29 protein-coding genes, 3 tRNA genes, 3 rRNA genes and 1 pseudogene (1 of these 36 running past the window's edge) are annotated in these 57,671 nt (G+C 55.8%); 20 read left to right on the forward strand and 16 right to left on the reverse strand.

Features of this window, described 5'->3' with window-relative positions:
• Positions 1 to 398: 398 nt before the first annotated feature.
• The 3 genes from AB1644_10860 to AB1644_10870 are packed head-to-tail and all read right to left on the reverse strand — an operon-like array spanning position 399 to position 2,990.
• The gene (locus AB1644_10860) at positions 399 to 1,334 is read right to left on the reverse strand and encodes an MlaD family protein (protein MEW6051548.1); all 936 of its coding nucleotides are present in this window, start codon (positions 1,332 to 1,334) and stop codon (positions 399 to 401) included.
• A gap of 49 nt (positions 1,335 to 1,383) precedes the next feature.
• Positions 1,384 to 2,172 carry an ATP-binding cassette domain-containing protein gene (locus tag AB1644_10865; protein ID MEW6051549.1) on the reverse strand — a complete coding sequence of 263 codons (789 nt, stop codon included), beginning with the start codon at positions 2,170 to 2,172 and terminating at the stop codon, positions 1,384 to 1,386.
• A complete protein-coding gene (locus tag AB1644_10870; GenBank protein MEW6051550.1) occupies positions 2,169 to 2,990 on the reverse strand; it encodes an ABC transporter permease in 822 nt (273 codons plus the stop codon). The genes AB1644_10865 and AB1644_10870 overlap by 4 nt, the downstream gene beginning before the upstream one ends.
• Positions 2,991 to 3,133: 143 nt before the next feature.
• Here AB1644_10870 and AB1644_10875 point away from each other — a divergent pair, with 143 nt between their 5' ends.
• Complete coding sequence (locus AB1644_10875; protein MEW6051551.1) at positions 3,134 to 3,523, forward strand: hypothetical protein; 390 nt, start codon at positions 3,134 to 3,136, stop codon at positions 3,521 to 3,523.
• 59 nt (positions 3,524 to 3,582) lie between these two features.
• Here the strand turns inward: AB1644_10875 and AB1644_10880 are convergent, their stop codons facing one another.
• From AB1644_10880 to AB1644_10890, 3 genes are all read right to left on the reverse strand, one after another.
• Positions 3,583 to 4,146 carry a hypothetical protein gene (locus AB1644_10880; GenBank protein MEW6051552.1) on the reverse strand — a complete coding sequence of 188 codons (564 nt, stop codon included), beginning with the start codon at positions 4,144 to 4,146 and terminating at the stop codon, positions 3,583 to 3,585.
• 341 nt (positions 4,147 to 4,487) lie between these two features.
• Positions 4,488 to 5,438, reverse strand: a complete 951-nt coding sequence (locus AB1644_10885) for an NmrA/HSCARG family protein (GenBank protein ID MEW6051553.1) — start codon at positions 5,436 to 5,438, stop codon at positions 4,488 to 4,490.
• 137 nt (positions 5,439 to 5,575) lie between these two features.
• Positions 5,576 to 6,112, reverse strand: coding sequence for a DinB family protein (locus AB1644_10890; GenBank protein MEW6051554.1), 537 nt, complete (start codon positions 6,110 to 6,112; stop codon positions 5,576 to 5,578).
• 254 nt (positions 6,113 to 6,366) lie between these two features.
• Between AB1644_10890 and AB1644_10895 the strand changes: the two genes are divergently transcribed.
• On the forward strand, positions 6,367 to 6,840 hold the full coding sequence (locus AB1644_10895) for a DinB family protein (GenBank protein MEW6051555.1): 474 nt from the start codon (positions 6,367 to 6,369) through the stop codon (positions 6,838 to 6,840).
• A gap of 755 nt (positions 6,841 to 7,595) precedes the next feature.
• Here the strand turns inward: AB1644_10895 and AB1644_10900 are convergent.
• Positions 7,596 to 9,758, reverse strand: a complete 2,163-nt coding sequence (locus AB1644_10900; GenBank protein MEW6051556.1) for a hypothetical protein — start codon at positions 9,756 to 9,758, stop codon at positions 7,596 to 7,598.
• 566 nt (positions 9,759 to 10,324) lie between these two features.
• On the opposite strand from AB1644_10900, the gene AB1644_10905 reads away from it, so the two are divergent.
• The gene (locus AB1644_10905) at positions 10,325 to 10,789 is read left to right on the forward strand and encodes a transposase (GenBank protein MEW6051557.1); all 465 of its coding nucleotides are present in this window, start codon (positions 10,325 to 10,327) and stop codon (positions 10,787 to 10,789) included.
• A gap of 788 nt (positions 10,790 to 11,577) precedes the next feature.
• Here AB1644_10905 and AB1644_10910 read toward each other — a convergent pair.
• Positions 11,578 to 11,838, reverse strand: a complete 261-nt coding sequence (locus tag AB1644_10910) for an integrase core domain-containing protein (GenBank protein MEW6051558.1) — start codon at positions 11,836 to 11,838, stop codon at positions 11,578 to 11,580.
• A 687-nt stretch (positions 11,839 to 12,525) separates the two neighbouring features.
• Here AB1644_10910 and AB1644_10915 point away from each other — a divergent pair.
• Together AB1644_10915 and AB1644_10920 are read left to right on the forward strand one after the other, a co-directional pair.
• Positions 12,526 to 13,569: a hypothetical protein gene (locus AB1644_10915; protein ID MEW6051559.1), complete on the forward strand. Its 1,044-nt coding sequence runs from the start codon at positions 12,526 to 12,528 to the stop codon at positions 13,567 to 13,569.
• A gap of 227 nt (positions 13,570 to 13,796) precedes the next feature.
• Positions 13,797 to 15,419: pseudogene (locus AB1644_10920) on the forward strand (S8 family serine peptidase).
• Positions 15,420 to 15,541: 122 nt separating this feature from the next.
• Here the strand turns inward: AB1644_10920 and rrf are convergent.
• The 7 genes from rrf to AB1644_10955 form a co-directional block, all read right to left on the reverse strand.
• A 5S ribosomal RNA gene (gene rrf, locus AB1644_10925) occupies positions 15,542 to 15,658 on the reverse strand.
• Between the two features lie 231 nt (positions 15,659 to 15,889).
• Positions 15,890 to 18,895 (reverse strand): 23S ribosomal RNA (locus tag AB1644_10930).
• 164 nt (positions 18,896 to 19,059) lie between these two features.
• A tRNA-Ala gene (locus AB1644_10935) sits at positions 19,060 to 19,132 on the reverse strand.
• A gap of 11 nt (positions 19,133 to 19,143) precedes the next feature.
• Positions 19,144 to 19,217: transfer RNA gene (locus AB1644_10940), tRNA-Ile, on the reverse strand.
• 158 nt (positions 19,218 to 19,375) lie between these two features.
• Positions 19,376 to 20,926 (reverse strand): 16S ribosomal RNA (locus AB1644_10945).
• The 16S, 23S and 5S rRNA genes sit together here with 2 tRNA genes alongside, the layout of an rRNA operon.
• Before the next feature lie 554 nt (positions 20,927 to 21,480).
• Positions 21,481 to 22,824: a sigma-54 dependent transcriptional regulator gene (locus tag AB1644_10950; GenBank protein ID MEW6051560.1), complete on the reverse strand. Its 1,344-nt coding sequence runs from the start codon at positions 22,822 to 22,824 to the stop codon at positions 21,481 to 21,483.
• A gap of 31 nt (positions 22,825 to 22,855) precedes the next feature.
• Positions 22,856 to 28,030 carry a PAS domain S-box protein gene (locus AB1644_10955; GenBank protein ID MEW6051561.1) on the reverse strand — a complete coding sequence of 1,725 codons (5,175 nt, stop codon included), beginning with the start codon at positions 28,028 to 28,030 and terminating at the stop codon, positions 22,856 to 22,858.
• A gap of 124 nt (positions 28,031 to 28,154) precedes the next feature.
• Here AB1644_10955 and AB1644_10960 point away from each other — a divergent pair, with 124 nt between their 5' ends.
• The 13 genes from AB1644_10960 (at position 28,155) to AB1644_11020 (ending at position 52,878) form a co-directional block, all read left to right on the forward strand.
• A complete protein-coding gene (locus AB1644_10960) occupies positions 28,155 to 29,984 on the forward strand; it encodes a tetratricopeptide repeat protein (protein ID MEW6051562.1) in 1,830 nt (609 codons plus the stop codon).
• Positions 29,985 to 30,344: 360 nt separating this feature from the next.
• Positions 30,345 to 31,331: a hypothetical protein gene (locus AB1644_10965; protein MEW6051563.1), complete on the forward strand. Its 987-nt coding sequence runs from the start codon at positions 30,345 to 30,347 to the stop codon at positions 31,329 to 31,331.
• A 199-nt stretch (positions 31,332 to 31,530) separates the two neighbouring features.
• Entirely contained in the window at positions 31,531 to 33,477 is a 1,947-nt protein-coding gene (locus AB1644_10970; GenBank protein MEW6051564.1) for a sialidase family protein, read from the forward strand.
• Between the two features lie 474 nt (positions 33,478 to 33,951).
• Positions 33,952 to 37,278 (forward strand): hypothetical protein, encoded by a 3,327-nt coding sequence (locus AB1644_10975; GenBank protein MEW6051565.1) that lies wholly within the window; start codon positions 33,952 to 33,954, stop codon positions 37,276 to 37,278.
• 337 nt (positions 37,279 to 37,615) lie between these two features.
• The gene (locus AB1644_10980) at positions 37,616 to 37,807 is read left to right on the forward strand and encodes a hypothetical protein (GenBank protein ID MEW6051566.1); all 192 of its coding nucleotides are present in this window, start codon (positions 37,616 to 37,618) and stop codon (positions 37,805 to 37,807) included.
• Positions 37,808 to 38,132: 325 nt separating this feature from the next.
• Positions 38,133 to 38,206 (forward strand) — tRNA-His (locus AB1644_10985).
• Between the two features lie 304 nt (positions 38,207 to 38,510).
• A complete protein-coding gene (locus AB1644_10990; protein MEW6051567.1) occupies positions 38,511 to 39,104 on the forward strand; it encodes a PEP-CTERM sorting domain-containing protein in 594 nt (197 codons plus the stop codon).
• Positions 39,105 to 39,325: 221 nt separating this feature from the next.
• Entirely contained in the window at positions 39,326 to 41,185 is a 1,860-nt protein-coding gene (locus AB1644_10995) for a PKD domain-containing protein (GenBank protein ID MEW6051568.1), read from the forward strand.
• Positions 41,186 to 41,454: 269 nt separating this feature from the next.
• Positions 41,455 to 43,257, forward strand: a complete 1,803-nt coding sequence (locus AB1644_11000) for a C1 family peptidase (GenBank protein ID MEW6051569.1) — start codon at positions 41,455 to 41,457, stop codon at positions 43,255 to 43,257.
• A gap of 97 nt (positions 43,258 to 43,354) precedes the next feature.
• A complete protein-coding gene (locus AB1644_11005; GenBank protein MEW6051570.1) occupies positions 43,355 to 44,254 on the forward strand; it encodes a homocysteine S-methyltransferase family protein in 900 nt (299 codons plus the stop codon).
• Positions 44,255 to 44,460: 206 nt separating this feature from the next.
• Positions 44,461 to 48,096, forward strand: coding sequence for a S8 family serine peptidase (locus AB1644_11010; protein MEW6051571.1), 3,636 nt, complete (start codon positions 44,461 to 44,463; stop codon positions 48,094 to 48,096).
• Positions 48,093 to 50,264 carry a T9SS type A sorting domain-containing protein gene (locus AB1644_11015; GenBank protein ID MEW6051572.1) on the forward strand — a complete coding sequence of 724 codons (2,172 nt, stop codon included), beginning with the start codon at positions 48,093 to 48,095 and terminating at the stop codon, positions 50,262 to 50,264. The genes AB1644_11010 and AB1644_11015 overlap by 4 nt, the downstream gene beginning before the upstream one ends.
• Before the next feature lie 28 nt (positions 50,265 to 50,292).
• The gene (locus tag AB1644_11020; GenBank protein ID MEW6051573.1) at positions 50,293 to 52,878 is read left to right on the forward strand and encodes a T9SS type A sorting domain-containing protein; all 2,586 of its coding nucleotides are present in this window, start codon (positions 50,293 to 50,295) and stop codon (positions 52,876 to 52,878) included.
• A 14-nt stretch (positions 52,879 to 52,892) separates the two neighbouring features.
• Here the strand turns inward: AB1644_11020 and AB1644_11025 are convergent, their stop codons facing one another.
• A complete protein-coding gene (locus AB1644_11025; protein MEW6051574.1) occupies positions 52,893 to 53,369 on the reverse strand; it encodes an EVE domain-containing protein in 477 nt (158 codons plus the stop codon).
• Between the two features lie 200 nt (positions 53,370 to 53,569).
• Between AB1644_11025 and AB1644_11030 the strand changes: the two genes are divergently transcribed.
• Both AB1644_11030 and AB1644_11035 read left to right on the forward strand, forming a co-directional pair.
• Positions 53,570 to 57,295 carry a S8 family serine peptidase gene (locus tag AB1644_11030; GenBank protein MEW6051575.1) on the forward strand — a complete coding sequence of 1,242 codons (3,726 nt, stop codon included), beginning with the start codon at positions 53,570 to 53,572 and terminating at the stop codon, positions 57,293 to 57,295.
• 105 nt (positions 57,296 to 57,400) lie between these two features.
• Positions 57,401 to 57,671, forward strand: partial view of a protein-L-isoaspartate(D-aspartate) O-methyltransferase gene (locus AB1644_11035; protein MEW6051576.1) — the 5' end (the start) only. Its footprint extends 419 nt past the window's final position; 271 of the gene's 690 nt are visible here — the first part of the coding sequence; its start codon is at positions 57,401 to 57,403; its stop codon lies off the right edge, out of view.

Below are 57,671 nucleotides of genomic sequence, written 5' to 3' on the forward strand. Positions count from 1 at the left end.
GAGCTATACGTGATTACATCGACTCCCACAACCAGCACCCCAAGGCCTTCGTCTGGACCGCCTCGGTCGAGGCCATCATGAAGAAAATATCCAAATGTAAAGAAGCGTTAGATACAGGACACTAGAAGCCTCCTCTGGCACCAAGTTCCTCCCAATAGATTCTTCTGTATGCATCATCCCAGGAATTCGAATACGGAGCATCCATGATGTTGCCGTTGAGTAACCAGTTATATGTGTAGCTCCCATAGTAACTCAGTCCCATCGCTCGAGTCTGCCAAAGATGTGCCCGTTCTTCGTTAACCGTAGCTGGCGGGTGCCCCACCCGCTTGCGGGTGGGAATAGCCGTCAGCCGCCCCCCAAAACCCCACCTGCAAGCAGGTGGGCCACCCAGCTTTCCCCTAAAACACCGAAAACTTAAAATACTTTCTCGGGTTCTTTTCGATATCCGTGACCAGATTGTTAATCCGAACAATCAGGTTCGTCACTTCATTGTACAGCGCCGTGTCGTTCACCAGTAGCCCCATGTTCCCCGCCCGGCTGTTTATCTTTGCCGTGATCGAATCGAGCCGCGCGCTCGTTGAGGCCAACCTGTCATACAACGCCGGGTCATCCATCAGCTTGCCGACTGACCCTTTTCCTTCAGTGACTTGGCTGGTCAGCCGCTCGCTGAAGTTTCCGATTTTCTCAATTGATGACGTCAGCCGTTCCTGGTTCTTCTGCAAGTCACGTGTGAGAAGTGCCAGATCGGACAATAGGCGCGTCATCTGCTGATACAGTACCTTGTCCGTTGCCAACTGGCCAAGTGTTCCCTCACCTCGGTTCATGCGACCCAAAAGCGTATCCAGATTCCCGGCCAATGAGCCGGCTCTGTTCAGCGCCGTCTCCCCTGCTTTGAACATGGCGGCCGCTTCACCAACGTCGCGGGTGGCAATCACCTCGTTTTCTTTGACTAATTCAAGCCCTTTAGTCCCCGGAAAGATTTCGACATACTTGTCTCCAAGAAAACCGATAGTCCCAAGCGCGACCTCGGAGTCCTTTGTCAGCATATGCCAGACCGATTTCTTCACCCGGCAGGTCACTTTGACCTGGCGCAGAGAATCCAAATTTACAAACGTGACCGAGCGGACATTCCCCACTTCCACCCCGGACATCCAGACCGGCGAACCATTGACCAGCCCGTTCACGTTCTTGAAATAACAGATGAACATCCCCTTTGACTCGAAGATGGATGTTCCTCCGCCTGTCAGCGAGGCCCACATTGCGGTGGCAATGGCAAACATAACGAGGAGGCCGACTTTCAGCTTTCCCCAGCGAACTCCGATTGATCGTTTCATATATTTAGCCTTGTATTCTCACTCTATCGGCAGACAGATATTTTCCTATTCAGACACCCGGCGTGTGGTTGACGAACTTCCGCTCGGCCACAGCGGTAAACGAAGCCCGGAATGGTTCGAGAAAATCCTGCACGCGCCGGTCGACGGAATCTCGCAACCCGGCCAGGTCGCCATCGAACACCAACTCGCCCCCGTGAATCACGATAAATCGGTTGGCAATCGCCAGGGCATCGGCAATCTGATGGGTCACTACGATAGTCGAGATCGCCTTCTCCTTGGTCAGCTTGTTTATCAACCATAGAACATTCTCAGTTGACTGCGGGTCCAATCCGGTCGTGGGTTCATCGTACAGCATGATTTTGGGATTGGTGGAGAGCAGCGCCCGACCGATTGCCACCCGACGCTGCATGCCGCCGGATAGCTGTTCGGGCAGCTTGTCGACTATCTCATCAGCGTCCAATCCAACGAACCCCAGCATCTCCACCACTTTCTCTTCGATCTCGGCCCAGGTCATCTTGGTGTGCTCAAGCAGATAGTAACCCACGTTCTCGCCCACCGTAAGCGAATCGAACAGCGCGCCATCCTGAAACACCATGCCGATGCTCTTGCGGATCTCGCGTTTTTGTCGTTCCCGCATTACGCATATGTTCTCCCCGTCAATGATCACCTCGCCGCTCTGAGCGCAGACTAGGCCAAGGATGAGTCGGAGAATGGTCGACTTTCCCGAACCGGATGGCCCCATAATGACAGCCGATTCGGTCTGGTCGATTTTGAACGAGATATTCTTCAGCACCGACTTGTCATCATAGGAGAAGTTGACATTGCGCAGCTCGATCATAGGTACCCCTTGATGAACGAATAGATCACCTTGGTGATGAAGAAATTGACTATGAGGATCGTAATCGATGTCAGCACGACGGAATTGGTCGTCGCCTGGCCAACCCCTTTGGTGCCTCCTTCAGAAGAGAACCCCTTGTAACAGGAAATGAACGCGATGACAAACGAGAACAAAAACGGCTTGAACAGCCCCATGAACAGGTTGCCGAAAATAAGCCGTTCCCGTACCGAGGCCCAGTACATGGTGGAACTGACATGGGCGATAAACACCGCAATCACCCAGCCGCCGAGAATGGCGATAACATCGCAGACAACCGTGAGAACGGGAGTCATAATGATCAGCGATATCAGACGAGGCGTGGCAATCTTTCGAATCGGGTCTATGCCAAACGCCACCATGGCGTCGATTTGATTCGATGACTTCATAGCGCCGATCTCGGCCGTAATCCCGGCTGCAACGCGAGCCGCGATCATCAATCCGGTTAGTGTCGGTCCGAGTTCACGGACGATCGCAATGGCCATGATCCGTCCCAAATAATCCTTGGCGCCGAAATCGGCAAGCTCCTGCGAAAACGCCAGCGCGAATCCCTGCCCCGCGAAGACGCCCGTCAGAACAACCAGATACAGCGAACCGACGCCGATCAGGTACATCTGCTCGAATGTCTCGGGTATATAAAATGGACGGCCAAGCAGTGAGGCCAACATCCGCCCCGAGAAAAAAAACAACTGCTGGCTTTCGTAAGCGGTATTTTTGAGCCAGTTGTTTAGCGCCGAGAGAATGGAACAGTCCTTTCGTTTCCGGCCTATGGTAGGTCCCAAGTCGTTTGGCGTCAAGGTTTATCGGGCATCAGCCGCAGCCTGTCAATCATCCTCCTTACCTCTCGTTACAACTACTCCCTTCTAAAGCGAGTAACAATCGGTGTCGATACCTGAAAGACTGGTAATTCTACATGAGGGCGGCTATGCAAGAGAAACATATCAAACGGTGCGGCAACTGCGGTGTCTGGTTAACCGCAAGCGATTTCGTAAACAACCCGGACCTCGTGCCGATTGGCATGATGTTCATTGAAGACGATACGACGACCGCCTACTACATGTTTCAGCATGAAACACCAAACTGCCGTTCGAGTTTGGCCGTACCGGCAAATGAATTCAGGGAGTTCATTGTCGAGCCGGTTCCAGACCAGGTGCTGACACTCTCGGAGTGTTGCAAAGAACATTGTGTCAAGTTGAACGACCTCAGCAACTGCAAACAGCCCTGCTACTTTGCGCCGTTCCGTCGGTTTCTTTTTCAGATGATTGAGAAAAAGGGACGCGCGGCTGTCCCCGACATCGGCATCAAATCCTGGTAGAGGCCAAGACCCCGAACCACTTCCACAGTGGGTTGGGGTCCTGACCACAGACCCCGCGATTACGCCGAGGTTTTCTGCGGAGCCGTCTGAAACGAATACTTGTATCCCGCCCAGAGCGCAATTACCCAGAACAGAATATCCATCGGGGAAAATCCCGCTTTCAAAATCTCCCAGGCCAGACCCGGGGTCAACTGCGAGATGACATCGAAGATTCCCATTTGCTCCTGTTGCGCTATGAAGTGACAGGAGGTGAAGATATCACCGAGCGCCAGACCAAGAGCCGCGCAACCTGCCCCCACGAACCCGAACGCCTGATCCACGCCCTTACCCATTTCGCGCACGGCATAGCCGCAGAGAAACCCTATGCCGATCGCCACGATGCCGAGGTGGTAGTCGGTAACGACCGTGATGATTGCCCACGCGACCGCGCCAACTATGGCAGCGGCCAGACCGCCGAGAATCCCCTTGCCGAGACTTTGATCTCGCCGTAGGCGATCGAACTGCTGCTGCAAACGAAGTTGTTCGACCTGCCCCTGGCCAGGTGTCGGTAGATTAGGTTGTGGAAGCCCTGACGACGGCGGCAAAGTGCCTGTCTGGCCCTGATTGGGTTTGTGAAAATCCATGACTTTCTCCTCCAAGATGAGAGGTGATGAATGCCGGCCGAGCATTCCCGTGACTGTCAGCCGGTATTATCATAGTATCGGAAACTGGAGGTGGAAAGTAAACGATCATCCTAAGGGCCTGGCAGACGGGCGAGGCTGTCCCAAAAGTCGCAACCCCAGTTGCGTCAGTTCTTGCGACCTCGATGCAATCGGGGTCGTGTGAACTGACGCCCTTTGTCTCCAATGAGATACGGCGTTAGGTCACAACCCCGACTTCCTCGGCGTCAGGACCTGACACAACTGATGTGCAGCCTTAGGGACGGCCTCCGCGGTCTGTCCACAAAGCGTAATCACAATGAAGATTACTTGATCGGGATGCGGTTCCCGTTCCTGGCCAGCCAACTGTCAAACGTCTGAAGATCCGGGTTGAGAATTTTCGCCGTCTCAGGTTGGCGCACGCCGCAGAAGTATTCCTCGAAGTCACGCTTGAACTGGAACATATTCCCCAGGTCATCGGCTCCGGGAAAGCCGAAACTCCGGTATACTTCGGGTTCGACTGCGTTGTACCGGACCTCTTTGCCAACAGCTTTGCTGAAGGCGGCCGCCATCTGCGTGCCGGTGAGATGCTCGCCGGCGATGCCGACCGTCTTGCCGATATACTCCTGCCCCTTCTTGAAGATGCCATAGGCACACCTGCCGATATCTTCGGCTGCGATCCCGGGCAGTTTCTTGTCTCCCATTGGGAACGTGATGGCGAACGAGCCGCTTTGATCCTTCTGCGGACCCATGCCGAAATGAATGAAATTATCCCAGTAGAACGAGGTGAGCAGAAAGGTTGTCGGGACTCCGACCTGCGCAAATGCTTTGTCCGCCTCACCCTTGCCGTCGAAATGCGGCACTTTGTACTTTCCCTGAAGGGTAGGCATCCGGTTGTCATCGAGCGGCACCCACTTGCGGGTGTCCTCCAGAGTTGACCAGATGACATGTTTCAGACCGGCCTCTTTGGCGGCCTCAGCCATCGAACGGGCCTCCGCTACCTCTTTTTCGGCTGAAAAATGATCCCAGAAAAACGTTACGCAGAACGCTCCGTACGCGCCCTTGAAAGCGCGTTTCAAACTCCCGGGATCATCCACGTTCACGGCAACAACTTCGGCGCCGAGCTGCGCGAGTTCCTTCGCCTTGTCCGAATTTACATCGCGGGTGAGCGCTCGCGCGATGAACCCGCCGGTCCGGTCATTCAAGATAGCGCGAACCAACCCGCCCCCTTGAGCACCGGTGGCGCCGACAACAGCGATGATCTTCTTCTCACTCATAACTATCCTCCATGCGGTTTCCGGCAGGCCCGGAGAGGCCGGCCACTGTTTTCATGGATGGTTAAACACCAGTGCTCGGGCCGGCGTTCCCTGCCAGAGGCACAATAGTGGACTGTGAAGGTCCGCTCTTGGGATACTTACTGAGATTTCAGGTAGCGCGCCTGTATGATCCGACGGTGGTGGAGCTCGTGCCCGGCTATTATCCACGCCAGCGCCCGCACACTCACCGCGAACCCGCTGGCGGTTCCCTTGCGGGACCAGGCTTCATCGTCAAGGTGCGTGAACAAGTCTACTGAGGCGGCGCGAACATGCTCGAATTCGGTCAGCAAGACCGGAAGCGGCCGCTGTGAAAACTTCGCCACCTTCACATAGTCATCGTGTTCAAAACTCGCCAGTGCCGTTCTGTCAGCCCGGGCGATCCGAAGCGCCCGATAGGCAAAGACGCGCTCGGCATCGATCACATGCCCGAGAATCTCTTTGATGTTCCACTTCTCGGGAGCATAGGAGTACATCGCTTGCTCATCGGACAGGCCGGAGAACAACGCGCGGGCATCGGAAACCTGGTCTGACAATGTGGTTAGAATGTCACCATGTGATATGGCAGTGATATACTTCCCGTAGTAAGGGGCATATTCGAACTGATCAGGGGCGGTGGATCGGAATTCTGGTGTCATGCGCGGTTTTCTCCTTCAGCCCCCTTATACCGAGAAGTAACTTCAATTCTCCGCCCAACGCAAGTGGAATGCACATGTAGCCCGAGGTGTATCCCACCTGCTTCAGGTGGGTTCCTAGTTCTCACCCAAACTCAATCGACCCTATCGCCTCAGTCCCGAACACCGTTTCCCCTTTCGTGGCTGCACCTGCACGAAGTGATTGACGAATTCGCCCAAATTGCCTATGTAGCCCCAAACATAGACCAGGAGGAACCATGGCAGAGAATGTCGCCAACGAATTGATCACCAGGCAGATATTCCCGATTCTGCAAGAAACTTTCGAGAAAGTTGAGGGGATTTATCTCGACCGAGGAACATCGCTGTGCGAGACGCTGGACACTCTATCCGCGGCTGAGGCATCGCGTCCCACCACGCCGGGCGGCACGAGTATTGCGGGGCATGTGGAACATATCCGGTTTTACCTTCGCGTGATGAACGACTACATGGATGGCAAGTTCTACGAGAAGCTGGACTGGAAACAGAGCTGGCTGGTTCACACGGTGTCGGAGCAGGAATGGACGGAACTTCGGCAGCGCGTTCGGGACGATTACCGGGGACTTCTGGCGCACCTTCAGAGTTTCCCGGACTGGAACGACGAGCGTCGATTGGGTGGGGTGATAGCGGTAGTGGCGCACACCGCCTTCCACATCGGCGCAATCAGACAGATGGTGAAGGTGGTGAGGGGATGACGGCTGTCACGTCAAACCGTACAGAGTGCCCCACAGCTTGCGGCTTGTTGAAAAACTATGCTTTTCTGAAAACAAGAGCAACTGTTCGTTGTGGCGGGCCTTGCGGCCGCAAGGTATGTCATCGCCGCACTTCGACTTCGGCTCAGTGCGACGACGATAGAGCGCACTTGCACTGAAGTGCGGCCGTGTGACCCGCCACTTTTTCAACAGGCCCCTTGCTGTGGGACCGTGTGGAGCTGCGGTGTCGAGTTTTTTCAGTCGCGCTGCCGAATGCCCAGAGTAGCTCGCTTCGGAACTCAACCTGCGACACTGGCAGAACCAGAGGCGGTTCTGCCGATAGCGTCATGGTGAGGTGATTCCACCGAAGGCGGAGGCGACGTGACAATCCTTTCCGTCGCGTCGAGCGCAGTCGAGACGCGGGCTATCGGCCTATCGGTTTGCCGCCGGTTCTCGTCTTCGCTCGAACCGACGACAGGGGCGCTGACTGGATTCAGGCTCTCGGCGGCCGGAATTACAACGGTGGGTATCCGGTCACACCGTCTGCCAGTCGGCAGAAGGGAGGGCCCGATACAACGGTGGACACCCACCGCAAGCGGTGGGGTACCCCATCCCCTTGGGGTGGGTTTGGATAAACGGCAGACCTCCCGGTCTGCCGACCTTCGGCATGAAAATAGAAAGAGGCGACTTGAGGAAGTCGCCCCTTTTGCACCTCAGCGGTTAATCGAACCTGTTGGTCCTCTTTACCGTCACGTGTCTTATGGACACGACGGCAAAACGATTGCCCCTCCAAACAGGAAATCGATTAACATCTGCAGATCAGATATGTCAATAGCACCCGATGTATCGACATCGTTCTCCTCGAAGCACGGTGAGATAGCGCCACCGAAGAACAGATAATCGACCATGGCCGACAGATCCGAAATATCAACGATATCCGCCGGGTCACCATCGACATTGCCCGTTGTGCCGGTGCAGCAACAGACCTGCGACGTGCACGCAACTCCTTGTGGCTTCGGTTTGCCGCCCAGGATGCGACAGCATTCCGGATCCAACATGACACACTGACCTGTGGGCAGGCAGCATGCCTGCAACGGCGCACAGAGTCCTGTATGCGGAGTCCCGCCCTGCAGTGCGCAGCAAACCGGATCCATGTTGACACACTGGCCGTTTGGCAGACAGCATGCCTGAGGTGTGCTACAAGTAGCACCCGGTTGTGGCTGGCCCCCCTGGGCCGTGCAACAGAGCGGATCCAGCGTCACGCACCGGCCATCCGGGAGGCAACATGCGACTGGGGTAGTGCACGTAGTACCAGCCCCCTGTGGCTGGCCGCCCTGCATGAGGCAGCACACCGGGTCCATCATGGCACACTGGCCGCTTGGCAGACAGCACGCCTCAACAGCGCTACACAATGCTCCGGGCTGCGGCTGCCCACCCCGCTGCATACAGCAAACAGGGTCGATCGTGACGCACTGACCGGTGGGCAGGCAGCAAGCGACCGGGCTGGTACAAAGGGTTCCAGCCGGTTGCGGTTGACCACCCTGGAGCAAACAGCAGCGCGGATCGACATTCACGCACTGGCCATTCGGCAGACAGCAGGCCTGCGGCGGGTCGCACACAGTCCCGTCCCCCTGATAGACGCCGCCCAGAATAGTCTCGCAGGTTACCTGATCGGTAACGGTACACTGCAAGACGCCGACCGCATCCGGATAGCAGCAGGCTCCGGTCGGCGCTGTAGGAGCTCCGCCGGTGATGACGAATGAGAGATCCAGCGACTGCGGCTTCGGCCGACACTGGTGAATAATCAGTCCCTGAATTCTCACGTTCCGCCCCTGCAACAGATCTATGGAGACCCATTCCGGATTGTAGTTGGGCACAACCAGGTCGAATTCGTAGTGCCCCGGCCCAAGCGTACCTCTTATGTCACGTGCGATCATAATCGACTCGTCCGTTCCCGGAAGCGGCGGAATTCGCGGCTGCGGTGGAGGGTTTCCGTCGATTGACCAGATATCGGTGGCAAAGTTGATCGCAAATATGACGGACGACGGGAAAGTCGGGTTGAACGGAAAGATGTCGAACGCGACATGAATCTGCTTGAACCTGGTGGTGTCATACGGATGGTCGTAAAACCAGATATTCCACCAGCCCGAGGGGTACTGGTACCATCCCAGGCCGTATGCGTCGGTGCCCGAACCGCCGGCGAAGTTACCGTTTTCATCGAAGGCGGCATCGTAGTCGTTATTGATCGGCGGAGTCGTGTCGCGCGGTTCGTAGAGATCGATCCAATTGTAATCACTCAGAGTCGCCCATACAGCGTCATCGTTCCAGTGGTTTCTGGTAGATTTCCACCCCCACTGCACCGTAACCGGGCCGGGCTGCAAGACCGCCGAGACGTTCAGCCAGTAGATTGTTCCGGAGTCCTGATGGAACCAGTCAAGCGTGTCAAGAAAGATGTTGTACTGAAAGTACTGCTGGTGGTCGTTCGCGAGCACTTCCCCGATACTCGGGTCGTACCAGCCCTCGGGAGTCTGCGCCGTCACGGGGAGGGTGATGAAGTTGAATATCTGTCGTTCCCAGATAACCGGTCCGGGGCGGCTGTACGGAATGGTTGGAGGATTTTTGGGAATGTCCTGGTGAATGCTGACGATGAAATACTGAATCTGGCCCTCGATGTCGTTCTTCCATGAGCCCCAGAAGTGGATGTCCTTCACCCAGCCGGTCTCCGAACACATCCAGTCATCGGCGAGAACCACCGGCGCGGTTGCATTGACATCCCAGCCGGCCTCATCCGGCAATTGCGGGAAGTGCATCTTGTGACCATCGCTCGGTACCCAATCCGCGACTGCATACAGAACTCCGAGGGCGAGAATACAGACCAAGGCAAGCATCACGCGAGCAGGTGCTCTATTCCTCGTTTTCATAGTAACTCCAATAGTTTGCAGCTATATGGTTTGTTTCCTTTCCAAGTGGGTTCGCTGTCAAATAGCACAGCGGCGGGCGGACCATGTACGCTGACCATATCGGTGCGACCTTGAGCTTGAGATTAAATTATACTGTGAAAACCAGTTTGCTCTGAAACAACAGAGAAATCAGACGCGGAATTCGAGATGTTCGAGTGCGAGTCTCAGAGCATCGCCCAGATGTCAGTCAATGTGCTTTAATGTAAACTATTCCGGTCTATATTGTCAAGGCTTTTTTCAGGAGAGGTGAAGCAAATGCCGGGGGGCTTCGTGCCGCACCTACCAGGTGCGTTTGCTGCAAGCGAACCCGGCAACGTCAAAGTCTGACGGCGTGTGTTCGATCACCCAAGAGGTCACGGAGAATTCTCACCTTTCAGGTGAGGTACAGGCACGGTTCGTGCCGCACCTGCAAGGTGCGTTTGCTCTGAGCAGAACCGGAAATTTCACTGACAGTATCTGTCAGTCCCCCCTGATAGTTTGTTTCCGTGACGGTAAAGCACTTCGAACACGATGGACGAGCCCGGTTTGTGACATTCAGCACACACCGCCGGTTGCCGATGCTCACCAACAACGTATTTAGAGGCGCTGTGGCCGCATCGATCGAATCGGTCTGCCGACAGACGAACTGCCAGTTATTGGCATGGGTCGTCATGCCTGAGCATGTGCATCTCGTGCTTGTCCCACCGCTTGATGTGAAGATCGGGGCGGTAATTGGAGAAATCAAGAAACGCTCAGCGAAGATTATTCACGAGGTACTCGTGCGTCACAACAGCCCTTTGCAACAGCGACTCACCATCGTCCGCGACGGCGAGCCGAGGTTTGTATTCTGGATGAGGCGATGTTTTGATTATAATTGCCGGACTGAGGAGGGAGTGCGTCGAGCCATCGCCTACTGCCATTGGAACCCTGTCAAGAGAGGGATGGTGCGGGCTCCAGAGGACTATGTTTGGTCGAGCGCCAAGTGGTATGGGGACGGCGCAGATGTAGAATAGAGATTGTGATTCTGTGAAACATCTCGTTCTTGCGCGTGTGCGAGAGATTGCGTGACGGACGGAGAATACACACCTTTCAGGTGAGGCACAGGGCAAGGCCACCAGTTTCTTCTGACCCCAGTGCGGATGCGCCGATCGAGCCTCGACGATAGCCTCTTCGATCAATGCCGACACCGCACGAGGCGAGTGATGAGGAACGCGCGATCGGTCCTGCAGTCCCGCATCCCGTCCTCCTCATACCGCCGAACCCACTTGTAGCTGGTCTCACGGCTGACGCTTCGTGCCGCACCTACCAGGTGCGTTTGCTGCAAGCGAACCCGGCAACCTCAAAGTCTGACTGTGCGTGTTCGATCACCCAAGAGGTCACGGAGAATTCTCACCTTTCAGGTCAGGCACAGGCTTCGGGTTCCGCGCTACGTGACATTTCTCGGCTGGAATCTGACCCCACCGCAAGCGGTGGGGCACCGAGTGACGCCTCTGCGCTTAAATATGAGACAGTCAGAGAGTATGGCTTCGTGCCGCACCTACCAGGTGCGTTTGCTGCAAGCGAACCCGGCAACCTCAAAGTCTGACTGTGCGTGTTCGATCACCCAAGAGGTCACGGAGAATTCTCACCTTTCATGTCAGGCACCGCGGCCGGCAACAGATCCCACATCCCACCATGAATAGTGGGCCACCGGCCTGAATTAGTCGTCATACGGTAGTAACACTTCCACGGATTACTCTGATTTGCCCAAAATCAAGCACTGCAATTACACAAACCCTATTCATAGTGTAATGCTCCCTATTTAGCCAGCGTTTTCTAAGAGAGTCCTCGTGGTCAGGTTATAGGTTTCTTCGACCCGGTTGGGGGTCCGGTATCCCAGCGCCGAGTGTAACCAGGTCTCGTTATAGGTTTCGATCCACTGGTCGAGGGCGGCCGATAGTTCATGTGGGTCGCGCCATTCCCGTAACCAGATCAGTTCCTCTTTGAGCGCCCGCATCATCCGCTCAGTGACGGCGTTTCCTTTCGGGTTGTTGTAGCTGGTGAAGGCCTGATGAATCCCCAATAGCTTCGTGCCGCACCTACCAGGTGCGTTTGCTGCAAGCGAACCCGGCAACCTCAAAGTCTGACTGTGCGTGTTCGATCACCCAAGAGGTCACGGAGAATTCGCACCTTTCAGGTGAGGCACCGGGGCTATGACGGGGTCTTGACCTACACGACTCTCTCGAATCAGCGGGAGGGTCCGTTGAAACATAGAGTGTAGCGGTCCAGTATGCAAATGGAAAGTGCGTGGGCTTAGAGGTAGGGACCTGGTTAGTAATCAGTAAGTCGGGGAAGCCGGCCACGCACAGGACAAGATAGCACACCGTTAATCGGAGCAACCGACCGCGAGGCGGTGGGCCACCCGACCCAGCGGTGTCCCATGGCTTATTTGGGTTCGTTTTTGGGTCTGCTTCGGCGTATCTTGTTGTCGCACAATGACCGATTGGGTTCGTTTTGTTGTTTTTCAAATTTCGCAATGCACTTCTTTCCCGTGGCTGCATGTGTGAACGGACAAGTTTCGCCACAGAAGGGGGGGCAAATCAATGTCAGTACAAAGTCTGTAGGGAAAGTGCGGCAAAGGGGCGGGCCACTGGCTGGCGGAGAATGGATAGAAGAATCTCAATTTCCCTCTTGACACGTGGGGAGTGGGTATTCGTTATATTTAAATAAGACGAGGGATCGACCTCGGGAGGTTTTTATGGACATGGGAATGAAGGTCGCAAGTGTGACACGCACTCTGGCTTGCGCGGTAGTCGGCATACTCCTGCTCTCGTGCAGTGACGGGCCGACAAGACCGAGACCGCCCCAGAAGGAGTATCCGTTCTATTTCAGGGCGAACGCGTTTACTTATTATCGCTTCCATCCGGTCTCAAAACAGATAGACACAATCGTACTGCCATATCGTTCGTTTCCAAACATTGCGGTGTCGACTGATGGTAAGCGGCTTTACATACCATATGGGAATTCCACCGTGGTTGTGGGCACCGACTCGTTTGCCTTCATAGCGGAATTACCCTACCCCAGTACTGGTGGTGTGGCAGTTTCTCCAGACGGCAAGTTGGTGGCAATACAAGGCACTGATCTGAATATTCTGCGCACATCCGATTACTCGGTTGTATACACAGATACGACCAGCTCGGAGTTGGTGGGGGATTTCTCGGCTGATGGCAGGCACTTCTATGGCAGGGGGGATTGTCAGCATATCTACAAACTCAATCCTTACAACGGCATTCGGGAAGTTGAAATGCAATTCCCCTCAGAATGTGTCACGAGGTTTGTACCGTCAATTGACGAGACCAAGTGGCTACTCTATCTACATGTCTCGACTTTCGACCATTTCTTCCAGGTCTACGACGTTGCGAGCGATTCAATAGTGTTCAGCCTGTATATCACACCGGGTCAGGGCTGGATTGTTGTCACTTCTGACGGCAGGTACGCATTCATATCAAATCCGGGAACACCCTTGTTCGGTCCTCCTCCTCCATCATCGTTTCTGATGTTTGATATTCAGAACAACGTCCTCTACAAAGAGATTGACACGTATGGCCTGATAGGGGACAGCATCCGAGACTACCTGCCGATTGGCGCGATGGCTGTCTCACCCGATGGGAAGATACTGGTGGCAGCCCGAGCGTACGCGGCGGGAAACGGCGATTTCATAGTGTTTGATATTCAGACAGAACTTATCACAGAGAACTACTTCGTGGGCAGTGCGGCGGCACTGGTTTGGATTACGTGTCAGGCTGCACCCTAAAGGAATGGAGGTGTAGAATGAGGGTCGAGAGGTTCATCTGGTTAGTGTCGGTCGTGATAGCAGTACTTGCGGCTGGCATTCGCGCGCAGTTCTATCACGGTACTGATGGGATGGTACCTTTGGGGATCGATTCGACAAAAGTGGTCGTCAAATTTGATATTGGATCTTCTCAGCAAGACGTATTGTCACGGATTGCCCGGATTGTCTCGGCTGTCCCGGATACGAACATGCTTCCGGGATTTGTGGCGTGTTCATTGTCCGTTACGGACGGTTGCACGGCATTCCTGGATTCGCTAAACGGAGTTGAGGGGATATACCTCGGGGAGCCATATTACTACTTCGAGAGCGGTCTGGCGGCGCCGGTCGGCGAAACGTTTGTTGCGGCGTTCAACCGTGACCTCTCCCAGTCGCAGATCGACAGCATTAACCTTCGGTATCGAGTTGTCATTGACCACGCGTTGGAAGGGATCGACAACGTATTCATTCTTCGGAACACCGATTCTTCAGGGTACCGACTATTAGATATCACGAATCTGTACCATGACCTGCCGGAAACCCGTTACGCTGATCCCCAGTTCGGAATTCAAGCGCAGCCGATGGCATACAAGCTGTTCGACTATTATCATCCATATCAGCCGCACACCAAGAAAGTAATCGGTACATTCAATAGCGCGTCGGTCTGGGACTTTGCTGGCCTGACTAACCCAGTTACAGTGGCAGTGATCGACGATGGTGTTAACTCGCACGAGGATTTGCCGGCTTCCCGTTTGCTTGCGGGACGTGATTTCTATCCTCCCGGCGGTGGGGATTATAACCCTCAACCCGGGGCACTGCAGAGCCACGGCATATCGTGCGCCGGCATAATAGGAGCTTCTCACACGACTGACAGCTTGACAGGGACGCAGACAAGCAGCGGAATATTGTCTCTTAACCCGTACGTAAAGATTCTACCTGTGAAGATATTTTCCGATGAGGGCGATGGGATGACGGCGGAGGAAGATGCTCCCGCAATCTATTGGGCGTACGAGAATGGCGCAGACATACTTTCGTGCAGTTGGGGATTTTTGCCAGGTACTGATGATCAAACTCTCAACGACGCGCTTCACGCGGCATACGACAATGGTCGCTTTGGGCGTGGCTGCCCAGTGATATTCAGTTCCGGGAACAATGATAACAAATTCCCTGTGTCGTATCCGGCCCGATTACCTTTTTGTTTCGCCGTCGGCGCCACGCATTTGAACGACACCCGCTGGGAGTACAGCAGCTAGGGGGCTGACCTTGACCTCATGGCGCCAAGCGGCAATGTGTGTCTGCGGGGGGACGTCTGGACTCTGGACCAAATGAGTACTACGGGATTCAATCCGAATGTGGATTCACTTTGTGGTTCCTCTATCACCTGGAATTGCAGCAGCCCCAATGATTTCGACTACGATTGTCATTTCGGTGGGACTTCTGCTGCCTGCCCGGTTGTGTCCGGCACTGCCAGCCTTCTTTTGTCGAGAGACTCGATGCTCACGTCTGACCAAGTTTATGATATCCTCCGTTACTCGGCCGTGCCGCTTGGTGTGACGGTGCCGAATGATACGTTCGGCTATGGCCGGGTCGATGCCTTTCGGGCTGTGCTGTCGATTTCACACGGCGACGCCAACAATGACGGCGCCATTGAAATAGGCGACCTCACTGCCATCGTTGATTACGTCCTTCTTAACGGTCCAGATTTCTTTCCCAGTCACCTGCTTGGAGATTGCACCTGCGACGGCTTGGTCGACATTTCAGATATCCAGCTTTTGGTCGATTACGTGATGCTCGGAATCGGGGACCCGCCCGTTAAACCGTGCTACGAGTTCTGACTCAGCGCTTCTGTTAAGGTACAGGTGTCGGATTACACTTGTCTACGTTTGGCTGGATGAGCAGGGAGTGACGGGAGACGACCAAAACAAAAAAACCCCCTCTTGCGAGGGGGTTTGATTTACCCCGGCGGCTTTCTACTCTCCCACACCCTCTCAGGTGCAGTACCATCGACGTTGACAGGCTTAACTGCTGTGTTCGGAATGGGAACAGGTGTGACCCTGTCGCTATCGCCACCGAGAATATCCGTGGCCTGCGGCTGAGATTGCTTCGGCGAAGCGCCTCGCAATGACACGGTGTCGGACCATGCAGGCCGTAACATTCTGATAGCAGTAAGAGATACTCGAGGTATCGCCCAAGAGGCGGCGCGAGGGTACGCATGCCGGGATGCGCTTTCAAGTAGGAGTCGCAAACTTTCTAACCGAGATTGCTTCGGCGAAGCGCCTCGCAATGACTCGGTAGTAGAAATTTTACGATTAAGCCGCACGACCGATTAGTATCACTCGACTAAACGCATTACTGCGCGTACATCTGTAACCTATCAACCTGGTCATCTTCCAGGGGTCTTTAGAGGCTTGCGCCTGGGAAACATCATCTTGGAGTGGGCTTGGTACTTAGATGCTTTCAGCACTTATCCCTTCCCAACGCAGCTACCCTGCGATGCAACTGGCGTCACAACAGGTGCACTGGAGGTTGGTTCAACCCGGTCCTCTCGTACTAAGGTCAAATCTCCTCATGTTTCCTACGCCCGTATCAGATAGGGACCGAACTGTCTCACGACGTTCTAAACCCAGCTCACGTACCACTTTAATTGGCGAACAGCCAAACCCTTGGGACCTTCTCCAGCCCCAGGATGTGATGAGCCGACATCGAGGTGCCAAACCCCCTCGTCGATATGAACTCTCGGAGGAGATAAGCCTGTTATCCCCAGAGTACCTTTTATCCGTTGAGCGACGGCATTTCCATGCACAACCGCCGGATCACTAACACCTGCTTTCGCATCTGCTCGACTTGTCTGTCTCGCAGTTAAGCTCCCTTATGCGTTTACACTCTACAGCCGATTACCACCCGGCTTGAGGGAACCATTGCGCGCCTCCGTTACATTTTGGGAGGCAACCGCCCCAGTTAAACTACCCGCCTGACACTGTCTCTGCGCCTGTTTCACGACGCGAGGTTAGATATTCGATAGCATGAGGGTGGTATTTCACCGGTGGCTCCACCGACCCTAGCGGGCCAGCTTCAGTGCCTCCCACCTATGCTACACACACGGTACCAAACACCAATGTCAGGTTATAGTAAAGGTTCACGGGGTCTTTCCGTCCCGATACGGGTAAGCGGCATCTTCACCGCTGCTACAGTTTCGCCGGGGCCCACGTAGAGACAGTGCCGCAATTGTTATACCATTCGTGCAGGTCGGAATTTACCCGACAAGGAATTTCGCTACCTTAGGACCGTTATAGTTACGGCCGCCGTTTACTGGGGCTTCAATTCAATGCTTCACCTTGCGGCTGACATCTCCTTTTAACCTTCCAGCACCGGGCAGGTATCAGTCCCTATACGTCGTCTTGTTAGACTTAGCAGAGACATGTGTTTTTAGTAAACAGTCACCGCGGCCATTTTACTGCGGCCACGTTCGGCTTCATAAGTAAATATGTTACCTACTAGTGGCACTCCTTATCCCGAAGTTACGGAGTCAAATTGCCTAGTTCCTTTACGTGAGTTCGCCCGAGCACCTTAGGATACTCTCCTCGCCTACCTGTGGCGGATTGCGGTACGGATTGCGGAGCAACTGGCACAGAGGTTTTTCTTGGCAGCCTGATTAGAGTCAGTTCTGGTCTAGGACCACCCCATCACCTCTCGGCGTTAGGACCGTGGATTTGCCTGCGATCCCCGCCTACGGGCTTAGACCGGCACAACCGATGGCCGGCTGACCTTTCACTTCTGCGTCACCCCATAGCTCATAACGTCTCTCCACAAGTACAGGAATTTTAGCCTGTTTACCATCATCTACGCCTTTCGACCTCGACTTAGGTTCCGACTAACCCTGGGAGGTTTAGCCTTGCCCAGGAAACCTTAGGCTTACGGTGTGCAAGTTTGTGGTCTTGCATTCTCGCTACTCGTTCCGACATAATCCCTTGTCTATCGTCCAGCCACTCTCGCGAGTAACCTTCATGCGACAGACAATGCTCCCCTACCACTCCGCCTTGCGGCGGAATCCAGAGCTTCGGTGCCATGCATAGTCCCTTGAATTATCGGCGCAGAGCCACTAGACTAGTGATCTGTTACGAACTCTTTAAATGATGGCTGCTTCTAAGCCAACATCCTAGCTGTTTAAGTAGTTCCACATCCTTTACCACTGAGCATGACTTAGGGACCTTAGCTGCTGGTCTGGGTTGTTTCCCTCTCGGCGATGAAGCTTATCCCCCACCGCCTGACTCCCGGAGAACATTTTACGGCATTCGGAGTTTGATTGGGTTTGGTAGCCTTGTAGGGCCCCTAGCCCATTCAGTGCTCTACCTCCGTAAAACTTATATCCGAGGCTAGCCCTAAAGCTATTTCGAGGAGAACCAGCTATTTCCAAGTTTGATTGGCCTTTCACCCCTATGCACAGCTCATCACCCAGCTTTTCAACACCGGTGTGTTCGGACCTCCAGCTCCTGTTACAGAACTTTCATCCTGGCCATGCATAGATCACTTGGCTTCGGGTCTACTCCCTGCCACTAATCGCCCTATTCAGACTTGCTTTCGCTACGGGTCCGCAAGTGTTTTGCTTACCCTTGCGACAGAGAAGTAACTCGCCGGATCATTATTCAATAGGCACGCCGTCAGTCCGGAGACTCCGAAGAGTCACCATTCCTCCGACAGCTTGTAGGCACACAGTTTCAGGTACTATTTCACTCCCCTCACGGGGTACTTTTCACCTTTCCCTCACGGTACTGGTTCACTATCGGTCACAGATAAGTATTTAGCCTTGCCAGATGGTCCTGGCGGATTCGGACAGGATTCCTCGTGTCCCGCCCTACTTGGGAGACTCACACGAAGCCATCAGCATGTCGGTTACGGGCCTGTCACCCTCTCTGACGGACCTTTCCAGATCCTTCACCTATACAGATGGTTTGTAACTTCGCAGCTCGTCTGACACCGAGCCGAGTGGTTCCCACGACCCCGGAGGCACAACGCAGTCAGGCTTTAACGTGCCGTCCGGTTTAGGCTGATCCCCGTTCGCTCGCCGCTACTGAGGGAATCACGGTTGTTTTCTCTTCCTGCGGGTACTGAGATGTTTCAGTTCCCCGCGTTCGCGTCAGACACCTATGGATTCAGTGCCTGATGACCAGGAATGACCCTGGCCGGGTTGCCCCATTCGGAGATCTCCGTTTCAGAGGTTGTTTGCACCTACACGGAGCTTATCGCAGCTTACCACGTCCTTCATCGCCTATCTGTGCCAAGGCATCCGCCGTGTGCCCTTAGTAGCTTAATCGAAAACCTACTTGGAAGAGCATTCCTTCGGCATACGCATTCCTGCGCAGCCTTTTGGAAGATACCCTTGACGTATCTCTTTACTACTATTCAGTTGTCAAAGAACCGTTGATGCCCGAAGGCATCGTGTATCGGTTATGATACAAAGTTACGTTTTTGCAAATCTGGAGATGACCGGGATCGAACCGGTGACCTGTGGCTTGCAAAGCCACCGCTCTCCCAACTGAGCTACATCCCCGACCGAATCAATGGGCCTAAATGGAATCGAACCATTGACCTCGCGCTTATCAGGCGCGCGCTCTAACCATCTGAGCTATAGGCCCAGAATAACAAGTCGATCTGCTCGCCTGAAAGGCGCCGGATAACATTTGTATGTAAATAGCCCGCCGAAGACCGGCGATCCGGTCCGGAGGTGAATTCGTGTCGCTCGACCATCGATGGTGCCGACCGGTGGGGTCGGGCATCACACCGTGCTCCTTAGAAAGGAGGTGATCCAGCCACAGCTTCCGCTACGGCTACCTTGTTACGACTTAGCCCCAGTCGTCAGTATCACCTTAGGCGTCGCCATCCTTGCGGTTAGGCAAACGACTTCGGGTGCTCCCAACTTCCGTGGCTTGACGGGCGGTGTGTACAAGGCCCGGGAACGTATTCACCGCTGCCTGCTGATCAGCGATTACTAGCGATTCCGCCTTCATGGAGTCGAGTTGCAGACTCCAATCTGAACTGAGGCCGGTTTTGGGGATTGGCTCCACCTTGCGGTCTTGCAACCTTCTGTACCGGCCATTGTAGTACGTGTGTGGCCCTGGGTGTAAGGGCCATGAGGACTTGACGTCATCCCCACCTTCCTCCGGCTTGTCACCGGCAGTCTCCGTAGAGTTCCCAGCGTTACCTGATGGCAACTACGGACGAGGGTTGCGCTCGTTGCGGGACTTAACCCAACACCTCACGGCACGAGCTGACGACAGCCATGCAGCACCTGTGCACGGGCGCCCGAAGGCGAGGCCGGCTTTCACCGACTGTCCCGTACATGTCAAACCCAGGTAAGGTTCTGCGCGTTGCTTCGAATTAAACCACATACTCCACCGCTTGTGCGGGCCCCCGTCAATTTCTTTGAGTTTCAATCTTGCGATCGTACTCCCCAGGCGGGGTACTTAATGCGTTAGCTGCGGCACCGAGGGGGTCGATACCCCCGACACCTAGTACCCATCGTTTACCGCTTGGACTACCAGGGTATCTAATCCTGTTTGCTCCCCAAGCCTTCGCGCTTAAGCGTCAGTATCAGTCCAGAGAACCGCCTTCGCTACCGGTGTTCTTCCAGATATCTACGCATTTCACCGCTACACCTGGAATTCCATTCTCCTCTCCTGTACTCAAGGCCGACAGTATCAAATGCAGGCTGTCAGTTAAGCTGACAGGTTTCACATCCGACTTGTCGGTCCGCCTACGCGCCCTTTACGCCCAGTAAATCCGAACAACGCTCGTCCCCCCCGTATTACCGCGGCTGCTGGCACGGAGTTAGCCGGGACTTCCTCTGTGGGTACCGTCAGGTGCAAGGCAGTTACGCTTGCACGTTTCTTCCCCACTGACAGGGTTTTACACACCGAAATGCTTCATCACCCACGCGGCGTTGCTGCGTCAGACTTTCGTCCATTGCGCAATATTCCCTACTGCTGCCTCCCGTAGGAGTCTGGGCCGTATCTCAGTCCCAGTGTGGCCGATCACCCTCTCAGGCCGGCTATCCATCGTCGCTTTGGTAGGCCGTTACCCTACCAACAGGCTAATGGAGCGCGGACTCATCCTCAAACGGCAGGTTACCCCGCCTTTGACCGCCCGGCGATGCCGCCAGGAGGTGTTATCCGGTATTAGGCCCCCTTTCGAAGGATTATCCCGGATTCGAGGGCAGATTATCCACGTGTTACTCACCCGTTCGCCACTTTACTCATCCAACCGAAGCCGGATTTTCTCGTTCGACTTGCATGTATTAAGCACGCCGCCAGCGTTCGTTCTGAGCCAGAATCAAACTCTCCGTGAATATCACAAATGTTACTTTGTCTCTTCCGAAGTCATGATCTGGGCGAACAAACGTTCGCTTGTTCATGATTTACAAATATTGATCACAACGATTCAACCGAATCGTGGACCCGCGACACGACCGCCAAACCTATGGCGCCGTGTCTTCGACGTGGCTATTTAGTTGTCAAAGAACCGCTTTCCGACAAAAAATCTGCCAAACGTTCCTGTCCGGCAGACTTGAAGAATACACCACCTATACTTGACTGTCAAGCGATTTTTTACAAATCTTTCCTGATGTCAAACAAACCGGTTGAGATTCTGACGCTGCCAGACCTTGTCGTCTGTTACCCCGCCGATGCGAAGCAAGACGTCACTCCGGACGCCAACAGACTATTATCGGCACTTCCAGTGTATGTCTGAAGCGACTGTCTGTCAAGCCCGCATCGCGAGATTCTTACAGATAATATACGGCCTGGCGATATCTCTTGTGGGACTGGGGAGTCAGTTACTGGGCTTGACCGTAATTTGGTCGCTTCGAGCCACAGCCCGGCCCGGCCATGCCCAGGAAGCGGTTCAGACGGTGATCTCGAGACTCGAGATCAGCTTGCGGAGGTTGGCCGCGTCCAGTCCAAGTTCCCGTGCGGCCGCGCTAACGTTGGACCGGTTGTGATCAAGGGCTTTGATAATCAGCGCTCTTTCAAAATCGCGAACCATCCTTCGGAACCCATTCTTTCCGGCCAGGTCCTGAGCGGGGATCTTCAGATACGACGCGACATCAGCCCAGTTAATGTAGTACGACGGTGTCAGATCGATGAGGGACCTCACGGCATCGCTAAGGCGGCGGACATTGCCAGGCCAGTCGTACTCAACGAGCATATCGCGAGCCCTCGGCTCGATCACTTTCAGACCGATCCCCCTCTTGCCACACCAGAGTTCCAGGAAATAGTCGATGAGGTCGGGGATATCTTCGCGCCGGTCTTTCAACGGCGGCATCACGATCGTGATTCCTTTGAGGCGATAATACAGGTCTTCGCGGAAAATCCCCTGCTTGACCAGCGTGAACAAGTCCCGATTGGTGGCGCAGAGAACGCGGACATCGACTATCCGAACATTGGGCTCGCCCATACGGGACATCTCCCCCGTCTCGAGGACCCTGAGGATTTTCCCCTGGGTGGTCTTGTCCAGGTCGCCGATCTCGTCGAGAAACACGGTGCCGCCGTTGGCGTATTCGAAGAGCCCGATGCGTCCTTCGACAGCGCCGGTATAGGCGCCTCGGACGTGGCCGAATAGTTCCGATTCGACCAGACTGGGGTCCTTATGGTTGCAGTTGAAGATGCCGAATCGCTGGGACGCCCGGGGGCTTCGTTTGTGCAGCGCGCGCGCCACCAGCTCTTTGCCGGTCCCGGTGTCACCGAGGATGATTACCTTGTTGTCGCTTGGTCCGATCTGCTCGATTGTCCGATACACATCCAGCATGGGACGGGATTTACCTACCAGACCATATTCCGCGCGGGCGAGCCGGACCAGCTCGGGGTGTGACGATCGGAGGTGGTGATACTGAACGGCATTGCGGACCGCTTGAACCACTCGCTGGGGTCCCTCGTTCTTGCCGACGTATTCATACGGCTGGTGCTTTTTATCGATCCGTTTCTCGGGATACTCACCAGGGTAACCGGTATTGAAAACGATGGGGACATCGCAGGGAAGGTCACGGATCCTTGAAGCCGTCTGGTAGCCGTCCATCTTCTCCATGCGGATGTCGAGGACGATGGCGGCGAGGTCAGTGCGGCTCTCGACTATTGTGAGCGCTTCCGCGCCGGAGGCAGCCGCCACCAGATCGTAATCATCAATGAATAACTCTGTCAGGCCTTCAATAACACCAGGGTCGTCATCAACTATCAATATTGTATGGCGCATCTCCTCGGAAGAATCCTTCGCGGTAGGTTTGTCACGTATTGCCAGCCGCGAGCAATATAATAAACTGGGTTCCTTTGTCAATAACCGACTCCACTTCGATCGATCCGCCGTACAGTTCGGCGATCTTGCGGCTGATCGCCAGACCGAGACCGGTACCCGTGCGCGGCTTCGTGCTGTAGAACGGATCAAAGATACGGGAAAGATTTTCCGGCGGTATCCCTGCGCCGGTGTCGGCGAATCGAATGCGGATATTCTCGACAGATCGATCGGCTGCGATAGAAATGCATTTGGGTCGATCATCGCACATAGCGTCGAGCGAATTCCCCATCAGGTTGGACAGCAGGCTGAACAAGTGGTCATGCATACAACGGACCTCAAGGTCGTCGTCTATCTCGACCGTCACCTCCACCCCGTCGCGCTGCAGCCGGCCCCGGTGGGACTCGATCAACTCATCCACGAGGTCGCGCAGATTGACTGAACTCTGAGAGACGGAGCTTTCGAGCCGGGAGTATTTCATGACCGTATCAGTCATCTTGATCGCTCGTAACACGGCCGCTTCGATCAGTTCCATGAGTCGGATATTCCGCGCTGTTTGCTCGGTATCTCCGGTATCCGCACCAAGACGTTCGCGCAGCTTGTACAGCGAGGTTGTCGCCGGGAACAAGGCATTATATATCTCGTGAGCGATGCCGCCGGCAATCTGCTTCACCTGATTATACTGCGCCTGTGTGACTTGCTGGAGCCGGGCCTCATCACGCCGTCGCTCGGTGATATCGTAACCGATCGCGATCGCGGTCAGTCTGCCTGTCTCCGGCGCAAGAAAGGAAGAGTTCGACCAGAGGATCGTCCGGACCTCGCCGCGTTTGGTAATAAGCGGTCCTTCGTAGCGATCTTTCGGATGTCGCGCCACCCAGGACTTGAAATCTGACAGCCCTTCGTGAACGGCCTCGGGAGGGAGAAACATCTCCGGCCAGCGTTTGCCGAGCACTTCAACGGCGGAATAGCCGGTGACCCGTTCGCATTCCTCGTTAAAAACCGTCAGGCGGGCGTTTTCGTCGAGACAAATAATGAGACTGTTGGCGGTTTCGAGGATGGACCTGGAAAAGTCGCGTTCCCTCTTTATCTGTTGACCGGCGCGGACACTTTCGCTGATGTCGCGAACGAAGAGAACGGCACCAAGAACGGTGTCATCGGGGCCGCGAAGCGGCGACATGCGCACGGAATACCACTGTTCCGTGCCTGCTTCACCGCGCGCGAAGGTTAATTCCTGGGTGTTGCTGTGCGACCCGATGTTCTGCAGGAGCCGTCCAATCACGTGTGTCACCTCGCGCGGAAAGATCGCGTCGATCGACTGCCCGACCACACCGTCCGTTACGAAGTCGGCGTTCCGAAGCGCCAGCGTGTTGGCAAACCGGATGACGCCCTCGGTGTCAACCGTCATGATGGCGTCCCCCGCCCCTTCAACAACGGCTCGGTACTGTTCTTCACTTTCGCGCAGGGCGCTCTCAGCTTGAAGCCGCTTCGTAATATCGACGAAGGCGCCGAGCACGGCTATCGGTTCACCGGCAGCGTTGGTAACAAGGCTGGCCGACACCTGCACGTGAAACGGCGTACCGTCCCATCGCTTCGCCATTGCCTCGCCAACAAAATGACCGCGCGCCATGACTTCGACCATGATGGCGTCGAATTCACCTCGGTTATTGGCGAGTTCGCCGAGCGACATGTTGAGCGCCTGGTCTTTGGTGCAGCCCCACATGCGCAGGGCGGCGTCATTGACATAACTGATCCTGCCATCGAGAGCCGCCAGAGCGAGCGCGTTTATGGAGGAGGCCAGCGCCCGTTCTTTCAGGAACAGGTCCTCTTCGATGAGTTTTCGCTCGGTGATGTCCAGATCGGCGCCCATGAATCCGGTGAATTCTCCCGCTTCGTCATATACCGGCACCCCGTTGGTATAGAGCCAGGCGATACCTCCGTCTTTCGTCTGAACCTTATCTACTGAGTCGCGGAAAGGGGTGCGTTTGGCTATTTTGTCAAAGACGATCTGCTTGAATTCCTCGCGACCTTCCGGGGGGTGCAGATCGTAACAGTGCATTTTGCCGATCATCTCATCCTGCCGATACCCCAGGATCGCTTCGCAGGCCTGGCTTACATAGGTGTAGAGCCCGGTGGTGTCCACCTCCCAGACCAGCTCCCGGCTCTCCTGAGTCACTTTGTCGAACCGGCGTTCGCTCGTCCGCAGCTTTTCCTCGGCCAGTTTGCGATCAGTGACATCGATTGCGGTACCCAGAACGGCCTGTTGACCCTGAAATTCGATCAGCTTGGCGGCATACTGCACCCAGCGGACAGCCCCACTCTTGGCTCTAATCTTGACCTCATACGATTGCGGCACATCTTCGCCCTGAAGGCGGGCGCGTCCCCACTGTTTTATGAGTTCCTTGTACTCGGGGTCGATGACGTCCCAAAAACTCATGGCCGCAAGTTCGTCGAGCGAATACCCGGTAATAGCCACCGAGGCGGGGTTGCAGTACAACAGTTTTGTTTCGTCGAAAATGGTGATAGCGGCAGTCATCGATTCCGCAACAGCACGGAATTTCGCTTCACTCTCTTCAAGGGCCAGGGCGGCAAGCTTCCGTTCGGTCATGTCCAGCGCCGTACCCAACACGGCTCGCTTGCCGCGATACTCGATGAGCCGAGCGGCGAACTCGACCCAATGGGTACGTCCGGCCTTGCTGACCACTTTCAGTTCAAGCCGTTCCGGCACCGGTTCCCCCCTGAATCGAGCCTGCGCGCGTAGCATCGCTTCCTCGCGCTGATCCGGATGCACCAGTTGCCAGACCGACATGCCGGTCAACTCCTCCGGCGAATACCCGCTAATCTCCGACATAGCCGGGTTGGCATACAGGAGCTTCTCGGCATCATAGATGATGATAACGGCGTTGACCGATTCGGCCACAGCCCTGAACTTGGCCTCACTTTCGGCCAAAGCGCTGACGGCCAATTGGCGTTCGGTAATATCATCAGCATGTACCATGACCAGGTTCGGAGGCACGAAGCTGTAATTAACGGACATGTATCGGTCCTTGCCGGTGGTGCGGAAGTGGTACCACATTTCGCGCGTGTGGGTGGTTCGCTCCTCCAGGCAGCGCCTCATGTCTTTCAATATGTCCGGACTCTCGCGATACATGTCGCCGGCTTTAGAGCCAACGAAATTCGATACGCCGCCATGGGTCACCTCGCTGGCCTTGGCGTTAAAATCGGTGAGCACAAAGTCCGGGTCGACCCATTCCCAGATGTACGTGGCCATTGGAAAGGCCTCGAACTGCGCCCGTAACCGTTCGCGACTGAGATGCAACGCCTGCTCGGCACGGTTCTTCTCGGTAATGTCGCGAACGATGGCCAGCACTTCGTCATAACCGCACGGGACCAGCCGCGCCTCTTCATCGACCGTCTTCCCATCGACAGCCAACTGATACTCGAATACCTGCATCTTTCGGGTCGCCAGACACGTGCGGAGATTCGCCATGGTTAGCGCTGCGACATATGGCGGCAGAATGTCCATGACCGTCCGGCCAATCAACCGGTCGGCCGGTACGAGCAGTTGCTGACCGGCATGGATCTGATAATCGCGGATGTGCCCGTGCCGGCCGATACGGAACATCAAGTCCGGAGTTGCATTGAGGATCGCCTGGTTTCGTTCTTCCATGCGGCGGAGTTTGGTCAGGGTGCCAAGGTGAACATAATTGAGCACCAACAGGCCGAGACTCACGACAGCCAGTATGATGAGGAGGAGATTCCGGTACCGCCAGAAGAGAATGCTGACATATTGGTACCATTGGCGGCGCGTCACTTTACCGATGTATGACATCGTTGTTGAGGTGAGCAGCAGGCGATCGGGATCGTCGCGCGACGCTTTCCGAAGCAGTGTCACGCCCTCGACGTAAGCAGGCAGTAGAGCGAGACGCTCCAGTTCCGAGGAAAACAGTTCGAGGCCACGGGAAGTCTGATACAGCAACCCAGGCTCGGGCTCGCCCGGAAGACTCAACGTACTCAGCAGTCTCTGGAACTGCTGAGGTTGGTCGGCTTCGACGACAAGGCTCAGCGTGGAATCGTACAAGCGAAGCCCGCCGGCACGCGTGACAACGTGAAGCAGCGGATATGATGACCCAAAGGCCAAAGCGAATTGCATGTCGGCGGGATCCTCTTTGGTCGTGCCGCGACGAATCATCACACCGTTCCCGTCGATGATGCTCAGTACCCCGTGCTCAGTGTGAGGCGTTTCACCGACAGTTCCCCCAACACCAGGCTGGAAGAAGGCGAAGCGGTCATGTTGAGAGGGAACAGAACGGAGGAGGGGGCCCCGAAAACTATCGGCCACGACGAAATTGAAGACCACTTCACCGTGCCTATCGACCCGCGTGAGATAACCAAAGCGATCATCGAAGTGGGCGTCGCGCACGCCGTTGTCCGGACCGTAGCTGACAAACAGCAGACCCGAATTACCGCTGTCTCCACACGGATAGAAACCATTTGGATCGATCGAAGTGGCAACCGGCAGCGACCATTCAACCCTGAGATTCTCGATATCAACGCAGGCCAGGACACGCGGCATCAGATCCCTTCCCACTGAAACACGGAAGAACAGCTCAGTCAGACCATCATAGTCGTAATCAGCCGCTCCGAGAAAGATAACGCCCGGCTCCCACCGGCCGTTGCCGGTGCGATCGGTACCACTCGCCAGGAAGATCAGGTCATATCTATTGGTCCCGGGGAAGTTGCGCGCAACAAATGCCGAGTCGTGGCGATAGCAGCCAACCGCCACCCCTGGTCTTCCCGAGGCGCCGTCGATGAACACAGAACAATCAGTGAAGGTGGCAAACAGCGGGTCCTGCGAGACGGTTTGGTTTCTGGTCAGGTCATAAATGAGGACGCTGGCGGCTTCGTCGGAGTGGTAGACGGCATTGAAAGCCTGCACGATCAACTCCGACCAGCCGGACTCGTTTGGGAATATCCAGAACGGTTTTTGGATACCTGGTCGATCGGGACTCAGGGTGTACGCTCGCTCACTGACAAAGCAATATGGCAGCAGCGAAGTATCTCCGAGCGGTGAGATCTCTATATGTTGCGGCTGCGGACTGACTCCCAGAACGCTCTGCCCCAGGAGCGCTGCCGCGCCACAACAGAGTCCGAGCAATCTGTGGCGAGACATAAGATGGTAACAAGGTACATCATTCTGCGAATAAGTCAAATGCACCGTCGCGCGCCTCCCAGTTCAAGAGTTGTACTCGCCCCGGTGTTGTCTATATTGCATCATGACCACTAAGGCTCGAAACATGGTCCGATTAGCCGTCCCCAACTGGGTTCTGCCGGTAACCCTGGTCATCGCGGCGTTCCTGGTCAGACTCATGTATCTGAATCAGGTGACGGCTATGCCGACCTTCGAGCATCCGGTGATGGATGAGCAGTATCATGTAAGCCTGGCCGACAGGATCAATTCACCGGCTGGTTACGGCAACGAGCCATATTACCGGGCGCCTCTCTACCCGTATCTGTTTGCACTCATCTATCGCGTAGCCGATCATTCTCTGTACTGGTCGCGGATTATCCAGATAACCATCGGTTCACTGCTTCCTCTGCTCGTGTTGTTGTTGGGGACCAGGCTCTTTGGTCGGCGTATCGCCCTGTGGGGAGCCGCGATTGCGATGGTCTACCCTACATTCCTCTACCACGATGTCACGATCCTCATCACCAGCCTGAAGACGCTTTTGGCTGTGCTGCTTGTCTGGCAGTTATATCGAACAGAAGATACGCCGACGGCTGGAAATTTCGCAGCGTCAGGACTACTGCTTGGCCTCGCGTCACTCGCAAGACCGAACTTCCTGGTGTTGTTTCCGGCACTGGCATTATGGGTGTGGGTTCAATTGAAAGATCGGATCGGCGTGAAATCGGCCGTGCAGAAGTACCTGCTGCTGGTTGTTTCGTGTGTTGTGGTTATCCTGCCAGTAACAATTCGCAATTACGTTGCAGCCAAGGACGTGGTGTTGATCGCCTGGCAGGGTGGGTTCAATTTTTTCCTGGGGAACAACCGGGCTGCTAACGGATGGTCGGCCACAGCGCCGGGGATTGATGCCACCTGGGAAGGCGGGTACAAAGAGGCAGTCGTGATCGCGGAAAACCAAGAAGGACGACCACTCAAACGTTCCGAGGTTTCGGACTTCTGGTATCAGCGTGGCTGGCAGGAGATACAAGCTGACCCCGGACATTTCGCTGCACTGACATTCAAGAAGACCCGGCTGTTCTTCCAAGGATATGAGATACCCAACAACGAAGATCCGTACAACGTGCGTCAGTTTTCATGGCTGATCCGACCACTTCTATTGGCCGGTGTTATCAAGATTCCCTTCGGCATTCTGGCGCCGCTCGCGCTGCTCGGGATCGGGTTGTCGCTCAGACACTGGCGGAAATATTTGATCCTCTATGTGTTCCTGGCGGCCTGGATAGGATCGTTTCTTTTCTTTTTCGTCTGCGCAAGGTATCGCCAGCCATTGCTGCCGTTTCTCATTCTGTTTGCGGTTGCTGCGACAGCACAACTAGTCGACTGGTTTCAAAAACGTCGGTGGAAAAACCTCTCCCTCTCTTTGCTCGTGCTCATACTGTTGATAGTCGAGAGCAACCACAGCCTGCTGGGAATTGACAGACGGCGCACTGAGGCTGAAAATCAAGTGATGTTTGGGACCGTGTACCTGGACCAGAATAGGCGATCCGAGGCGGAGACCTATTTTCGAAGTGCGGTTGCAGCCGACCCGACATTCGCTCCCGCACACATCAATCTGGCCATTGTCTGTTCGCAAACGGGTCAGACGGAAGAGGCAGTGGCGCATTACCGGACGGCGCTTGAGCTGGAGCCGTACACGGTCGACACGTATCTTAACTTTGCCACGCTCTTGCTCAATCAAGGGGACAGAGCCGGGGCGCTGAACATACTGGAGCGAGCGCGGCAGGCGAATCCGCTCAGCGACGACGTGCATGTAAAACTCGCTATGACATACTTCGAACTGGGGCATTTGGCAGAGGCGCGGCAAGCTATCGGTCAGGCGCTCAGACTGAATCCACAGAATTCCCTCGCCCAGAGGATAGCGCAGGAACTGGTCCGCCAAAAATAATCGGGGCGGCACGCCGGATCTTCCGGATCCGGGTTCCTCTGGTTATGCCACAAGCCCAGCTCATATTCCACTTAGCACTTGCGTCTTAACGTGGGGTAGTGTATCTTCTTTCTGTCCGGAGTGTCCCTGCAGCACGAAGGCATAAGCTCTCAGCCACAGTTCTATCACACTGACCGCCATAGTGGTCCGTCCGTTCGAGCGGGCGTCCTCACGTAGGCAAGGAGGTGATGGTCTTACAAGCACGGTTCAGTCTGAAGCATCAAAGTATCAGTGTCCGGGGTCTGCACTACACCACCGGGATCGACATCAAGCCACCAGGACGGCGCAGTTGTTCAACGTTGTAGCTTGTGGAGTTCACTAATGAAACATCATCAATTAAGACCTCCTGTCGCTTTGCTTACAGCCGCATTGTTTGTGGTGACCGTAGTGGTAGGTCAGCCGGGACGGAGCTCCGCGGCCCCGTCGAATCCGCTCTGCGGCGACGCCAGCGGCGACGGGCAGCTTAACATCTCAGACTTGCTCACTATGGTGAATTACATTTACAAAGGGGGAGTGTTACCCAATCCTGCCGATGCGGACATGGACGGGGTACAGGGTGTGACGCTCAGGGATTTGCTGTTCTTACAGGATTATTTGTTCGATCCTTGCGGACGAGGCCAGCCGGTCCTCACGTGCGCTCCCCTCGTGCCGCACGATCCGCCGGAAGTGCCTGGAAATTGTTGGGAGATTCCTGAGCGCATCTTCACCGCCGGCGACACGGCGCGGAACGTAACGCTGCGTCTCAGGCATACCAATCCTATCATTGGATTCGACGTTCCGTTGCAGATCATGGTCGGGCCTGATGTCGCCGTGATCGATACCGTGCTGTTCTTGCCGCCGTATTCGTTCTTGCAGAAGGGGCTGGTACGTTTGAGCGCGTCGGCCGTCTCTATAAGTGCCTTCGGGTGCACAATGCCGGCCGGTATCAGCGATGTCGCGACGATCGCTATTCGCATATCGGCAGCGGCGTATTGTCGCGGCCTCGGCGCAGCGTACGGTGACGGCGGAACAACACACCCGCCCATCCTCATAGAATCAGATTATGCGATGGTCAAGCCGTATGCCGGCTGCGATCTGGACTGCTGTATCGGCCTCACGGGAAATGTCGACAGAAGCGAGCTTGAAGGGCCGGACATTTCCGACCTTACGCTTCTGACCGACTGGTTGTTTTGCGGTCAGTTCGCGCCAATTCTGCCTTGTCCGCAGGAAGCGGATATCAACACCGACGCCACAGTTGACATTACCGACCTGACCGACCTGGTGGATTTCCTGTTCTTCCTCATCGACACTCCTCGGCCTTGTCTATAAGAAGCTCCGGCATCAGTACCATAAACGCATGGACCGACCGCTCACCTCGAACATGAGCGGCCGGTCTTCCTGACCGGCTGACCACGTTCAAAGGCATTGACAGACAGCGCAAACAAGTTATCTTTGACCGTACGTTTCTCCTGTTAGTCCTCACGGCGTACGACCATCGATGTTGACATTCAGAATGAGGAGTCGTTCCATGAAAAAAGCGTTCCTTGGTTTCGTGTTGGCCTGTTTAGTACTCACCCTCGTGGGAGAATCCCGAGCCATCGCACCGCCGACGAACATCCGCGTCACCACTATCCCGCAGTTGAACAACGAAGAACAGGTGTGGATCTGTCCAACCGACAGCAACATCATCATCGCCAACTGGCGGGATTTCCGACTTGGTTACAGGCAGATCGGTATCGGGCGTTCGACCGACGGCGGCCTGACCTGGAACGACTCCCTGATAAACAACTCTATGCAGTACTATACGCAGCAGTTTCCCTTCGAGGGCTGGCAGTCCGACCCGACGATGTCGGTGAACAGCAGCGGTCACTTCTACATTTCAGCGCTCGATTTTCAGCCGAGCGGGCCTGGTTCGGTGATCGCGTTTTACAAATCGACCGACAAGGGGATCTCCTGGACCGGACCGGTGATTCATGCCCTACCGGGTCCATGGTTCGAGGATAAGCAGTTCACAACTGTCGACCGAACCAGTGGATTTAATGGATATCTGTACTGTTCATGGACGCGCTTCCCCGATTTCGACCCGGACCAGATAGCCTTTGTCCGGTCAACGAACGGCGGCGCCTCGTTCGACCCGGCGGTGATAGTCGGCCCGGTTCAGACATCGACCGGCTGCGGCGGTACGCGAGTCGATGCCGGCCAATTTTCCATTCCAGTGGTCACACCTAACGGGGACGTGCACGTATTCTGGCAGGGTATCGCACTTGATTCCGGGACTCTCTGCACCGGCCGTGATGTTGTCAAGCATGTCAAGTCCTCGGATGGGGGCATCTCATTCACGTATGAGGACACTATATTGTCGGTGTCAGGCTGGACGACGGCCAACGGCGGCATTCAGACCTATTCGCAGCCGGTCGCCGACGCTGATATCACGAGCAGCCCCTTCTCAGGCAATCTGTATGTGTGTTTCACGAATATCGGTCCCGAGGACACCCAGGGCCGGAGCGACGTTGACTTTGTCCGCTCCACCGATAACGGCGCCACCTGGTCCGCCCGTTATCGAATCAATGATGATTCCAGTTCCGAGGAGATCGACAATTTCCATCCGTGGCTGATCTGTAACGAGGAGGGAGTGTTGGCCACCATCTTCTACGACCAGCGTAATGATCCGCCCGCGTACTATGAGTTTGATCTGTCTGCGGCCTATTCATTCGATGGCGGCCTGAGTTTTACCACCAACCACCGCATTTCGAGCGTGTCGTCATCTCCGGATTTCCTGAAAGCGCTCCCCCCCGTCCGGTTCTGGCAGGACAATGGGGATGGCACCAAATCTCCGACCACCATGAGCCCGATGGCCGGCAGACTGGGCGAGTACATCGGCGTCACTGCTTTTCACGACAAGATAAACGCGGTGTGGACCGACACCCGCAACGGCAACTCCGAGGTGTATACTGCCAACTGGTATCTTCCGATCCTGGAGCCACGGCTCGTGAACCCGCCCAACCAGTCACAGCCTGGCAACCAGCCTCTGTTTTCATGGGCCACGGCGTGGAAACACAACGACGACAGGTACCGGCTTGAGCTTTTCGACGCAACCGGTGCTTTGGTCTCTTCGGTACTGCTGGACACCACGTTTCACCAGTTTGGAGCACCGCTGACCGACAGCGTCTACACCTGGCGTGTGAAGGCGTTCAAGATCTCAACCGGTGACAGCTCTGGCTATTCTCCGGTGTGGAAGTTCCGCAATCCGTGTTGCCTTGGTTTGCGGGGCAATGTTGATGGCGACCCCATGGACATTGCGGACATATCCGACCTCAGCGCTATGGTCGACTATCTCTTTGCGGGTGGGTCGATCACATCGTGCCTCGACGAGGCCAACACCGACGCAGATATTGCGCAGACGGTAGACATATCCGACCTGACCGTCGTGGTGGACTACCTGTTCACGGGCGGCAGTCTGCCTGCCTGTCCATAATTCTGAATCTGGGCTGCGCAGCCCATGCAGATCTCGAAGGCAGTTGCGCCGGTATCTTTTCACTTGCATGCCGGCGCCTATCGTGATACGTTGTATACGGATTTCACGGGCATCACAACCAAACACACATCTCGCTAAGCCACGCAAGTCCATAAGGACAGTAGTCTCGGCTACACGTGCGCTCTGACCAGGCGCAGGTGTAATATGCCTCATTGACTTTCTCTGCTGAGACACTGTCAACAACTCATACTCATCGAACGCGTAACGCTGTCAGCCATACGACCGCGGCGGGGAGATATGCCCCGTTTCTGACGAAGGAGGTGATCTCACAGCAGAGAAACACGCACGTCCGGCGTTTCATCGGCTAACCGAGTAATGCCGGCGCCTACTGATTGCAGATGGAAGGTTGTCAGTGCGTCCGTCACGGCACCCATGACCGGACGGGCGAAAAACTGAGCGAATGAGGAAGAAACTATGCACAAGAGATTTCTCATCATCTTTATCACGCTGGCGGTGGTGTCGCTGGTGCTGTCGACTGTGATGGCGGCCGACCGACCGACGGAGAAGGTGGAAAAGCGCGTTCTTCGGACCAGCGTGTATGCGCTGCCGACACCGCTTCAGGGGGCAGATGAATGGACTCCGGGTATCGAGTCCAAAGAGACGCCCGGGGCATCACTGGGATCACTCTCTCCCTCGGCTTCGCCGGGCGAGGTCCTGTTCACCAGCTACCGGGACCAGCAGCACAACTCGACCCAGGGTCGTATGAACGACTGGCGCCCGGCGCCGCTCCCGAACGGCCCGTACGCACATTTCGGCGCGGCCTTCTTGCCTGCACCGAGCTTCACCGCAGCGCAGTACGCCTATCAGGTTTGGGATCCGGTCTCCGGTTCCTATCCAAATACTGGTGGTATCGGCTGCCGAGTACAGGGAGCCGGCGAGTATGGCGTGTATGTCAACCTCGCGGTTGACCCGGACGATGGCGGTGTCGTAATCGCCGGTCATGACCACCATGGCTCAGTACCGTATCATACCCATACGTATTGGGACGGTTCGCCGATGGCCTGCTTCTTCGGAGCCGGTTCTGCTATTCCGGACACAATGGCTCAGAGAATCAGTCTCGGCACGAGCACGCAACTTATCTGGCCGAAACTCGAGTACCAGAAGGTCGGCGGTACTGCCGTGACTCACCTGGTCAGCTATGAAGCAGGTGATCCGGTTCAGTGGGGCGCCATTGCGTACTTTCGGAAAGTGGGCAACAAGGGGGCCGGCACCTGGACCGGCATTCTGGTAGACAGCGCTCTGAACGGCGTTTCTCCGACAGTGGCGTCGTCGCGCACTTCACAGAAGGTGGCGATCTGCTGGACGATGAACACGGCTCAGGGGCTGACTGAGGGTCCCAACCAGATCGATAACGACGTCTTCTATAAGATGTCAACCGATATGGGCGCCACCTGGGGCACCAAAGTCAACGTGACCAACTACGTGCCGAATGTTGACGGCTACCGTGCGTATGCGGAACTGTCGGCCTTGTTTGCCTCCGACGACAAGCTGCATATCGTGTGGCCGGCCCGCGTATGGCCGGGGAACGCCTATGCACCGGATGGCTCACTTGGCTACGATTGCCGTATCTTTCACTGGTCGGAGAATTTCCCGGCAGTGTACAGTACAGTAGCGACGGCCGAATGGGATCAGATCAACTGCCTGGGAGGCGCGTGGCAGTTGAACCAGGCAAAGGTGACGTTTGGCGAATGCGCTGGTCGTTTCTACACCATCTGGACGCAGTTCAACGATATCCCTGCCGGGGTCGATGACGACTGCGCGTCCGCAGCTTCCGATGCCGGTTCATCGGCCAACGGCGACATCTGGATGGCGGTTTCGAGCGATCTCAATGGTCTCACCTGGGACCAGCGCCGGAACCTGACAAATAGCTATACGCCGGGTTGTGACTCGGTTGGATTCGGCGGTGTTTGCGAAAGCGATGGCTGGTCGTCAATCGCTCGCTTCGGCATGGACCTGGATTCCCTTACCGCGACCTACGGCGCGCTGACCTGGCCGACCCCGGCCAAGACAGCCGTGTTCCCGAGCTACACCGGCTCCAAGTACATTCACATGCAGTACATTAACGACAAGTTCCCGGGTAACATAGTCGTACCGGAGGGAATTTTCACGTTGAACCCGGCGAAGTGGATCATGCTGCCGTGTGTTGACCCGGTGCCGAACCCGATCCTGGCAATCCGGCCGACGAGCATCGCGTATCCTGAGTACATCAAGCACGGCACGCAGCGTGTTGAGACGATCACGATGGAAAACGTGGGGAACACGACCCTGACGGTTGATTCTATCACGAAGACCCAGCTGACGCCTGTAAGCCCGAATGCCATCAACATTTCTACAGCCGGTCCGGTCACGATTCCGGCAGGCATTGGAAATACTGCTACCATGACGGTAATACTGAACCCCGGCGGAGTTATCAACAGCCCGGGGACGACGATTAATCTAACTGGTGCAGTGACATTCTGGTCGAACTCACCGGCCCCGTTTGACGTGCAGGACTACAAAATTGCTCTGCCGATCACCGATACCGTGGTTCCGCCGGTTTTCGACACCATCATTACCAATACAGGAAGGTGCAAACTGGTGGTATCATCAAATGGCAATCTGGGACATGAAGGTGCCGGGAAGGTAAACCTCGATTTCTGGTCGACAGATTGCGACACGGTCGATTCTATCCCAGGGTCGACGAATGTCTATCTGTTCGATGCCTCACCGGTGATTCTGCACCACAAAACCAGCCCCGACACGGTCATTGCGAGCTGGGCGATCTTCGGCTCCAGCATCGCGGATGCCAACGTGTTCAAGCCAGTCGCGGACACGGGTCACGCACCGCGTGACACCGTAATTGCCGGTGAAAATGGGTTCATCACGGGAACATTCGCCACTGTCGACACGGTTGTTTACGTCGGTTCGGGGAAAATCCACATCATCATCACCAAACCCGACGGTACGCAGATACACATTCAAATCGAAAAAGTGTATCTTGCACCTGGTGTTGTATCGGCTACCGGCCTGACATTTGGTGAGGCCTATGATATCGACGTTCCAGCCGATACAGGATCCTATAATCTTGGCGGCTTTGATGCCTCTCGCAATCTCGTGTACCAGCAAGGGTACGAGTACAAATCCGAGGTCGGCAAAGAGTGCATCAAGAACAACCGTCGCTGGGCCGGTGCGGCAATGCTCGGCTATTACACGAACCACGACCTCGATCTCGACACCTGTGCTAACAAAACTGACATGTACGGCGGCTATACCAATAGAAACGATAGCTTCGTGTACCCTAATAACGGATTCGTTCCCAAAGAGATGTGGGACAACATGTCCAATCCGGGCTTCTCGGCGGAGGCGGGTCCCACCGACCTCCATACGGTACTTACGTTCAAGCACAACATCAGCCTTGCTGCTGCCGATACGTTCTACTTCGTAACGGCAACCGCAACCATTTACAACGGTACCTTAGCAAACTTGCAGACTGCAATTGACGACGCCAAGGCCTGGTATATGGTCAACTATCGCAACTGTACCGGCTGCTGCAAAGGCACGACCGGAAATGTTGACGGCGATCCCGGTGATCTTGTCGATATTTCCGATCTGTCCGCTATGGTTGACTACCTGTTCTTTGGCGGCGCGATCTCGACTTGCGCTGAGGAGAACGATGTAGACAAATCGTTGTCTGTGGACATATCGGACCTGCAATTGCTGATCGATTTCCTGTTCTTCGGCGCTTCTTTGCCGAACTGTTAAAACGATGGCACGACCTTGTCGGCCATTTTCCTTTCAGAGGCCATCCCCGAGATTATCGGGGGTGGCTTTTTGTTTAGCGACTGAACAGTGGCAGGGGAACGTCGTTCGGCATCAGACATTTTCTCTGTTTTTTTTTGAACCTGTGCCGCTATTTTCCGATTATAGGGGCGATGTGCTGAATGAAAGGTTTGACAACATGCTCGTAGTCACGGATAGCGCCAGCTGCGAACTGAAGAAGGTATTCGAGACGCCCAAGGCTAAACACGCCAAGTTGGTAATCTATTTTCAGGGGGCCGGCTGAAACGGGCCCTCATTGGGCTTGGCTCTGGATGAGTCAGTGAATGGTCTTGAGAGACTGGAATCCAATGGCATCACCGCATATATCGACCCGGGTCTTCGCGAATTCCTCGAAGGGTACGGCGGCGTGAATATCGATTACGTGACACGTGACTTTGGCACCGGCGGATACATTGTCACAACCGGAAATCGCGCAGGCGGCGGTTGCAGCGACGACTGCAGTTGTTCGTAGCCGAGTATCCGCGAACTCGCCAAGCACCTTGCCCCCCAGGTAGTTGTTGTAGGGCAGAACCCCTTTGTGGCTCTGCCATTGTCTTGTTGGCGGAACCAGAAACGATTCCGCCCTACGGTAACCACTGTAACTGATAATCACGCAGGCACATCAGCAGGCGTAGGGCAGAACCCCTTTGTGGTTCTGCCATTGTCTTGTTGGCGGAACCAGAAACGATTCCGCCCTGCGGCAGCTAATAATCACACAGGCACGTTAGTTTCTCGGTGAGTTCTTCGAGCAAAAGGGTTGACTTGTGGCTCAGATGCGATAAGTTTGGCCTGCGCATGCCGGGGTAGCTCAGTTGGTTAGAGCGCCAGTCTGTGGAACTGGATGTCGACAGTTCGAATCTGTCCCCCGGTACTTAAAAATAGAGTGGAATAGCCGATAATTTGAGACTATGGTCAGGGATGCGACTCGGTTTTTGACTTCGTCGACCTGCAATAACCTGCATATCGTGTGCAAAGCAACCGCGTACTGGAACTTGCTTGAATACGCAGCCGATGAGCCGACTGTGTGATCCTACGTTGAGCGGCAACGAGTTGTGCGACAGTGTGCGAGTTTTCAACTGTTTAATTGACCAGTGGCCCGATAATTGCCATAATTGCGATGAATGGTCGACATACGTTTGAGACAACAATAGTCATAGGTATAAGGGATTACGAACATGAAGAGAATCGGACTCATGGTACTCGCGGCCACATTGACTCTGTTCGCCGTGAGCAGCAGTTTCGCGGGGGTCTACTACTTCAATCCAACACCTCGTGCTGATCTGTGGGATCTGGACCACTATCGCTACTACACGTGGGGAATCGACTGGAACCATCCTGGCGAAACCATCACTGGTGCGGTCCTGACCTTTAATAACATCTGGGATTGGCGGGTTGAGCCGGATTCTCTGTATGTCCACTTGCTGAACAACCCTGCGAGTGGTGTTCGCGCCTGGTGGGATTACCAGGGAAGCGGCGACAATTTCGCCGGCCAGGGTATGAATATGGGAACCTGGACAGATGCCGTGGGTGGACACCCGCGCAACTACACCTTGACGTATGATCTGGCTTCGCTGGGGCTCATCGATGAACTGAATGCGTATGCGTCGGACGGCGTGTTTGGTTTCGGGTTCGATCCGGACTGTCACTATTTCAATGACGGTCTGTCGCTGACAGTGACGACCACGTCGGCGGTTCCGGAGCCGGCCACCATTGCTCTACTTACACTGGGCCTGGTTGGCGCGGGTGTGGTTCGTCGCCGTACGAAGTAATTACACGCTTTTTAAGACAAATCTGGCCGCCGGCGTTTTCTCGATTCGCCGGCGGTTTTCATTTGTCCTTTCGTGGGGACAGGGGCGACAAAAATGGACCGGCCTGTTCCGAGAAAGCAATTGCATCGAGACGAATTTTGGATAGATTGGGATATCGCAGTTGGTCGTGGTGTGCCACCCCCTCACAGGGCACAGAACATAGAACACAAAGGGAAAAAATCATGCATCAATGGACCATGCCACATTCGTCCGGGGGCCGGCAATGTCGTGGGTCAGCACTCACATTCGCGTTTCTGGGGCTCGTGTTTCAGGCGGTAGTGGTGACCGCAGCCGAACCCGATGCCGCTGTGCCTTCGGCCAACCAGCCGCTCACCGTGGACTGGTGCCGGACCCAACAGATATATGATGCAAAAAATGTGGCCAAGGCACCCACCAACCCCGATGCCTGCCCGACCAATGGTACCTGCGATATAGCAGCCAATCGCAACGCGTGGATACCGGCTGTCGACCAGCCGATGACGACTCTGCGGCTTTATTTCCATATTCTCCGCATGGATGACGGCAGCAGTGCCGCCACGACCCCCGAAATGCTGGCCTTGCAGGTGGCCAATCTCAACAATGATTTTCTTCCTTCCCGGATCCAGTTCGAATATCAGTGGCGCTATGTCAATTCGACGGCATACCGGTCCCTTGCCGATGCCGAGATGGATGCCATGAAGATGGCGTTTGCGCTGGCAGCCGATTCGCAGATCAACGTATTCGTCTCTTACGTAGAGGGCTCTTATTCATTCGGGACCTTCCCGTGGGACCCTGATGCGCTTACGTCGCGGGGCGGCATTGTTATGACAACGGGGCACTTTCAATCGGTCCAGAGTGCCCTGGCTCACGAGGTAGGTCATTGTCTCGGGCTGTGGCACACATTCCATGGCGTGAGCGAGGTAAGCCAATGCGGCTCCTGCTACGAACCGGCCGGCACAACTATCGGCGATGTCCTGGGGGACCTTTGCCAGGACACCGATCCCACACCCACCAACTACTCCTGCTCTCCCCCGCCCGGTCCGGACCCGTGCAGCGGCCAGAGTTGGGGACCGACGGATGTCCAGAATATCATGGGGTATTCCGGGGATGCCTGCTGGACTGAATTTTCCACGCAACAGAAGGGACGGATGCACTGCTGGGTTGACGACCGGTTGATGACCTGGGTGTCGGGAGTCCGTTTCACCGCCGTCAATACGTTTGGACCGGCGCCGCTGTCGGTAGATTTCAGCGGGATTTCCGCCAAGGTCGTCAATGCGTGGCAGTGGAATTTTGGAGACGGCAATCTCTCATCGGAACAGAATCCAACACACGTGTATGGTCCGGGGCAGTTCGATGTTTCCCTGTCGATACAGGCGACCGATGGCGACTATTCCGCCGTCCAATCCGACTTTGTCTCTGCCTACGCCGATTCGATGATCGGTCCGGTTATATCGGTTCAGCCGAGCCAGGATATCCGGGTGGATGTATACGCGCGCAATTATCTGCCGCTTCGCGAGCTCAAGATCCCGTTCGCCTGGGGCGGGCCTTTTGGCCTCACATACGATTCGGCCAATACCAGCGGCCTGCGAACCAACTATTTCGAGCAGCAGCAACTCATCAGCTATGATCCATCCAATAAGCGCGCGACCTACTTCCTGCGAAGTTCTTCCACCGGCGCGCTGCCTGACCTTGTCCCCGGCTCGGGTCCGGTCGTGAGTCTCTATTTCTCGGTGCCAGGCCTGCTGTTCGGAGGGCCGAACATGATCTCGTTCGACGGCTATTTGTCATACTTGCCGACCTTCGTGGCAAACACCGGCACGTACAATCCGGTCGTGCTTGCGGCCACGATCAGCAAATGCCGTCCCGGCGATGTCGACAACAACGGAGTCGGCCCTGATATTTCGGACCTTTCGTTTCTGGTGGATTACCTCTTTTTCTCCGGCCCGACTCCGCCGGTCACCAGCCAGGCCGATATCGACGGATCCGGCAGTATCGATATCGCCGATCTGACAATGCTCCTCGATTTTCTCTTCCACAACGGGTCTCTGCCCGGATGTGTGTGAGCGTGGCCAACCATCCTTAAGAAGATTCACCGGCGCCCATCGGGCGCCGGTTTCATTTGGTAATCTCAGCAAACGTGTTATGGGCCGATGAGACCATGTTTTTGATGGACGAAACGAGAATTCGGCGTTATATTGGCTTCAGTTGCACTATTACCCTAAGGCGCGCCCATTGGGAGCGATAATTGGTTGAGTTGTTTTCGACCGCTTTCAGGAGAGCTATCCTCCCCTCTGCATCCCATGGTTGAGCCCAGCACCAGAAGGAGAAGTCGATGTTGAGTCGCGAGCAGTATCGGTGCCCGGCGTTTGTCGGGATTCTATTTCTCATTGTGTTCATGATCGGCGCGAATGCTCCGGTGTTCGGCCAGTTGACAAGCGACGACATAGCCAGGCTGAAGGAGCAAGGCGAAAAAGAGGGGTGGACGTTTATCGTCAAAGAGAACGAAGCCACTCAGTATCCTCTCTCCCAGATCACCGGCTTAAAAGTGCCGGATGATTGGAGGCAGAATGCGAAGGTCTATTCGCCGAAGATCGATCCTGCCACCCTGCCGCCATCGTATGATTGGCGTTCGATAACGGCCATGCCGCCGATTCGTAACCAGGGTGGGTGTGGTAGTTGCTGGGCGTTTGCAACGGTGGGAGCGATGGAGTGCGCCATCAAGATCTACGATGACACCGTGGTCAACCTCTCCGAGCAATGGCTGGTGAGCTGTAATAATCGCGGCTGGGGCTGCGACGGCGGTTGGTTGGCGTTTGATTTCTTTCAGTGGGATAGCGATCCGTGCAACGGTATCGGCGCTATTGCCGAAACGTCTTTTCCGTATGTAGCCGCCGACGTGGCCTGCAGTTGCCCGTATGAGCATCTGTATCGCATCGATTCCTGGGGTTTTGTCGACGGCGAATGGGTCATTCCAACTCCGGAGGCAATGAAGCAGGCGATCATGGAGTATGGTCCAATAGCGGTGTGTGTGTACGCCAACAGTGCTTTCCAGGCATATGGCGGCGGCATTTTCAATGCCTGCGAAAATCAGTGGATAAATCACGCCGTGGTGTTGGTCGGGTGGGATGATACTCAGGGCCCGGGCGGGGTGTGGATCATGCGGAATTCCTGGGGTCAGAGCTGGGGTGAAAGCGGCTATATGCGCATCCCGTACGGATGCTGCGAGATCGGATACGGCGCCGCGTGGATGGACTATTCTGGTGTCCGCTTGAGTGGTACACCTACCTTTGGACCGGCGCCTCTTGCCGTCGACTTCACTGGTGTGTGCGGGCGGACCGTAAATTCATGGTTGTGGGACTTTGGAGATGGCTCCGGGTCGGACATGCAGAACTGCGCGCACAGCTACCAGCCGGGGATGTATAATGTGACGCTCACGGTGCAGACCCCGACCAAGCCGTACCAGGCACTTCGAGTCGACTACGTATCCGTGTACGCCGACACTCTGAACGGTGGAACGCTGAACATTGAGCCGCGACAGAAGATTCGTGTCGATGTGTATGGGAGAAATTGCCTGCCTTTGAAAGAAATGACCATCCCGTTCACCTGGGGCGGACCGTTCGCGCTGACTCTCGATTCGGTGAGCACTGCCGGGCTTCGGACCGACAGCATGGAGACGAGACAGTATATCAACTTCGATCCCTCTAACAGACGTGCTACCTATTTCATGAGGGCTTCAGCGAGCGGCGGTCCGCAGACGTTGGCGGCTGGAGCTGGTCCCGTATTGAGTATTTTCCTGACGGCACCGGGGCTGCTGTATGGAGGACCGCACACGATGTCTTTCGCAGGTTACGGCAATTACTCCCCTACTTTTCTTGCTGAGGCCGGCAGCTACACGCCTATTCTGTATGACGCCGTGCTTAACCGATGCCGTCCGGGTGATGTCGACGGCAACAGCATCGGTCCAGACATATCGGACTTGAGCTACTTAGTGGACTTCTTGTTCATGGGGGGTCCGCAGCCACCATCGGCGCCATCGGCGAATGTCGACGGTCAGGGCCAGGTGGATATTTCCGACCTGACCTACCTGGCGGAATATCTGTTCATGGGAGGACCAGCACCTCAGGCATGCAGTTAGAGTGACCAGTGTTCGGGCGGGTCAGCTGACCCGCCCTTGTTATTTCTAACCGGTCAAGTCGGGCGCGCTCGCAGTTGGTCCGTGCAGACGGAGCAGTATGGATACAACGTTTCGATCACGGTTGTTGCAAGAGCCGGTTCTCTTCGACGGTGGTGTTGGTACGGAGATTCGGTCGCGCGTCAGCATGTACGTGTGCGAGGAGGCGAATCTGGTTAACCCGGATTTGATCCTCGCAATTCACTGCGACTACCTCAGAGCCGGAGCCGACGTTATCACAACCAATACCTTTTGTGCCCAGGCGCGGTACTTAGGCCGACTGGGACTCGCTGCAAGCTGCGCACAGTTCAATCTTCGCGGAGTCGGTCTGGCCAAAGAGGCCTGTGCGAGCCCGGCAGGTGAAAACCGTAACCGGTGGGTGGCAGGATCAATCGGACCCGGCATATCACTGACAGAAAGCGAATTCGATCAGGCGATGGCGGATTATCGAAATCAAGCACAGACACTGACTGAAGCTGGTGCTGATCTGCTCATCATAGAGACCTGTCAATCCGCACTCCAGATGCGGGCGGCATTGGTCGGAGTCAGCCGCGCCGTGGCGGATTCACAACGGGACCTGCCCTTAGTGGTGACCATCGGGCCCACACTGGGAGGATCGTTGCCCGGCGAACTATCCGTGGATCTCCTTGTTCGGGCATACCAGGACCACGGCCTGGCGGCGATCGGGTTCAGTTGCGGCGCCGGTCCATCATCGATGATCAAGCTGCTGGAAAATGCTCGTGATCGTTTTGATGGTCCGCTGGTGGTGCTGCCAAGTGCCGGTCTGCCGATCAATACGCACACCGGTCTCGAATACCCCATCCCGGCGACTGAGTTTGCAGACCAGATGGGGGTCATAATCGAGCGGTTTTCTCCGTCTATAATCGGGGGTTGTTGCGGCACGACTCCCGAGTACATCCGAGCCTTGTCATCCGTTCTTTCCGGAACGCAATCACATTAGTCAGGAATCAGCTTCGCGTTGAGACCGTAGCTTGCCCATAGTCATTCCCCCTTGGTGAATTCTGCCTGCCGAGTTATATTATCGTGTAAGCATTCAACAAACGGGTCTGCTTGAGCGTTAAATACTGAGTGATGGAGCCCGCCGTGACGTCAGCACACCGCCGAAATCCGTCTGTTCATTTATTTGTCGGCGCCATGACACTGCTCATGCCATTGTTTGCCCTTGGGGTCACGGAGGCTCGATCCGAAGAGCTTCGCGGCCCTGTCCCCGGGCGATTCATTGTCAAACTCTCCCCACACACCAAAGCCGCTGTACTTCAACAGGCCGCTGCTACAGAGGGTTCACTCACCGCGATTTCACAGCTCAGACTTCGGGACGATCTTCGCGGGGCCGAGTTTTGGGACCGGTACTACATATTCACTGCCACCAAGTCAGATGCAACCCTCGCGGCGGCAGCATTGGCGATCGGGCAGAACAATATCGAATGGATCGAGCAAGATTACTATCTGGAGTTTTTTGATTTCCCGACGGACCCCCTGTTTACAAACCAGTGGTACCTTCGAAACACCGGGCAGGAGTATCTGGGCATCGACCGCAGAGAAGGAAACGGTAATGACAGTCTGGTGTTGAAACGAGGGGTGGCCGACAAGGACATGCGCGTCTCGGCGTTCTATCAGACTCCGCCGATCGAAACGACGCGAGTGGTTGTGGCGATTGTTGATACCGGCACGGACCCAGACCATCCCGAGCTGGCCGGACGATACTGGAAAAACCCGGACGAAATTCCATCAAACGGAATCGATGATGACCACAACGGCTTTGTGGATGACACGCTGGGGTACGACGTCTCCGGGGATATTCCGTCGTTATTCAATATCGTTGGCGACAATGACCCGACCGACATTGTCGGCCACGGCACACATATTGCCGGAATCGTGGCGGCCAATGCCGACGGCAACGGCGTTGTCGGCGTCGCGCCGTGGGCAGAGATCATGTCGGTCAAGATCAGACCGAATGCCACCAATGCGGTTGGGGCCGCAGGCATCATGTATGCCGTCAACGCGGGAGCGCAGGTTATCAACATCAGTTGGGGAACGCCGTTTGAGGCGCTGATCCTGAAAGACGCCCTCGACTTCGCGCGTCGCAACGGTGTTTTTGTCGCCATTGCGGCCGGTAATACCGGGCGGCAGGACACATTCTATCCGGCTGCCTTCGATTCCGCGTTCGCTGTCGCGGCCGGGAATTCTTCGGGATTCGTGGCGTCGTTCTCAACTTTTGGCCCGCAAATCGACATAACGGCCCCCGGGCTCGACATCCTTTCGCTGCGTGCGGCGGGAACAGACATGTACGCTGATGCCGGTGAACCTGGCGTGCGGATCATTGGACCGGACTCGCTCTATTACCTTGCCGATGGGACCTCGATGGCTGCTCCAGTCGTGGCCGGGGCAGCAGCATTCTTGTTGGGGGTGCGACCCGATCTGAATCTCGACCAACTCGAAGACCTGCTTCGCATGGGAGCGTCCGATCTGGTTGACCCGCTGGACAAGAACGATACGCTGCCGGGACCAGATTCAGTTTCCGGCTACGGCTACATCAACGTAGCACAATCGTATGGTTTACTGCAACACGGCGGGTTAACCTTTGCACAGCCGACCCGCATGAGCCGTTACACCGGTGCGGTGCCGATCGTGGTGAGACCAGTAGCTTCGTACTCCGGCCCCTGGTGGTTGGCGTACGCCGTCCCGTGCGATCCCAACAATTGGCTCCCTATCGACTCAGGCTTATTATTCCCATCAGACTCACTGACCTGGAATTTCGACCAGCCGGCCATCAACGGCGATGTGACCCTTCGCCTGCTTGATGAGTTCGGTACTAGCATCACCACTCGCTTTACGTACGTGAACTCGCGCGGTCTGGAGTTGACGTCGCCGGCTCCCGCGGAGGAACTCCGCTACAACGTCATGATCCGCGGCTCAGCGTACGGACCTCATTTCGATTCCATGTTGCTGTCGTTTCAGTCTGCGGGTAAGCAGCCGATCCAGTTGCTTCGGAGCAGTGCCGAGTTTTTCGATACATTGATCTATACGTGGAATATCTCCGGGGTGGATACCGGTGATGCGACGATTCTCCTGACCGGCCATTTCGATGGCACAGTTGTGACCGATTCGATACCGGTGCGGATCAGTTCGACCTACGCGGCCGGATGGCCACAGGCGCTGGCTGGTCGTGGCTCACAAACGCCGGTTTGCGGCGATATCGATGGTGACGGGCAGAAGGAGATCATTGTAGGGACGAGTTCCGGGTTGTATGCGTTTCACGCCAATGGCGTCGTTGTCGACGGATTTCCGCTCATGCCTGACAAAGACATGCGCTGTGTGCCGGCCATATTCGACGTCGATGGCGACGGCAGTAATGATATCATTACGACGAACGAAGATGGCATCCACGTGTTTCGACACGATGGTACTGAGGCGCTCGGCTGGCCGAAAAATTGCACCACCGGCCTGCTCGCGTTTGGCTACCCAAATCCGACTGTCACGAATCTCACGCCGAATGAGCCGCCGGCGATCGCAATCGTCAACGAGGGGGGACAACTTCTGGCCTACGAACTGAACGGCGACTCATATTTCTACTCGCTCAGGGGATTCTACTCATCAATCAACCCCGGATGGACACCGGCGTATCGATACGGCGGTAATCTGGTGACGACAACTGATCTCAATGGCGACAATCTCCGAGAGGCGGTCGCAAGTTTCAGCGGCATTCTGCCGTCCTCGGGGACAGCGGTGTTCGATGGTCGCACCGGTCAACCCGCCTTTGATCTGCCATCACCACTGGTAATCAACGCGACTGTTGTCTACGGCACCGCGCTCGCCGATCTCACCGGTGATAGTCTCCCGGAGATCGTGAGCTGTGGCTACGACGCCACCAACGCCCGCGTTATATGGGCGAAGACTCAGGGGCTGTTCGATCTGCCCGGGTTCCCCATCCGGCTGCCGGAAATGAGCGGATGGCGCGGGAACTTCCCTACGCTCGCGGATCTCGACCTCGACGGCATTCCGGAGATTCTCTGCACGTTCTTCGAGTTTGATATAGGGACGTTGTATATTTTTCGTGTCGATGGCACACCGTACATTGAGAGAGCAGGCAGACCGGTCGGCGAAGCTTTTCGGTACTCCATGACTTTCGGTGTACCGATGGTGGCCAATCTGGCCGGCGATCAGTATCCGGAGATTGTCTTCCGGGGCGGTTACATCCTCCCAGGCACCGGCACAGAGAAGCTCTTCCTGCTCGATTACCAGGCAAATCTCCTCCCTGGCTGGCCGATCACCACAGCGGCGCCCAACAATCTTGTCATTTCCAGTCCCTACGCGCCTCTGGTGGATGATATCGATGGCGACGGTTTTGTTGAGATGGCTTTGACGGGCGATGCCAACCAGATATTTGTCTGGAATTTGGAGACCTCTTATGACAACGGCCGAAACAGCGCCCGGTTACTTGGCGACAATCGAAACAGCGCCATTCTCCCGGGCGCCGCGGTGCCCACTGATGCACCTGCCGAGGGAGGCACGCTGCCAACAACGCTGACCTTGCGGCAGAACTATCCCAATCCTTTTAATCCATCGACAACCATATCCTTCGCACTGCCGCAAAGAGGCAAGATACGGTTGACGGTGTTCAACCTGCTCGGGCAGCAGGTAGCTACTCTTGTCGATAACGAGTTGCCTCCCGGAGAGCATCGAGTGCAATTCGATGGTTCTGCATATGCCTCCGGTCTTTATCTGTACCGACTTGTCACTGACAATGGGACGGTTGCCAAAAAGATGTTGCTGATAAAATGAAAAGACTACTTCCGATCATACTTGCGTTTGCCCTTGCCGCGCCGGACGCCCGCGCGCTGATTTCGCGCGACCCGAACTTCACACTCCTGTGGAACGGATTTAACTCGGTCTTCGTGCGGGACAGTTTTGTCGTAGCGGCAGGCAACGATGGACTGATGGTGCTCCGGTATGATTCAGCAACTTCATTGTACGGTCCGGTGACGACACGATTTCTGGATTCGCGTCCGGCCCGCCTGAAGGTCACGGCGGACGTGATGAGTGTACAGACCGATGCGCAAACGCTTTACTTCTACGACCTAAGCCGCCTTCCGGAACTGGCCCAACTGGGATACGCCGATCTTGGTGGGACGCCGATCACAGACTTCGATCTGCACGGCCAGAGTCTATTTGTCTGCCGTGGATTCAAGGGGCTCTGGCGGTATCAACTGACCAACTACTCGTCCCCGCAGTTTATCGATTCGAGCATGCTGGGGATCCACTATGTGCAAGTGCAGTCCAACGACAGCGAACTGCTGGCACTGGACGACTACAACGGGATTCTTCGATACCGGCTCGACACAGTCGGGTTCGGAACGTTCATCGACTATCTATACATTCCGTTCCGAGTAAGCTCGTTTCTCGCGTTTGACTCGACTATCGCGCTGAGTACCGACACCGACGCCGTTATGCTGGCGCGCTTTGGTGCCGCAGGCCCCACGATATTCGATACCATTGGTCTATTCTCGGTGCCTCAACGCATGTATGCGATTGACACGATGCTGGTCGTTACCAATGACGACATGAACCTGGTGGAAGTGGTCAGCCTTCGGAGCTTCACGGTCTTCCATTCGTATCTGCTGGATGCTCCTGCTCTGAACAAACAGGCAGCGGTTTTTGAGCGGTATGGCGAGAATTTCATCATGTTCGCCGGTGCCTCAGGAGGCCTTCTTACCTATTCGCTCGACGAACTCTGGTTCAATCCTGCACCGCGCCAGGGGCTGGGACGGCCGGGCAATATCACGGGCCTGGCGATGATCGATAACCGGCTGTATACGGCCGGCGTCGCGAATCCGCTCGATGCTTATTCGCTGGCCCTTGATGGAAACCCGACCTTCGATACGACCTACCTGCAGGGACTGAATCAGGTGTCGGCCATGACCAACAATGGTGATACGTTGTTCGTGCAGTACACGCAGATGAAGCGTGTGTTCATTCTGGAGATGCGGCCGGAATCGCTGGCCTTTGGGGGTGCGATCCTCAACGATGCCGACCCGGTTGTTCAGCTCCTGTTCAACCCGCACTACATCGACACCCTCAGGTCGTTCTTTGTCGCTCAGGAGACCAAGGTGCGGCTGTACACGATCTCCGACCCTGACGCCGACTCCAACCCAGGCTTGATTTTGCCGGCAGGGTCGGTTTCCGTACTGGGGAGGATACGTCGAATAGCCGTACTGGACTCGGTGCTCTGCATTGCGAGCAACAAAGGACTCTGGCTCTACCGCATCTACAATGATTTCACGACCGATTATCGGACACATATCGACCTGACCGCCGAGGCGAATCATCTGCTTCCATATCAGGGGAAGCTGCTGGTCTTCGATGCCAATGATATGGTGGTGTTTGATATCACCGACCCGGCATTGCCGGTAGTCGATACGACTATCGCCATGCCGTTCGGCGTGTATGGCGCCACGTTCGCCGAAGATCGCCTGTATACCGTGGGACCGTACGGGATCATGGTGTTCGATGCCACGGGTCCGTTACCGAGCTTGCTTGACTATGGTGGGCGGTCCGGTTCACTGATCGCAGCCGAGAACGGCATCGTGGCTGTCTCCGACGGCTCCGCCATCCACATCTTCGATCTGAGAACATTCCGCACTGACTTCGTCAATAACGACAACGCCGGACCGGAGTCATTTTCGCTTGAGCAAAACTACCCCAACCCCTTCAATCCCAGCACGACCATTGCCTATTATTTGCCGTATCCTTCCCGCGTTGATCTGATCGTGTACAACATCCTCGGGCAGGAAGTGATCACGCTTGTCGACGAGGTGCGACCGGCCGGAATCCACACAGTCGAATGGGACGGCAGTACCAGCGCCGGTTCTCCCGCGAGCACAGGTGTGTACTTCTATCGCTTGACAGCCGGCGAACGGACCGAGACGCGTAAGATGATTCTCCTGAAATAACTCAGTGAGCCTGTGCCGTGATCTGCCCATGAAACCGCTCTCCTGCCTTGCCATCGCCGCTGCTGTTTTACTCCTGGCGGTCCCACTTTCTGCAGGGACTTTCGTCACCAACTCGACAGCCGATTCGCACGACGTAAACCCCGGCGACGGAATCTGCGGCGACCATATCGACGTGGTTAGTTCGCACTGCACTGTCAGAGCGGCTATTGAAGAAGCGAACGCCATACCCGGGCCGGATACAATCGTCGTGACAGCATCGGAGATTCCGCACATACTTGCGTTCGGTACATTGACGGTGACCGACAACGGTACAGCTATCCGCGGCGAGTCGGGTACGAGCATGCTCGACGGGCTTAATAATCCGTTTGGCGCTCCGATCCTCGACTTGTTGTCAGACAGCAATAGCGTTACCGGAATGTCATTTCAGCGTTCCCGTGGCGACGCCCTGGTCGTATCCGGGAGTTTCAATGTCATAGGTGGCGGCTCGAGCGAAGAGGGGAATCGGTTCGTCAATAATGGGCTGGACCTTCCGGACAGCTACGCGCTGCGAATTTCAGGAAAATCGGCCTCAGGGAATCTCATACTTCACAACTTCATCGGCATGACCGGCAACGGCACCGAACCGTTCGGCAACAGCAACGGGATAGCCATCGACAACGAAGCGCACGACAACGTGGTGGGCCGAGCTTCGAGCGCCTGGGCGAATCTGATATCGGGCAACAAAGGGTACGGTGTGCTGATCTCGGGAGGTGCACATGATAATGAGATCCTTGGCAATGTCATCGGTGCTGATATTACCGGCACCCGTGTGGCGCCGAACGGGTCAGGCGGAATTCTCGTGCGGAGCGGCGCGCATGACAACATGATCGGTAACCAGATCGACTCCTCCGGCAATATCATTTCAGGAAATGACGGTAATGGCATTACCGTCACGGGCAGCACCACGACAGAGAATTACGTATGCCGGAATCTGATCGGACCGGACATTACCGGTCTGCTCCCGCTTGCTAACGGCGGCGACGGCGTACGCATCGAGAATGGCGCGCACAGCAATTATATAGGCGGTTGTGTGGTGTCATCAGGCAATATCATCTCGGGCAACCGCGGTAGCGGGATCAGACTCACCGGTACGGGGACCTCACAAAACCAAATCTCGCACAATTGGATTGGCCCGGATATCCGTGGCTTCGGCGGTTTTTCAAGCGGCCAGGACAACAGCAACGGAATTTATCTTGGTGAAGGTGCGTCCGAGAATATCGTCGGCGGTACAATGGCTGACCGAAATGTCATATCTGGCAACAACTACTGCGGGGTATTGCTGACCAGTACAGGGACCAATGCCAACCGCATTTCCGGCAATTTCATCGGGACATCGACGGCCGGTTCCAGCACTCTGGAGAACGGCTGCGGTGTCATGATACAAAACGGCGCCTCGCACAATGTTGTCGGCGGCAACGCGATGACAGAAGGGAATGTCATCTCAGGCAACCGGGGACTGTTGTTCCCCTATGGAGCCGGGGTTGCGATCTATGATGAGGGGACGAACTATAATCAGGTGACAGGAAACAAGATCGGGACCGACAGCACCGGCACACGCGCCGTGCGAAATGGCTCGGCAGGCATAATTATCGGTGCCGGCGCTCAGCACAATCAAGTCGGCGGTACAAGTTTGGCAGAGCGAAATCTCATCTCAGGAAATGGTTCCGGTGCGATTGTACCTTCACTCGGACGCGGTGTCCATTTGTTCGGGAATGGAACATCCTTCAATCAGATTATCGGAAACGCGATAGGTCTTTCATCCACCGGATCAGTGCTGGCAAATGCCGGTAACGGCATTGCGCTGGTCGACGGTGCCACCGACAATCAGGTCGGCGGGTCCGATGACACCTACGGCAACGCCATCGCATTTAACCGTGGACACGCGGTGTACCTCGCCGATACAGGCACGTTCGATAACAGCATCAGACACAACTCCATGTACACGAATGACAGTCTTGGAATCGCGATTCGCCGGAGCGCCCAGCGCTCGATAACCGCTCCGAGCATTCTCGTTATGGACAACGATACGGTGACCGGCATCGGAGCGCCGCCGCTCGGTGTGGTCGATCTGTATCTGGCGGCAAGTGATCCATCGGGGCGTGGCGAAGGCAAGAAATGGCTGGCTACGACGACCGCCGACATCAATGGCAGTTTCAAAATGACGGCCGCCGGTTTGGGATCAGTCGATACCCTCACGGCTCAGGCTACTGACATCGAGGGAAACAGTTCGGAGTTTTCCATCAATGTGCCGGTGGGCCAGGTGACTGACATTTCCGATGAGGGTGGCGAACTGCCGGCGGCGTTCAGGTTGGAGCAGAACTATCCCAACCCGTTTAATGCGTCCACACAGATTGCGTACTCACTCCCCAGTGCCGGACTGGTCGAACTCAAAATCTACAACATCGTGGGACAATTGCTGGCAACACTTGTGAGTACCCCACAGTCCGCCGGCAATCATGTGGCGGTATGGGACGGGCGAAACGATGCCGGAATTGTGGTGTCCAGCGGCGTGTATTGGTATCGACTGACAACGGCTGATCGAACCGAAAGCAGGAAAATGCTGCTGCTTAAGTGAGGACCATATTGTGCCTAATCAAGTTGCCGACTCAGTTTCTGAATCACCCCCCACTCCTTTGCCGTCACCGGCTGGATTGAAAGCCGACTCCCCTTCTGGCAGACCATCATCTTCTCCAACCCTTTTGTCTGCCGTAGAACTGCGAGCGGGATGACATCGGGCAGTTTCAATTTGAACTTCACGTCAACCATAAACCAGATCGGGTTCTGTTCCGTAGCTTTTGGATCGAAATACGGATTGGTCCGGTCACGAGCGGTATGATCAGGGTAACCGGACCGGACAACCTCGGCTATGCCCGCGACACCCACAACATCGGTTGAGCTGTGATAGAACAGGACCTCGTCTCCTACTTGAACCAGATCGCGCAAGGTATTCCGCGACTGGTAATTGCGCACGCCACTCCATGGCGCGGTTTGACCCGGGCTGTGCGCCAGATCGTCTATTGAGAACTCGCTCGGCTCGGACTTGAAAAGCCAGTAACGTTTGGGCATCAAACTGTTTCTCCGGCAGATAAATAACACAGAGATTCTCCGATTTCAAGCCTGCTTAAACGTCTTGACCTAATCGTAAACAGGCCAATAAGATACTGGTTGACAAATGGGGCGTTTTTTGTACTTTACACACGATGCATAATATTATGCCCATGTTCTTACCATTTGAGATCAACTGCTCATAATACAAGGGAATGACCATGAGACCACAGTCGCGACTCGCAGTCATCGTCTCCCTCATGATTCTGATTCTGACCGCCGGCAGCGCGCTGGCGGACCTGGACTTCGCTGTCAAACTCCGCACGGGTGACGTTTACACAACCACCAACAAAACCGCCATGCCGGCTTCAGCGGGGTTGGTAGATAAGCACATTTTGATACAATTCAATGGCCCCGTAACGGACCAGGAGAAAGCCCGCCTGACAACGCTTGGCATCGAGGTACTCGATTACGTCCCTTACTATGCCTACACCGCGCGCGTGACCCGCGCCTTCGATGCCTCGAAGCTCGATGCCTATCGTGTGCGCTGGTACGGCGAGATCAAGGCCGACTATAAAATATCCCCATATATCACCGAGGTAGGCATCAAACCGTGGGCGCGTCGGGGCGGCGATTTGGTGCAGTATACGATAGTGCTGCATCGCGACGAAGATATCGATTTCTGGAGCACTGAACTCCAGGCACAGCTTGGTGCGCAGATCGTCGGCCAGGAACGCACGACCAATGCGATTGAGTTGATAATTCCTGAACCGTCTTTTTATCGACTGTCCGAGTTGGACGCTATTGTCTGGATCGAGCCGGCGCCACCGGACCCGATTGAATACAACAACTCTGCCCGCGTCAACACCAACGCCGAAGTGGCGCAAGCCGCGCCAATGAATCTATCGGGTCTTGGGGTGTCGGTGGCCGAATGGGATGGTGGCGGCGTGGACGGAAATCACAATGATTTCGGCCGTCGGGTGACCTCGATGGACGGAGCTGCGATTGCCACCCACGCGACACATGTGGCCGGGACCGTGCTCGGTTCCGGCTCTGAATCGGGCGGGACCTATCGCGGCATGGCGCCTGAGGCAGAACTGCTGTCCTATTTGTGGTGGGGCAGCGCTTCATCGGCGTTCAATCAGTATTCAAACGTGATCAATAACTACAACGCCACCATAAGCACAAACTCGTGGGGGTACGGGGTCGGTAACCCGGCCACGCAGGCAGCGTGCGAAGCGACGCTCGGCAACTATTACAGCGAGGATGCCACGCTCGACAATTTGGTGCGAGGTTCCGCAGGTGAACCGATAGTCATCTGCTGGGCGGCCGGGAATCAGCGGGGCAGTTCCTCCTCCTATTGCGGTTCGATCGGCTGGACGTATAACACCGTCGATCCCCTGGCCAGCTCAAAGAACGTGATCACTGTCGGGGCGATCAATTCAAACAACAGCAGCATGACCAGTTTTTCATCGTGGGGCCCCACCGACGATGGTCGCATTAAGCCGGACGTCGTTGGACCCGGCTGCCAGAGTAACGACGATGGCGGCTTAACCAGTACCAGACCAGGGTCAGGGTACACGGTGTTGTGCGGTACCTCGATGGCCACACCGGCGGTGGCCGGGGTTGTGGCTTTGGTACGAGAGTCGTGGGACCTGCATTTCGCACCATCAAACCCGCTATCTTCGACCATAAAGGGAGTTCTGATAAACACGGCCATCGATCTGGGGAATGTCGGTCCGGACTTCGCGAATGGCCACGGTAAAGTGGATGCTGTCGCGGCCTGTAACAAGATCGCCGTCGGTGGGCCCTCGTATCAGGAAAATCAGATATCGACCGGGCAAACGCAGGTCTATGACTTGACAGTTCCAAGCGGCGCTGCCAAAGTTAAGCTCACGCTGGTGTGGGATGATCCTGGGGGAGCGGGGATCGCCGGGAAGAACCTCATCAACGATCTCGACCTGACTTTGGTGGATCCGTTTGGCGCCGAACATCAGCCATGGGTGCTCAATCCGCTGATTCCGAGCCTGGCGGCGACCACCGCTGTGGATCGAACGAACAACGTCGAGACGGTCGAGTTGGACAACCCGCAGCCGGGGCTATGGAGCGCCAGGGTCAACGGGTACAATATCCCAAATGGCCCCCAGAGTTATTCGTTGGTGTTTACGCCGGACAGCATCTACACGCCCGGCAACCTCTTAGCGCTGGCTGTGTATGATAACGGCGATCAAGTCCAGAATGCCGGGACACAAGTGCCTGTACCGTTCTGGGTCTCGAATGTGGGCGCTACCTCCGATTCTGTGCATGTCACAATTTCCGATAATCGCGGCTGGCTACTTTCGAATGTCGACACCATCGTCATACTGAATCAGTTTGATTCATCGTACGTCCCGGTCACAGCACAGATTCCCGGAGGATTGCTGGCCGGTGACAGCACGCTCGTTACGTGTAGCGCCGTCAGCGAAACCGACACAGTAGTGACTGCACAGGGCGTAGTGGAGCTCTCCGTCGCCGCAGTTCATGTCATCAGTGTAGCGCCGCCGACGGCAGACACGGTCCCGTCACCGACGTCGTACCCGTTCTCGGCAATGGTCCGCAACGAAGGGAACGCCTTCAACACGATCACGGTGTCGCCATCCGATCAACGGCAGTGGGCATTCTCACCGGCGAACCGCGTAGTCGGTATTTCACCAGGAGACAGTGCCGTTGTGTCCTTCACACTGGCAGTGCCGCCCGAAGAAGCTCATATGGCAACTAATCAGGTTACCCTGAATGCCACCAGCACGGGCGGAGCAACCGATGCACCGGTGTTCGTTCTAACCGTCTACAACCCTTTTCCGCCCCCCACGCTGCTGATACCCGATGCCTCCGCGTACACGCAGAGCCGCACGCCGGAGTTTGCATGGACTAAAGAATCAGGGACGACGTTCCGGTTGTATGTCGCGCAGGACAGCTCGATGACCTCCCCGATCCGCAACTACGGAAGCTTGACAGATACCGTCTTCAGTCTGCCGCCAGCCGACTCTCTGATTGATGGCGTCTACTATTGGGCAGTGCGGCTATACGTGGGGGTGGACTCGTCATCGCTCCAGCGATACCCGCACAGGGTAGTAGTGGACAATACGCCGCCAACATCAGTGGGCGCGGTTTCACCCATCAATCGTTACGACAGCTTAATAACCGTGATCTTCACGCTCTCCGGGACACCACCTCCCCCATATGTGGGCAAGGCTCCCGAATGGAATGAGATTCAGGTGGCTAATGACTCAACCTTCGGCTCCCTCATCTCGACTCTGGCGCTTGATGCGTTTACTGTCCCGGCTGCCGGCGTTCTTCCAGAAGGGCGGCTGTACTGGCGTGCCCGCCGAGTGGATTCTGCCGGCAATGCTACGGCGTTCACACCGGTCGTGAACTTCGTGCACGACACGCAGACTCCGCCAATTCCGACACCGACATTCCCGGCTAACGCCGCGACCATCGGTGGTGATCTCGTGTTTCGTTGGGACGCCGGCCCAGTGCCGCCGTATGAACGCTCGGCTGAGTTCTATTTCCTGCACGTTTCCAATCGCGCCGACTTCGCCGACTACAGCACCTTCGCCGATTTCCTGTTTGCGGACAGTCAACTGATACAGTCGCCGCCGCTTGTTGAAGGGACAACGTATTATTGGCGGGTGAAGACCATCGACTCGGCCGGATTCTACTCCGACTACAGCGCGCCGTTTCACTTCACGTATCTCAGCTATGTCTGCGGTGATGTGGATGGCAGTCTGACCGGGCCGGATATCAGCGACCTTTCGCGGCTTGTCGACTACCTGTTCTTTGGCGGCTCTACGCCGGATCCGGTTAATGCAGCTTCATTCGACTGCAACATGACGATCGATATCTCGGACTTGACCATCCTGGTCGATTTCCTGTTTGCCGGCGGCGCGCCTCTCTGCTGCCCATAGCCAGACTGACTGCTTGCTTTACCAAGGACCCGCCACGGCGGGTCTTTTTTTTGCCTTGGACAAGACCAATCGCGAGTTTGCGTCTTTTGCAGCTATATTACTCTTATGAGATTTCCCTGGAACGGCAGACACGAGGAGCAGTTCGCTGAACTGCGGGAGGCGATGGTGCTTGAGCAGATCGAGCGGCGCGGCATCACTGACCGCACCGTACTCGACGCCATGCGTACAGTGCCACGCCATTTTTTTGTTCCCGAATCGAGTAGGGCGGACGCCTACGCCGATGGGCCGCTGTCAATTGGTCACGGCCAGACAATCTCCCAGCCATACGTGGTGGCCTCGATGACCGAGGCGTTAAGGCTTGACCATCGCAGCCGAG

Source organism: Candidatus Zixiibacteriota bacterium, from assembly GCA_040753875.1.
Taxonomy (GTDB): domain Bacteria; phylum Zixibacteria; class MSB-5A5; order GN15; family FEB-12; genus DATKJY01.

What these genes read in the sequence shown, in the direction of transcription:
- AB1644_10860 (MEW6051548.1), bottom strand. Translation starts at nt 1,334, where the DNA reads ATGAAACGATCAATCGGAGTTCGCTGGGGAAAGCTGAAAGTCGGCCTC.
- AB1644_10865 (MEW6051549.1), bottom strand. Translation starts at nt 2,172, where the DNA reads ATGATCGAGCTGCGCAATGTCAACTTCTCCTATGATGACAAGTCGGTG.
- AB1644_10875 (MEW6051551.1), top strand. Translation starts at nt 3,134, where the DNA reads ATGCAAGAGAAACATATCAAACGGTGCGGCAACTGCGGTGTCTGGTTA.
- AB1644_10880 (MEW6051552.1), bottom strand. Translation starts at nt 4,146, where the DNA reads ATGGATTTTCACAAACCCAATCAGGGCCAGACAGGCACTTTGCCGCCG.
- AB1644_10885 (MEW6051553.1), bottom strand. Translation starts at nt 5,438, where the DNA reads ATGAGTGAGAAGAAGATCATCGCTGTTGTCGGCGCCACCGGTGCTCAA.
- AB1644_10890 (MEW6051554.1), bottom strand. Translation starts at nt 6,112, where the DNA reads ATGACACCAGAATTCCGATCCACCGCCCCTGATCAGTTCGAATATGCC.
- AB1644_10895 (MEW6051555.1), top strand. Translation starts at nt 6,367, where the DNA reads ATGGCAGAGAATGTCGCCAACGAATTGATCACCAGGCAGATATTCCCG.
- AB1644_10900 (MEW6051556.1), bottom strand. Translation starts at nt 9,758, where the DNA reads ATGAAAACGAGGAATAGAGCACCTGCTCGCGTGATGCTTGCCTTGGTC.
- AB1644_10915 (MEW6051559.1), top strand. Translation starts at nt 12,526, where the DNA reads ATGAAGGTCGCAAGTGTGACACGCACTCTGGCTTGCGCGGTAGTCGGC.
- AB1644_10950 (MEW6051560.1), bottom strand. Translation starts at nt 22,824, where the DNA reads ATGCGCCATACAATATTGATAGTTGATGACGACCCTGGTGTTATTGAA.
- AB1644_10955 (MEW6051561.1), bottom strand. Translation starts at nt 28,030, where the DNA reads ATGTCTCGCCACAGATTGCTCGGACTCTGTTGTGGCGCGGCAGCGCTC.
- AB1644_10960 (MEW6051562.1), top strand. Translation starts at nt 28,155, where the DNA reads ATGGTCCGATTAGCCGTCCCCAACTGGGTTCTGCCGGTAACCCTGGTC.
- AB1644_10965 (MEW6051563.1), top strand. Translation starts at nt 30,345, where the DNA reads ATGAAACATCATCAATTAAGACCTCCTGTCGCTTTGCTTACAGCCGCA.
- AB1644_10970 (MEW6051564.1), top strand. Translation starts at nt 31,531, where the DNA reads ATGAAAAAAGCGTTCCTTGGTTTCGTGTTGGCCTGTTTAGTACTCACC.
- AB1644_10975 (MEW6051565.1), top strand. Translation starts at nt 33,952, where the DNA reads ATGCACAAGAGATTTCTCATCATCTTTATCACGCTGGCGGTGGTGTCG.
- AB1644_10990 (MEW6051567.1), top strand. Translation starts at nt 38,511, where the DNA reads ATGAAGAGAATCGGACTCATGGTACTCGCGGCCACATTGACTCTGTTC.
- AB1644_10995 (MEW6051568.1), top strand. Translation starts at nt 39,326, where the DNA reads ATGCATCAATGGACCATGCCACATTCGTCCGGGGGCCGGCAATGTCGT.
- AB1644_11000 (MEW6051569.1), top strand. Translation starts at nt 41,455, where the DNA reads ATGTTGAGTCGCGAGCAGTATCGGTGCCCGGCGTTTGTCGGGATTCTA.
- AB1644_11005 (MEW6051570.1), top strand. Translation starts at nt 43,355, where the DNA reads ATGGATACAACGTTTCGATCACGGTTGTTGCAAGAGCCGGTTCTCTTC.
- AB1644_11010 (MEW6051571.1), top strand. Translation starts at nt 44,461, where the DNA reads ATGCCATTGTTTGCCCTTGGGGTCACGGAGGCTCGATCCGAAGAGCTT.
- AB1644_11015 (MEW6051572.1), top strand. Translation starts at nt 48,093, where the DNA reads ATGAAAAGACTACTTCCGATCATACTTGCGTTTGCCCTTGCCGCGCCG.
- AB1644_11020 (MEW6051573.1), top strand. Translation starts at nt 50,293, where the DNA reads ATGAAACCGCTCTCCTGCCTTGCCATCGCCGCTGCTGTTTTACTCCTG.
- AB1644_11025 (MEW6051574.1), bottom strand. Translation starts at nt 53,369, where the DNA reads ATGCCCAAACGTTACTGGCTTTTCAAGTCCGAGCCGAGCGAGTTCTCA.
- AB1644_11030 (MEW6051575.1), top strand. Translation starts at nt 53,570, where the DNA reads ATGAGACCACAGTCGCGACTCGCAGTCATCGTCTCCCTCATGATTCTG.